Annotated in this window: 52 protein-coding genes (2 of these 52 only partly in view); 30 read left to right on the top strand and 22 right to left on the bottom strand. The window is 55.3% G+C overall.

Going from position 1 to position 57,671, the window contains the following annotated elements; all coding sequences use genetic code 11:
* A protein-coding gene (locus ACMGGS_RS07675; protein WP_176920108.1) for an oxalate/formate antiport family MFS transporter crosses the window boundary here: on the bottom strand, positions 1–1,101 show its 5' portion. The gene continues 108 nt to the left of window position 1, outside the view; the window shows 1,101 of its 1,209 coding nt (coding positions 1–1,101); the start codon lies at positions 1,099–1,101; the stop codon falls past the left edge of the window.
* 419 nt (positions 1,102–1,520) lie between these two features.
* On the bottom strand, positions 1,521–2,222 hold the full coding sequence (locus tag ACMGGS_RS07670) for an autotransporter domain-containing protein (protein ID WP_414165638.1): 702 nt from the start codon (positions 2,220–2,222) through the stop codon (positions 1,521–1,523).
* 215 nt (positions 2,223–2,437) lie between these two features.
* Here ACMGGS_RS07670 and tag point away from each other — a divergent pair, with 215 nt between their 5' ends.
* Both tag and ACMGGS_RS07660 read left to right on the top strand, forming a co-directional pair.
* Positions 2,438–3,019 carry a DNA-3-methyladenine glycosylase I gene (gene tag / locus ACMGGS_RS07665; RefSeq protein WP_414165637.1) on the top strand — a complete coding sequence of 194 codons (582 nt, stop codon included), beginning with the start codon at positions 2,438–2,440 and terminating at the stop codon, positions 3,017–3,019.
* Positions 2,997–3,443, top strand: coding sequence for an N-acetyltransferase (locus tag ACMGGS_RS07660; RefSeq protein WP_414165636.1), 447 nt, complete (start codon positions 2,997–2,999; stop codon positions 3,441–3,443). The genes tag and ACMGGS_RS07660 overlap by 23 nt, the downstream gene beginning before the upstream one ends.
* On the opposite strand, the gene ACMGGS_RS07655 is transcribed toward ACMGGS_RS07660, so the two are convergent.
* Positions 3,406–5,739, bottom strand: a complete 2,334-nt coding sequence (locus ACMGGS_RS07655; RefSeq protein ID WP_414165635.1) for a molybdopterin guanine dinucleotide-containing S/N-oxide reductase — start codon at positions 5,737–5,739, stop codon at positions 3,406–3,408. The two genes, ACMGGS_RS07660 and ACMGGS_RS07655, sit on opposite strands and share 38 nt — an antisense overlap.
* A gap of 161 nt (positions 5,740–5,900) precedes the next feature.
* Here ACMGGS_RS07655 and ACMGGS_RS07650 point away from each other — a divergent pair, with 161 nt between their 5' ends.
* From ACMGGS_RS07650 to ghrB, 6 genes are all read left to right on the top strand, one after another.
* Positions 5,901–6,563, top strand: coding sequence for an OmpA family lipoprotein (locus tag ACMGGS_RS07650; protein WP_194207507.1), 663 nt, complete (start codon positions 5,901–5,903; stop codon positions 6,561–6,563).
* A gap of 205 nt (positions 6,564–6,768) precedes the next feature.
* Positions 6,769–7,785 carry a LacI family DNA-binding transcriptional regulator gene (locus tag ACMGGS_RS07645; RefSeq protein ID WP_414165634.1) on the top strand — a complete coding sequence of 339 codons (1,017 nt, stop codon included), beginning with the start codon at positions 6,769–6,771 and terminating at the stop codon, positions 7,783–7,785.
* 100 nt (positions 7,786–7,885) lie between these two features.
* Complete coding sequence (locus ACMGGS_RS07640) at positions 7,886–8,635, top strand: sugar phosphate isomerase/epimerase family protein (protein WP_414165633.1); 750 nt, start codon at positions 7,886–7,888, stop codon at positions 8,633–8,635.
* Positions 8,636–8,637: 2 nt separating this feature from the next.
* Complete coding sequence (locus ACMGGS_RS07635; protein ID WP_414165632.1) at positions 8,638–9,576, top strand: sugar kinase; 939 nt, start codon at positions 8,638–8,640, stop codon at positions 9,574–9,576.
* A 62-nt stretch (positions 9,577–9,638) separates the two neighbouring features.
* Positions 9,639–10,919 carry an MFS transporter gene (locus tag ACMGGS_RS07630; RefSeq protein ID WP_414165631.1) on the top strand — a complete coding sequence of 427 codons (1,281 nt, stop codon included), beginning with the start codon at positions 9,639–9,641 and terminating at the stop codon, positions 10,917–10,919.
* A 21-nt stretch (positions 10,920–10,940) separates the two neighbouring features.
* A complete protein-coding gene (ghrB, locus tag ACMGGS_RS07625; RefSeq protein ID WP_414165630.1) occupies positions 10,941–11,915 on the top strand; it encodes a glyoxylate/hydroxypyruvate reductase GhrB in 975 nt (324 codons plus the stop codon).
* 56 nt (positions 11,916–11,971) lie between these two features.
* Here ghrB and ACMGGS_RS07620 read toward each other — a convergent pair whose 3' ends face one another.
* On the bottom strand, positions 11,972–12,682 hold the full coding sequence (locus tag ACMGGS_RS07620; RefSeq protein ID WP_414165629.1) for a DUF3053 domain-containing protein: 711 nt from the start codon (positions 12,680–12,682) through the stop codon (positions 11,972–11,974).
* Positions 12,683–13,005: 323 nt separating this feature from the next.
* Between ACMGGS_RS07620 and ACMGGS_RS07615 the strand changes: the two genes are divergently transcribed.
* Both ACMGGS_RS07615 and cspA read left to right on the top strand, forming a co-directional pair.
* Positions 13,006–13,296 carry an HTH-type transcriptional regulator gene (locus ACMGGS_RS07615; protein ID WP_414165628.1) on the top strand — a complete coding sequence of 97 codons (291 nt, stop codon included), beginning with the start codon at positions 13,006–13,008 and terminating at the stop codon, positions 13,294–13,296.
* Positions 13,297–13,573: 277 nt separating this feature from the next.
* The gene (cspA, locus tag ACMGGS_RS07610; protein ID WP_049839272.1) at positions 13,574–13,786 is read left to right on the top strand and encodes an RNA chaperone/antiterminator CspA; all 213 of its coding nucleotides are present in this window, start codon (positions 13,574–13,576) and stop codon (positions 13,784–13,786) included.
* A 47-nt stretch (positions 13,787–13,833) separates the two neighbouring features.
* Here cspA and yidD read toward each other — a convergent pair whose 3' ends face one another.
* The 4 genes from yidD to ACMGGS_RS07590 all read right to left on the bottom strand — a co-directional run bounded on the left by yidD (position 13,834) and on the right by ACMGGS_RS07590 (position 17,719).
* Entirely contained in the window at positions 13,834–14,256 is a 423-nt protein-coding gene (yidD, locus tag ACMGGS_RS07605) for a membrane protein insertion efficiency factor YidD (protein WP_414165627.1), read from the bottom strand.
* Positions 14,257–14,323: 67 nt separating this feature from the next.
* The gene (gene glyS / locus ACMGGS_RS07600) at positions 14,324–16,393 is read right to left on the bottom strand and encodes a glycine--tRNA ligase subunit beta (RefSeq protein WP_414165626.1); all 2,070 of its coding nucleotides are present in this window, start codon (positions 16,391–16,393) and stop codon (positions 14,324–14,326) included.
* Positions 16,394–16,402: 9 nt separating this feature from the next.
* Positions 16,403–17,314, bottom strand: coding sequence for a glycine--tRNA ligase subunit alpha (gene glyQ, locus ACMGGS_RS07595; RefSeq protein ID WP_414165625.1), 912 nt, complete (start codon positions 17,312–17,314; stop codon positions 16,403–16,405).
* A 105-nt stretch (positions 17,315–17,419) separates the two neighbouring features.
* Complete coding sequence (locus ACMGGS_RS07590) at positions 17,420–17,719, bottom strand: YsaB family lipoprotein (RefSeq protein WP_414165624.1); 300 nt, start codon at positions 17,717–17,719, stop codon at positions 17,420–17,422.
* Positions 17,720–17,905: 186 nt separating this feature from the next.
* On the opposite strand from ACMGGS_RS07590, the gene ACMGGS_RS07585 reads away from it, so the two are divergent.
* Complete coding sequence (locus tag ACMGGS_RS07585; protein ID WP_414165623.1) at positions 17,906–18,901, top strand: acyltransferase; 996 nt, start codon at positions 17,906–17,908, stop codon at positions 18,899–18,901.
* Between the two features lie 42 nt (positions 18,902–18,943).
* Here ACMGGS_RS07585 and yiaA read toward each other — a convergent pair whose 3' ends face one another.
* The 4 genes from yiaA to xylA all read right to left on the bottom strand — a co-directional run bounded on the left by yiaA (position 18,944) and on the right by xylA (position 22,806).
* Positions 18,944–19,378, bottom strand: a complete 435-nt coding sequence (gene yiaA / locus ACMGGS_RS07580; RefSeq protein ID WP_414165622.1) for an inner membrane protein YiaA — start codon at positions 19,376–19,378, stop codon at positions 18,944–18,946.
* 40 nt (positions 19,379–19,418) lie between these two features.
* Positions 19,419–19,799 (bottom strand): YiaA/YiaB family inner membrane protein, encoded by a 381-nt coding sequence (locus tag ACMGGS_RS07575; protein ID WP_414165621.1) that lies wholly within the window; start codon positions 19,797–19,799, stop codon positions 19,419–19,421.
* Between the two features lie 177 nt (positions 19,800–19,976).
* Positions 19,977–21,431, bottom strand: a complete 1,455-nt coding sequence (gene xylB, locus ACMGGS_RS07570; RefSeq protein ID WP_414165620.1) for a xylulokinase — start codon at positions 21,429–21,431, stop codon at positions 19,977–19,979.
* A 52-nt stretch (positions 21,432–21,483) separates the two neighbouring features.
* Positions 21,484–22,806, bottom strand: coding sequence for a xylose isomerase (gene xylA, locus ACMGGS_RS07565; RefSeq protein ID WP_414165619.1), 1,323 nt, complete (start codon positions 22,804–22,806; stop codon positions 21,484–21,486).
* A gap of 373 nt (positions 22,807–23,179) precedes the next feature.
* On the opposite strand from xylA, the gene xylF reads away from it, so the two are divergent.
* The 4 genes from xylF (at position 23,180) to xylR (ending at position 28,214) form a co-directional block, all read left to right on the top strand.
* Complete coding sequence (gene xylF, locus ACMGGS_RS07560; protein ID WP_176920080.1) at positions 23,180–24,172, top strand: D-xylose ABC transporter substrate-binding protein; 993 nt, start codon at positions 23,180–23,182, stop codon at positions 24,170–24,172.
* Positions 24,173–24,250: 78 nt separating this feature from the next.
* Positions 24,251–25,792 (top strand): xylose ABC transporter ATP-binding protein, encoded by a 1,542-nt coding sequence (locus ACMGGS_RS07555; RefSeq protein WP_414165618.1) that lies wholly within the window; start codon positions 24,251–24,253, stop codon positions 25,790–25,792.
* Positions 25,770–26,951, top strand: a complete 1,182-nt coding sequence (gene xylH, locus ACMGGS_RS07550) for a xylose ABC transporter permease XylH (protein ID WP_176920078.1) — start codon at positions 25,770–25,772, stop codon at positions 26,949–26,951. Before ACMGGS_RS07555 ends, xylH begins: the two co-directional genes overlap by 23 nt.
* 84 nt (positions 26,952–27,035) lie before the next feature.
* Positions 27,036–28,214: a D-xylose utilization transcriptional activator XylR gene (xylR, locus tag ACMGGS_RS07545; protein ID WP_176920077.1), complete on the top strand. Its 1,179-nt coding sequence runs from the start codon at positions 27,036–27,038 to the stop codon at positions 28,212–28,214.
* A 53-nt stretch (positions 28,215–28,267) separates the two neighbouring features.
* On the opposite strand, the gene ACMGGS_RS07540 is transcribed toward xylR, so the two are convergent.
* The gene (locus ACMGGS_RS07540; RefSeq protein ID WP_414165617.1) at positions 28,268–29,089 is read right to left on the bottom strand and encodes a protein bax; all 822 of its coding nucleotides are present in this window, start codon (positions 29,087–29,089) and stop codon (positions 28,268–28,270) included.
* A 316-nt stretch (positions 29,090–29,405) separates the two neighbouring features.
* On the opposite strand from ACMGGS_RS07540, the gene ACMGGS_RS07535 reads away from it, so the two are divergent.
* Positions 29,406–31,439: an alpha-amylase gene (locus tag ACMGGS_RS07535; RefSeq protein ID WP_414165616.1), complete on the top strand. Its 2,034-nt coding sequence runs from the start codon at positions 29,406–29,408 to the stop codon at positions 31,437–31,439.
* Positions 31,440–31,607: 168 nt separating this feature from the next.
* Positions 31,608–32,858, top strand: a complete 1,251-nt coding sequence (gene avtA / locus ACMGGS_RS07530) for a valine--pyruvate transaminase (protein WP_414165615.1) — start codon at positions 31,608–31,610, stop codon at positions 32,856–32,858.
* Here avtA and ACMGGS_RS07525 read toward each other — a convergent pair.
* Both ACMGGS_RS07525 and yiaJ read right to left on the bottom strand, forming a co-directional pair.
* On the bottom strand, positions 32,777–33,331 hold the full coding sequence (locus ACMGGS_RS07525; RefSeq protein ID WP_414165614.1) for a 4Fe-4S dicluster domain-containing protein: 555 nt from the start codon (positions 33,329–33,331) through the stop codon (positions 32,777–32,779). The two genes, avtA and ACMGGS_RS07525, sit on opposite strands and share 82 nt — an antisense overlap.
* A 229-nt stretch (positions 33,332–33,560) precedes the next feature.
* Positions 33,561–34,376, bottom strand: a complete 816-nt coding sequence (yiaJ, locus tag ACMGGS_RS07520) for an IclR family transcriptional regulator YiaJ (protein WP_414165613.1) — start codon at positions 34,374–34,376, stop codon at positions 33,561–33,563.
* Positions 34,377–34,599: 223 nt separating this feature from the next.
* Between yiaJ and yiaK the strand changes: the two genes are divergently transcribed.
* The 8 genes from yiaK to araD all read left to right on the top strand — a co-directional run bounded on the left by yiaK (position 34,600) and on the right by araD (position 42,304).
* A complete protein-coding gene (gene yiaK / locus ACMGGS_RS07515) occupies positions 34,600–35,628 on the top strand; it encodes a 3-dehydro-L-gulonate 2-dehydrogenase (protein ID WP_414165612.1) in 1,029 nt (342 codons plus the stop codon).
* Positions 35,609–36,073: a YhcH/YjgK/YiaL family protein gene (locus ACMGGS_RS07510; protein WP_414166223.1), complete on the top strand. Its 465-nt coding sequence runs from the start codon at positions 35,609–35,611 to the stop codon at positions 36,071–36,073. Before yiaK ends, ACMGGS_RS07510 begins: the two co-directional genes overlap by 20 nt.
* 44 nt (positions 36,074–36,117) lie before the next feature.
* On the top strand, positions 36,118–37,050 hold the full coding sequence (locus tag ACMGGS_RS07505; protein ID WP_414165611.1) for a DUF4862 family protein: 933 nt from the start codon (positions 36,118–36,120) through the stop codon (positions 37,048–37,050).
* Between the two features lie 55 nt (positions 37,051–37,105).
* Positions 37,106–38,425 (top strand): MFS transporter, encoded by a 1,320-nt coding sequence (locus ACMGGS_RS07500; protein ID WP_414165610.1) that lies wholly within the window; start codon positions 37,106–37,108, stop codon positions 38,423–38,425.
* Between the two features lie 171 nt (positions 38,426–38,596).
* Positions 38,597–40,102, top strand: coding sequence for an FGGY-family carbohydrate kinase (locus ACMGGS_RS07495; RefSeq protein WP_414165609.1), 1,506 nt, complete (start codon positions 38,597–38,599; stop codon positions 40,100–40,102).
* The gene (ulaD, locus tag ACMGGS_RS07490; protein WP_414165608.1) at positions 40,099–40,755 is read left to right on the top strand and encodes a 3-keto-L-gulonate-6-phosphate decarboxylase UlaD; all 657 of its coding nucleotides are present in this window, start codon (positions 40,099–40,101) and stop codon (positions 40,753–40,755) included. The genes ACMGGS_RS07495 and ulaD overlap by 4 nt, the downstream gene beginning before the upstream one ends.
* A complete protein-coding gene (locus ACMGGS_RS07485) occupies positions 40,755–41,615 on the top strand; it encodes an L-ribulose-5-phosphate 3-epimerase (protein WP_414165607.1) in 861 nt (286 codons plus the stop codon). Before ulaD ends, ACMGGS_RS07485 begins: the two co-directional genes overlap by 1 nt.
* Entirely contained in the window at positions 41,609–42,304 is a 696-nt protein-coding gene (gene araD / locus ACMGGS_RS07480) for an L-ribulose-5-phosphate 4-epimerase (RefSeq protein ID WP_414165606.1), read from the top strand. The genes ACMGGS_RS07485 and araD overlap by 7 nt, the downstream gene beginning before the upstream one ends.
* A gap of 48 nt (positions 42,305–42,352) precedes the next feature.
* On the opposite strand, the gene ACMGGS_RS07475 is transcribed toward araD, so the two are convergent.
* Both ACMGGS_RS07475 and ACMGGS_RS07470 read right to left on the bottom strand, forming a co-directional pair.
* Positions 42,353–43,696 (bottom strand): DUF4026 domain-containing protein, encoded by a 1,344-nt coding sequence (locus ACMGGS_RS07475; RefSeq protein ID WP_414165605.1) that lies wholly within the window; start codon positions 43,694–43,696, stop codon positions 42,353–42,355.
* A 76-nt stretch (positions 43,697–43,772) separates the two neighbouring features.
* Positions 43,773–44,591 carry a helix-turn-helix domain-containing protein gene (locus tag ACMGGS_RS07470; protein ID WP_414166222.1) on the bottom strand — a complete coding sequence of 273 codons (819 nt, stop codon included), beginning with the start codon at positions 44,589–44,591 and terminating at the stop codon, positions 43,773–43,775.
* Between the two features lie 259 nt (positions 44,592–44,850).
* Between ACMGGS_RS07470 and ACMGGS_RS07465 the strand changes: the two genes are divergently transcribed.
* From ACMGGS_RS07465 to ACMGGS_RS07455, 3 genes are all read left to right on the top strand, one after another.
* Positions 44,851–46,251, top strand: coding sequence for an MFS transporter (locus ACMGGS_RS07465; protein WP_414165604.1), 1,401 nt, complete (start codon positions 44,851–44,853; stop codon positions 46,249–46,251).
* Positions 46,244–48,211 (top strand): glycoside hydrolase family 127 protein, encoded by a 1,968-nt coding sequence (locus ACMGGS_RS07460; protein ID WP_414165603.1) that lies wholly within the window; start codon positions 46,244–46,246, stop codon positions 48,209–48,211. The genes ACMGGS_RS07465 and ACMGGS_RS07460 overlap by 8 nt, the downstream gene beginning before the upstream one ends.
* A 92-nt stretch (positions 48,212–48,303) precedes the next feature.
* Positions 48,304–48,615, top strand: a complete 312-nt coding sequence (locus ACMGGS_RS07455; RefSeq protein ID WP_414165602.1) for a hypothetical protein — start codon at positions 48,304–48,306, stop codon at positions 48,613–48,615.
* A 122-nt stretch (positions 48,616–48,737) separates the two neighbouring features.
* Here ACMGGS_RS07455 and aldB read toward each other — a convergent pair whose 3' ends face one another.
* Positions 48,738–50,276, bottom strand: a complete 1,539-nt coding sequence (gene aldB / locus ACMGGS_RS07450; RefSeq protein WP_414165601.1) for an aldehyde dehydrogenase AldB — start codon at positions 50,274–50,276, stop codon at positions 48,738–48,740.
* 166 nt (positions 50,277–50,442) lie between these two features.
* Between aldB and ACMGGS_RS07445 the strand changes: the two genes are divergently transcribed.
* A complete protein-coding gene (locus ACMGGS_RS07445) occupies positions 50,443–51,330 on the top strand; it encodes an ROK family protein (RefSeq protein ID WP_414165600.1) in 888 nt (295 codons plus the stop codon).
* Positions 51,331–51,348: 18 nt separating this feature from the next.
* Here ACMGGS_RS07445 and yiaY read toward each other — a convergent pair whose 3' ends face one another.
* The 3 genes from yiaY to selA form a co-directional block, all read right to left on the bottom strand.
* Positions 51,349–52,500 (bottom strand): L-threonine dehydrogenase, encoded by a 1,152-nt coding sequence (gene yiaY / locus ACMGGS_RS07440; RefSeq protein ID WP_414166221.1) that lies wholly within the window; start codon positions 52,498–52,500, stop codon positions 51,349–51,351.
* A gap of 355 nt (positions 52,501–52,855) precedes the next feature.
* Positions 52,856–54,703 (bottom strand): selenocysteine-specific translation elongation factor, encoded by a 1,848-nt coding sequence (gene selB, locus ACMGGS_RS07435; RefSeq protein WP_414165599.1) that lies wholly within the window; start codon positions 54,701–54,703, stop codon positions 52,856–52,858.
* Positions 54,700–56,079, bottom strand: a complete 1,380-nt coding sequence (gene selA, locus ACMGGS_RS07430) for an L-seryl-tRNA(Sec) selenium transferase (protein ID WP_414165598.1) — start codon at positions 56,077–56,079, stop codon at positions 54,700–54,702. Before selA ends, selB begins: the two co-directional genes overlap by 4 nt.
* A 237-nt stretch (positions 56,080–56,316) precedes the next feature.
* Here selA and ACMGGS_RS07425 point away from each other — a divergent pair, with 237 nt between their 5' ends.
* Entirely contained in the window at positions 56,317–57,222 is a 906-nt protein-coding gene (locus ACMGGS_RS07425; protein WP_414165597.1) for a hypothetical protein, read from the top strand.
* A 60-nt stretch (positions 57,223–57,282) separates the two neighbouring features.
* Here ACMGGS_RS07425 and ACMGGS_RS07420 read toward each other — a convergent pair whose 3' ends face one another.
* Positions 57,283–57,671: the 3' portion of a glutathione S-transferase gene (locus tag ACMGGS_RS07420; protein ID WP_176920054.1), read on the bottom strand. It continues 220 nt past the right edge of the window; the window shows 389 of its 609 coding nt (coding positions 221–609); the start codon falls outside the window, past its right edge; the stop codon is at positions 57,283–57,285.

Below are 57,671 nucleotides of genomic sequence, written 5' to 3'. Positions count from 1 at the left end.
ATAAAAGCCGCCGAACAGCGAGGCAATAATCGACCCGCAGATACTACCGATCCCGAAGCCTAAATAGATCACCCCATAGTTTTTCGCCAGGTTGTTGAGGCCGAAGAACTCGCTGACCAGCGACGGGAAAACGGTAATGGTGCCGCCGAAGTTAAAGGCCACGCAGGCGATGGCGGCAAAGAAAGTCATCTCGTTGAGGGGCGCGAATAGCAGCGCTGCCATCCCGACCAGGGAAATTACCTGACCTATCGTGATGACCCGGATGCGGGCGATTTTATCGGACAGAATGCCCAGCACCAGACGGCCGCTCAGGTTAGCGATAGAAATGACCGTTACCGCGTTAGCGGCGGTGGCAACATCCAGTCGGACCATGCCCTGAGCGATATCTTTCGCCACGCCAATCACGTACAGGCCGCTCATGCAGGCAGTGAGGAACATCACGGCCAACATCCAGTACTGGGGTTTACGCATCGATTCCGCGAGGGTGAAGTCATTTTCCACCGCGCCGTTAACGGCTTTCACGCTTTGTTGCGGCGCATCTTTCATCAGGGTGGAACCGGCGACGATCATCACCAGTACAATCGCTCCCCAAATCATAAAGGTTTTTTCGAGGCCGACCGTTGCAAGAAGATGGCTGTCGATAAATTTGAAACCGAGGCTACCCAGACCGTAGGAGCCAATGGCCAGCGCGGAGATCACCCCTTTACGCTCCGGGAACCATTTCACGCAGTTGGAGAGCGTTAACAGGTAGCCCGCGCCATCCGCCAGCCCCACCAGCAGGCCCGCGCTGAGCCACAGCATCAGCAGATTGCTGGAGTGAGCGGTCAGGAAAAAACCGACGCCGAGCATGATCCCGGAGGCCATTGTGACGCGTTTCACGCCAAAACGTTCCTGAAGTTTACCGGCAACGGATGACGAGAGCGCCAGGCCAAGGCTTAACAGACCAAACGAAAATGCAACCTGGCTTACCGGCTCATCAAGTTTGCTGGAGAGCGCGCCGTTAAACAGGCTCCAGGTATAGACCGATCCCAGCGCAAATTGGGTGATGATAGTGCCGAATAGCGTTAACCAGCGGGTACGATTGTAGGTTGATGTGTTCATGGCATGTGTCCAGGTCATCAAAATTGAAGGATTTCACTGCCATCAACGATAGCGAAATCCCTTTAATGCCTGGGGGAAAATGGCATGAAGTGCAGCAGGGACGGAATGAATTGCATGGAATGCAGAATGAATGGCATTGCATGCAGGTTATGCGGGGTGAAAGGTTGGTGATGTTGGGCAGGTCGGGGTCCGGCACCGCGGCCATACATGCCCGGTGGCGCTGCGCTTACCGGGCCTACGCGTTGGGCGAAGAGTTATTCCGGGGAAGGTGCCGGAGAGGGTTTTGGACGAACGTTTATTCCGGCGACAATGCCGGAGAGGGTTTTGGACGAACGGTTATTCCGGCGACAATGCCGGAGGGAGTTTTGTAGGCCGGGCAAACGCAGTGCCGCCCGGCAGGCTTGCCCAACGTCGCCCCGTCAGAATCGTGCGCTAACCCCCATCGTATACAAATAGTTCGCCCCGACGTTGGTGTTTTCCGCCTGAGAAAGCGCCGCATAGGCCGCCAGATGCTGATTCAACAGCATATCCGCACCCACGGTGACATCCAGCCAGTTGCCTTCCTGATCAAACGCGCTCATGCGATTAAGCCCGGACTGCGACTTCCAGAGGTTGTCGCCAAACTGCTGGTTATAGCTAATTTGCGCCCAGGGACGCAGATCGCCAAAGCGTGAATCCACTCGCCAGCCGAGCGAACTAACGCTGGCGTGCCATAACGGGTCCAGCCCCTGATTCACCACGCTGTCACCGAACTCGTTATAAACAGAATAAGAAGACCCATCATAATGCCATGCGGCGACCGGCCCGGTGGTGACGTTCTCGCGCAACGCGATATTCCAGCCAAGACTCATTGAGCTGGTCGCATCCAGCGGCGTGCTGTCCGGCAGATTTACCGCCAGACCGGGTACATTTTGCGCCGAGTTGATCCGCTCGGCGAGGATGTCATTGTAATTAGGTTGGTGATCGTTATCCCATGTATAACGTTCAGTCGTATTACTTTGCTGGTCATCAACGATATATTCCTGTTGCCAGGCTTTTGCTGTGTCCATCCAGAGCAGACAAACAGACATAGCTGCCAGGAGCGTCATGCCCCGGCGACCACTGCGCTTTTTTATTATCATCAAAGCGACTCCTGGAAAGAGCCGAATTCGGCGATTTTTTTTGATTATGCTTGCGGGAAAAAGGACTCCATGTCATTCGAGTTGAACGAACATATACACCGATCTGCAACTTGAAAGAGAATGAGCTTAACCCTGTATTAAATATTGTCTTTTTAACAGACACGTCAAGCCCGCTGGCTGATATATTTTTGTAAAAAATGCGAAGGGAGAAGACCATGCAACGTTGCGGTTGGGTAAGTCAGGATCCGCTGTACATCACCTATCACGACAGTGAATGGGGCATACCGCAAACCGACGGTAAAAAACTGTTTGAAATGATCTGTCTGGAAGGACAACAGGCCGGTTTGTCATGGATTACGGTCCTGAAAAAGCGAGAAAATTATCGCCAGAATTTTTATCACTTCGACCCTGAGCGCGTCGCCGCCATGCAGGAATCGGACGTTGAAAGGCTGATGCTGGATGCCGGGATCATCCGCCATCGCGGGAAAATCGAGGCCATTATCGCCAACGCTCGTGCGTACCTTGAGATGGAAAAGAAGGGCGAGCCGTTCGCAGAATTCGTCTGGTCATTTGTCGATCATCAACCGCAAATCCGCCACGCCGCTACCCTCGGCGAGATCCCGGTTTCCACCCCCGCTTCCGATGCGCTGGCAAAGGCGTTAAAAAAACGCGGCTTTAAGTTTGTCGGCACCACCATTTGCTATTCGTTTATGCAGGCCTGCGGTCTGGTGAACGACCATATCACAGGCTGTTTTTGTCATCCGGGAGGCCAGCATGATCCGCGCCTGGCACAATAAAGACACCACTAAGCTGCTGAATCTGTGGCTGGAGAGCACGCGCTACGGCCATCCGTTTATTAACGAACGCTACTGGTATGAAAGCGAAGCTATCGTTCGCGACGTCTATTTACCCGCCGCGCAAACCTGGGTGTGGGAGGAGAAAGGCATACCGGGTGGTTTTGTCAGCGTAATGGAACAGCGGTTTGTTGGCGCGCTGTTTGTCTCCCCGGCGCTTATTGGCAGAGGTATTGGAAGAGCGCTGCTGCAACACGTGCAGCAGCGCTTTCCGATACTGAGTCTTGAGGTCTATCAGAAAAATATGCGGGCGGTGAATTTCTACCATGCTCAGGGCTTTCGCATTGAGGACAGCGCCTGGCAGGAGGAAACCCAGCACCCGACGTGGATCATGAGTTGGGCGGTGGATCGAATGCCGTCAGCGTGAGTGCCGGGCCAGTATATTTTTCGACCCATGCCAGCGCCGTATTGCCCGCACAGCCATTCCCCAGTCGCGAGCTGGGGAGATCTTTGGTCAGCACGTTTACCGCGCCGTTTTTACAGATCCCTCCAGCCATGGGGTCAAGATCCGGCCAGCCGCCTTCGTGAATGCAAAGCACGCCGGGCCGGATGCCGTCGGTGATCACCGCGCCCGCCAGCACCTGTCCACGCTGATTCCATACCCGCACTACGTCTCCCTCCTGAATACCGCGCGCGGCGGCGTCCTGCGGATGCAGCGTAATCGGCTCACGACCGGCAACGGCGTACTGCTCGCGAAGCCGCGAGTAGCTCAACTGACTGTGCAAACGGTGCGCCGGATGCGCCGACAGCACCTGTAACTGCTCAGGCCCGGCATTGCCGTGCCACTCGTCCGGCTCCAGCCACATCGGATGCGGCGGACAGTCGGCGTAGTGAAAACTGGCAATGCGTGCGGAATAGATTTCAATTTTCCCGCTGGCCGTTTTTAACGGATACGCCTGCGGATCGCGCCGGAAGTCGGCAAAGCGGACGAACTGCGCATTCTGCTCGCTCTCCGGCATCTCAATCAACTGATTGGCCTGCCAGAAGGACTCGAACGGCGGAAGCGTCACCTGCTGGCTGGCTCCCCGCTGCGCCGCGATGTTATAGAAGGTTTCCAGCCACTGTAGATCGCTTTTTCCTTCGGTAAAACGCTCGCGACCGCCCCGCTCCCAGCGCTCGCTGAGATCGGCAAACACCTCATAGTCATCACGGGCTTCATCTCGCGGCGTCACCACTTGTTTCATCGGCACCAGATGCTGGTTACTGTAATCGCCGGTCATGGTCAGATCGTTACGCTCAAACGAGGTGGTGGCAGGCAGGACGATATCGGCATGTTTGGCCGCCGCCGTCCAGTAGCATTCAGAAATCACCACCAGCTCCGGCTTTTGCCAGGCGCGAATTAAACGGTTGGTATCCTGATGATGGGTAAAGTTGGCACCGCCTGCCCACCAGACAAAACGAATATCCGGAAAATGACGGTCCATCCCATTATGCTGATACGGCGCGCCGGGGTTTTCCAGCGCCTCTACAATCCGCGCTACCGGGATTTTATCTACCGCATCGGTACCGCCCTGTACACTGCCCTGCATCGATGCCAGCACCGCCGCGCGCCGCGTCGGGTTGCCGCCGTTGGCAAAATGGTATGAAAGACCGAACCCGCCGCCCGGCGTACCGATCTGTCCCAGCATGGCGGCCAGCGTCACCAGCATCCAGTGCTTTTGTTCGCCGAACTGCTGGCGCTGCATCCCCCAGCCGCCCATTAACATCGTGGTATGATGATGGAATAAATGCGCCAGTTCGCGGATTTTCGCTGCAGGAATGCCGCAAATCTCCGCCGCCCATTCCGCAGTTTTCGCCGTACCGTCGCGCTCTCCGGTCAGATAAGCGGCGAAGATAGCGTAGCCTTCAGTACAGCGGGCCAGGAAGTCGTTGTCTTGCCAGCCGTTTTCCACCAGCGTATGCGCAATGCCGAGCATTAACGCCACGTCCGTGCCCATATGAGGCGCGATCCACTCGGCACCATCGCCGAGGAAATCCACCGTTTCAGATCGCATCGGATCGATGCAGATCAGCCGCTTACCGCTTTTACGCAGCGCGTCAAAATAGGGAATGCCCTGCTCATCCGAGGCATTCCACGCGATCTTGAGCGTATTCAGCGGGTTGGCGCTCCACAGCACCACCACGTCGCTGTGTTCCAGCACCAGCGGCCAGCTGGTCTGCTGCTGGTAGACTTCATTACCGCCGACCACGTAAGGCATGATCGCCTGCGCCGCGCCGGTAGAATAATCGCCCAGATGCCCGGTATAACCGCCCGCCAGGCTCATATAACGCTGAAGCAGCGTCGCCGCTTTATGCAGCACGCCGTTTGAGCGCCAGCCATAGGAACCAGCGAAAATGGAGGCCGGGCCGTAACTGTCCCGGATGCGCCGATGCTGAGCATGGATCAGATCCAGCGCCTCGTCCCAGCTCACGCGGACAAATTCATCCTGCCCACGCACGCCCTGAGGGCTATCCGGCGAGGTCAGAAAGCCTTTGCGCACCATCGGGAAACGCACCCGCGTTTTACTGTGCACCTGATCGCGCACGGCGGTTTGTAACGAGTTTTCAAAAGGGGTGGAGAGTGCGCCACGGGAAGAAAATACCGTTTCGCCATCGGTCTCGACCAGCATGGGTCCCCAGTGGGCCGCTGTAAGTACCGTTTTTTTCGCTGATGGGATTGCCAAAACGCGCTCCTGAGTCGTCGATGCAGGTGTGACGGCGTTTGTCGCCGTTCAATGTTGTTTACAAAATTCGGAGTTGTCCCCGGAATTTTTTCCATATTCTCACGCCATAATCAACCGTCACGCCTGCTGAGGCAAAGAATAAAAAGGATTAAGGAAATAAGATGAAAAAACGCGTATTGGTTATCGCTGCCCTGGTCAGTGGCACGCTGGCCGTTTCTGGCTGTACGACTAACCCTTATACCGGCGAACGCGAAGCGGGCAAATCCGGCGTTGGTGCGGGTGTAGGTACTCTGGTTGGCGCAGGTATCGGCGCACTCTCCTCATCGAAAAAAGATCGCGGTAAAGGCGCACTGATTGGTGCCGCTGCTGGTGCAGCGCTGGGGGGCGGCGTCGGCTATTATATGGACGTCCAGGAAGCGAAACTGCGCGAGAAAATGCAGGGAACCGGCGTGAGCGTGACGCGAAATGGCGATAACATCACGTTAAATATGCCGAGCAATGTGACCTTCGATAGCAGCAGCGCAACGCTGAAACCTGCCGGGGCCAATACCCTGACCGGCGTGGCGATGGTGCTGAAAGAGTATCCGAAAACCGCCGTTAATATTGTGGGCTATACCGACAGCACGGGTGGCCAGGATCTGAATATGCGCCTGTCAAAACAGCGGGCCGATTCAGTGGGCAGCTCGCTCATCACGCAGGGCGTGGACGCCAGCCGCATTCGTACCTCCGGTATGGGTCCCGCCAATCCGGTTGCCAGCAACAGCACCGAAGAAGGCAAGGCGCAGAACCGTCGTGTAGAAATTACGCTAAGCCCGCTCCAGTAATAATGCCGGGCGGCGGCAGCGCATTGGCCCTATTCCCAATACCCGATCGTAGGCCCGGTAAGCGCAGCGCCACCGGGCATGGCGTCCACGTTGATACGCGATAATGCCAGCCTTGCCCGGCCTGCAATGGTTTCCCCCACATGAAGCGCTTGCCATCGCCTGTTTTCGCGTTAAGGTGTTCTCACTTCAGGCAAGGGAATCAGCTATGACCAAAGCAACGCGCCCCACGATTAGCGATGTCGCCAAAGCGGCCAAAACCGGGAAAACCAGCATTTCACGCTACCTCAACGGTGAAAAGCATCTTCTTTCCGACGCGCTGCTGGCGCGTATCGAAAAGGCTATCGCTGACCTTGATTACCGTCCGAGCCTGATGGCCCGTGGCCTGAAACGCGGGCGCACGCGCCTGATTGGGCTGATTATCGCTGATATTACCAATCCCTATTCCGTGGATGTGCTGAGCGGTATCGAAGCCGCCTGCCGTGAAAAGGGGTTTACGCCGCTGGTCTGCAATACCAATAACGAACTGGATCAGGAGCTGCACTACCTCGATCTACTGCGCAGCTACCAGGTAGAAGGGATTGTCGTCAACGCCGTCGGCATGCGGGAAGAGGGGCTGAACCGCCTGCAACAGTCGGCGCTGCCGATGGTACTTATCGACCGCAAGATCCCCGATTTCGCCTGTGATGTGGTCGGCCTTGATAACACGCAGGCAGCCACCACCGCCACCGAGCATCTGATCGATCAGGGGTTCGAAGCCCTGTTGTTTCTTAGCGAACCGCTTGGCACAGTGAATACCCGCCGCGAGCGGTTAAGCGCTTTTCGGGCGACGCTGGCGCGCTACCCGGGCCTTGTCGCGGAGAATAGCGAAGTTCCGCTTACCGACGCCGCGCTGATGGATAATGCGCTGCGTCAGTTTCACGCCCGCCACCGCGGGATGCGCAAAGCGGTGATCTCCGCCAACGGTGCGCTCACGTTGCAGGTCGCCCGTTCGCTGCGGCGTATTGGCCTGCACTGGGGCAGCGATATTGGGCTGCTGGGCTTTGATGAGCTTGAATGGGCTGAACTGGCGGGCGTTGGCATTACCACCCTCAAACAACCTACCTGGCAAATCGGTTTTGCCGCCGTAGAACAGGTCGTGCGTCGTATTGAAGGCGATGCCGATACCATCCGCGAGCAGGTTTTCTCCGGCGAACTTATCGTTCGCGGCTCTACCTCCCGTTAATTTCACTTCGTGATGGCGATCATAATTTCGCCATCGCGTCCTTTTCTTTGGAACCGGTTCCATCTAGCGTAATAGATATTATGTTGCACTGGAGTTAATCATGAACCGGAAAATCTTTGTCGTTACTGCCGCCTATGGCCATGGCCAGGTTCGTCAGGCGGGCGGTCAGCGCGCGATGCTTCCCGTCATTGCCGCCGCCGGGGCCGATGGCGTTGAGATCCGCCGTGAAATGTTCAATGAACAGGAGCAGGCCGACCTTGCCGCACTCGGCGTGGCCATCACGGAACATCAACTGCTGGCCTGCTATTCAGCCCCCGAGCCGCTGTATCTGGCCGACGGCACGCTTAACCCGCAATTACCGGAACTGTTGCGCGAAGCGCGCACGCTGAATGCGCTCTGGCTGAAAGTGTCGCTCGGGCATTTCACCGACGCCCGGACGCTGCAAACCCTGCGCGGCTGGCTGGCGACGAGCGGTATTCGCCTGCTCGTCGAAAACGATCAGACCGCATGCGGCCAGCTTCCACCGATGCAGCGTTTTAGCGCCGCCTGCCAGGTACAGGAGCTGCCCGTTATGCTGACCTTTGATATGGGCAACTGGCTGTGGGTGGAGAATTCACCAGAGCAGGCGGCGCATCATCTGGCCCCGTTTGTCAGCTATATCCATGTCAAAGCCGCTACGCAGCATCAGAACAGCTACCGCGCCATCGCGCCGGATGAAGGCGGTGCACGCTGGCAGGATCTGCTGCGGTCGTTGCCGGTCGATGTACCGCGCGGCATTGAGTTTCCGCTGGAAGGCAACAATCTGACGGCAGTCACGCGTCGCTATGTCGACCTGTTACGCGAGGAGTAAACATGAACACCCCCCTGGACGTTATTACGATTGGCGAAGCGATGGCGATGTTTGTTGCCACTGAAACCGGCGATCTGAGTGATGTCGAACGCTTTATCAAACGTGTCGCCGGTGCCGAGCTGAACGTGGCGACCGGGCTGGCCCGGCTGGGTCTGAAGGTGAGCTGGGTCAGCCGCGTCGGCAATGACAGCTTTGGCCATTTCGTGCTTAACAGTCTGAAAAAGGAAGGGATTAATACTGACGGCGTGACGCTTGATGACCGTTTCGCGACCGGTTTTCAGTTGAAATCTAAAGCTGAAAATGGAACCGATCCCATTGTGGAATATTTTCGTAAAAATTCCGCTGCCAGCCATCTTTCGCTGGACGATTATCATCCGGGCCATTTTTCTTCCGCCCGCCATTTGCATCTCAGCGGCGTGGCGGCGGCCCTGTCTGCCAGTTCGTATGAGCTGCTCGATCACGCCGCGCGGATGATGAAAGCGCAGGGCAAGACCCTGTCATTCGATCCTAATTTGCGTCCGGTGCTGTGGAACAGCGAGGCGGAGATGGTGGAGAAACTGAATCATCTCGCCTTTCAGGCCGACTGGGTTCTGCCGGGCCTGAAGGAAGGCATGATCCTGACCGGGCATTCCGATCCACAGGCGATCGCGGATTTTTATCTCGATAAAGGCGTGAAGGCGGTGGTGATTAAAACCGGCGCTGACGGTGCCTGGTTCAAATCCACCGATGGCCGTCAGGGCTGCGTCCCGCCCGTCAGGGTTGAGAATGTCGTGGATACCGTGGGTGCAGGTGATGGTTTTGCCGTTGGCGTTATCAGCGCCCTGCTGGAAGGTGAAACGCTGGAGCAGGCGGTAACACGAGGTAATAAAATTGGCGCACTGGCCATCCAGGTTCAGGGCGACAGCGAAGGATTGCCGACAAGAGAACAACTTAATCAGTAGCAATCACGCCTCTGTACCCTACCGTCAGAGGCAGCGACTCTCTCATTATCAGAGGCTGGCCTATGAAAAGCGCAACAAATGCAACAAAACGCTGGTGGTATATCATGCCCATCGTGTTTATTACCTACAGCCTGGCGTACCTCGATCGCGCGAACTTTAGTTTCGCCTCCGCTGCGGGCATTAACGATGATTTAGGTATCACCAAAGGGATCTCCTCCCTGCTGGGCGCGCTGTTTTTCCTCGGCTATTTTTTCTTCCAGATCCCCGGCGCGGTGTATGCCGAGCGCCGTAGCGTCCGCAAACTGATTTTTGTCTGCCTGATCCTCTGGGGTGCCTGCGCGTCCTTAACCGGGATGGTCACCAATATCCCGATGCTGGCCGCTATCCGCTTTATTCTCGGCGTTGTGGAAGCGGCGGTAATGCCTGCAATGCTGATTTATATTAGCAACTGGTTTACCAAATCCGAACGCTCGCGTGCCAATACGTTCCTGATCCTTGGCAACCCGGTGACCGTGCTGTGGATGTCGGTGGTATCCGGCTATCTGATTCAGGCGCTGGGCTGGCGCGAGATGTTTATCATCGAAGGCGTTCCGGCCATTATCTGGGCCTTCTGCTGGTGGGTGCTGGTAAAAGATAAACCGGCGCAGGTGAACTGGCTGGCTGAAGATGAGAAAGCCGCCTTGCAGGCGCAACTGGAGAAAGAGCAGCAGGGCATTAAAGCCGTGCGTAACTACGGCGAGGCGTTTCGTTCGCGCAACGTGATCTTACTCTGTATGCAGTATTTTGCCTGGAGCATCGGCGTGTATGGTTTCGTGCTGTGGCTGCCGTCCATTATTCACAGCGCCGGTGCCAATCTGGGTATGGTTGAGGTGGGCTGGCTGTCATCGGTGCCTTATCTGGCGGCCACTATCGCCATGATTGTCGCCTCATGGGCGTCGGATAAACTGCAAAACCGTAAACTGTTCGTCTGGCCGTTATTATTGATTGCCGCTTTCGCCTTTATTGGTTCGTGGGCGGTAGGCGCAAATCACTTCTGGGTATCCTATACGCTGCTGTTGATTGCCGGTGCCGCGATGTATGCCTCCTATGGTCCGTTTTTCGCCATTATCCCGGAGATGCTGCCGCGTAACGTGGCGGGCGGCGCGATGGCGCTGATCAACAGCATGGGCGCGCTCGGCTCCTTCTTCGGCTCGTGGTTTGTCGGTTATCTCAACGGTTCGACTGGCTCACCTTCAGCGTCGTATATATTTATGGGGGTAGCACTTTTTGCCTCAGTGTGGCTTACTTTGATTGTTAAGCCTGCGAATAATCAACAGCTTCCGGCAGGCGCACACCACGCCTGAACCTACCATTAGGGAGATATCATGAAGCCGTCCGTCATTCTCTACAAAGCATTGCCTGACAATCTGTATCAAAAACTGGAAGAGCATTTCACCGTGACACAGGTGACGAACCTGAAGCCGGAGACCGTTGAACAGCATGCCGACGCTTTCGCCAACGCGCAAGGACTGCTCGGCTCAAGTGAAACGGTGGACACCGCGCTGCTGGAAAAAATGCCCAGGCTGCGCGCCACCTCTACCATTTCCGTCGGGTATGACAATTTTGACGTCGACGCGCTGAACGAGCGTAAAATTGCGCTGATGCACACGCCGACCGTTCTCACTGAAACCGTGGCCGATACCATGATGGCGCTGGTGCTAAGCAGCGCCCGTCGCGTGGTGGAAGTGGCGGAACGCGTGAAGGCGGGAGAATGGACCAAAGGTATCGGCCCGGACTGGTTTGGCATTGATGTTCACCAAAAAACGCTGGGCATCGTCGGGATGGGCCGTATTGGTCTGGCGCTGGCGCAGCGGGCGCATTTTGGCTTCGGCATGCCCATTCTGTATAACGCCCGCCGTCATCATACTGAAGCAGAAGAACGCTTCAACGCGCACTACTGCGATCTGGATACCCTGTTACAGGAAGCGGATTTTGTCTGCCTGGTGCTGCCGCTGACCGATGAGACTCACCATCTGATCGGCGCGGAACAGTTTGCGAAGATGAAAAACTCCGCCGTTTTCATTAATGCGGGACGTGGACCGGTCGTTGACGAGCAGGCGCTGATTGAAGCGCTAAAAACCGGCCAGATCCATGCCGCAGGGCTGGACGTCTTTGAGCAGGAGCCGCTGCCTAAAGATTCTCCCCTGCTGTCGCTGCCGAACGTAGTCGCGCTGCCGCATATTGGTTCCGCCACGCATGAAACGCGCTACAACATGGCGGCCTGCGCGGTGGATAACCTGATCGACGCGCTGAACGGCAAGGTGGATAAAAACTGTGTGAATCCGAAAGTGGTAGGCTAAGGCTAGGCGTTAAAAAGTAAACCTCATCCCGCCAGCGCAGGATGAGGTTTTGAAGGTTACTGCGTTGCGCTCACCGCAGCGTTCCACGCCTGAGTGAAAGCCTGATGCTGAGACGCCAGCGGCCCAATCAGAGAGTTATACTGGCTGGCCTGCTGCGAGGTCGGGAACTGAATACCATTCGCGGCAAATCCAACCTGGGTGCCCTGCTGGGCAACAAAATCACCCACCTGCACCAGCTGCTGAGTAAAGATCTGCGCGGCCGGAATTAACGGCTGTAATGCATCCGCCGGACGCGTTACGATTTTTTCATAAGCCTGGTCAAACACCGGCTTAAGATCGTCGCCCTGTTTCAGCGCCGAGTGCGCGGCATCTGCCTGCATTTTGGCATTTTGCAGCTGCTGACTCAGCACGCCCAGCGAACCATTGGCCTGGCGTAGCGGCTCGCGCTGCGTCATATAGTCTTGCGGCACACGAATCGCGTTTACGCTGTCAACGACCGGGCGCAGACCTTCATCCATCGCCTGATTCACCTGCTGTGAATAGCCATAGAGGATCGCGTAGTCAGTCACCAAAGGCCCAAACTGTTTTTTCTGATCGGAGGTCAATGCTGGCAGATGTTCACCGCTCCGCATCACCGTATTTTGCAGGAAATCGATGAACGCCTTGCGCTGATCGCCCTCTTTATCAAAACACCCACTCAGGCTAACTACCATTAATAACGCCATCACAGACGCGAACCAGCGAGAGCAGGACTTTCCTGTCGCCATTTTTATACTCCTTTCACCCTAAAAAAGTGCACACCGACACCAGCGTGTCTGACGCTGACAAGGATAGTCCAGGACGGCTTTACAGGATACCTTTTCATGCAGCCTAAGCTGAAAAATCGCTATCTGCTGACAATATACGTCTATACCAGCAGATTGAGTGATCTATCAGCGGGTTGCCCTCCCTCCCGGGCCGATTGTTGAGGCGACCTGGAAAAATAACCAGCAAATAGTCATCCAGGTAACTATCTATTGCCCATTTCCCGACTATTCTTAAAAAGCTCGACATTATTCACGATCACGCTGTGTGTGTACGGGGGTACTCAATGGAATTTAAAGATCCTATGATCGAATTGATGAACAATCTGGAACTTATTGTTTTTAAAGATGTACCGCAGAAAATTACCCCACCCCAGAAGCCGAAGGCGAACGCTGAGATAGAACAATTACGCAAAGGTACAGGGCTTAAACTGGCTGATTTCGCCAGAGCTGTGGGCGTAACGGTCTCAAAGGTGCAGGAATGGGAGTCTAAACGGGTAAAACCGACGGCTACTGAACTCAAGCTAATGCGTCTGATTCAGGCTAACCCTAAGTTAAGTAAAGAGTTAATGGAATAATTCTTCAGTTTTAACGGTCCTGATACAGGACCGTTTCCGGTGCGGCATCTCAGAAATTGCATTCAGTTAAAAATAAAGTTTGCTTTTGGCCGTCGTAAATGCGTTAATGCACTCGACGGTTTGATATACAGACCATAAAGCAGTTTAGTTAAGCAGTGTCCTTCAAGAGTACTCCATTTGATACCCTTCGTTGAGAGCTTTTCCTTTAACGCTTCAAAATCTGTAATGCACGCCATATTGCCGAAAGGCACTCATATATCTTTTAAAGGTAATCGCTATGTCCGGTAAAATGACTGGTATCGTAAAATGGTTCAACGCTGATAAAGGCTTTGGTTTCATCACTCCTGACGATGGCTCAAAAGACGTGTTCGTACACTTCTCTGCTATCCAGAACCAGGGTTACAAATCTCTGGACGAAGGTCAGAAAGTGTCCTTCACCATCGAAAGCGGCGCTAAAGGCCCGGCAGCTGGTAACGTAACCAGCCTGTAAGCTTAAACAGCTCAGAATTCGAATCCTCGCCTCGGCGGGGATTTTTTTTATCTTTTTTTCCGCCTGAGCAAAACGCCAGACCATGAGCAATCGCAGGGACAGCTGACATCGGGAAACGGGATTTCCGGGCAGGACACATCCGGGCACTCTGACGGTACGCAATCAGCGGGCGTTGTCCCCATATCGCAGCACCATTCAGCCCGTTCGCGGCGTTTATTCTTACGCTCGCTTTCATCTTCGTCTTCAGATAAACGCCTCGCACGTAGCGTTTGTGCCGCCTCATGACAATCAGCAAAGCGCTGACGAATATCGTGCCAGCCCGCAATAATGCCCTTCTGCTGGATGATGTGTTTTACCGCGCCGGAACAGCCGTGGGTGTGATGCAGAACGCCATAAGCGCAGCGATAGCCTTTACGGGGAGAGATAACGCGTTGGTAGAAAGCAATGAGCTTTAATATAAATTCATCCATAAATTTACTTCTTTATCTTCGGGATAACGAACTGTAAAAAACCCGCATTTCTGCGGGTTTTTTATTCTTACTGTAGCAGCGAGATATCCGCTACCTGGAGGAACAGCTCGCGCAGCTTCGACAGCAGCGTCAGGCGATTCAGACGGACATCTTTCTCTTCCGCGTTGACCATCACCTGCTCGAAGAACTCATCCACCGGCTCGCGCAGGGACGCCAGTTCAATCAGCGCTTCCTGATAGCGACCTTCCGCGAAGTACGGTTGCAGCTTGTCGCGCAGCACGACCAGATTGCCGGCCAGTTTGATCTCGGCGGCTTCCTTCAGCACGGAAGCATGAACGGTATCGTTCAGCGGCTCGGTGGCTTTCGCCAGGATGTTGGAGACACGCTTGTTAGCTGCCGCCAGCGCCGCCGCTTCATCCAGCGTGCGGAAGTGCGATACCGCCTTCATGCGGGCATCGAAATCCGCCGGACGGGTCGGACGACGCGCCAGCACCGCCTGAATAGTGTCAACGGTGTAGCCTTCGTCCTGATACCAGGCGCGGAAACGACCGAGCATGAAATCGATGACGTCATCAACAACCTTCGCATTAGTCAGCTTGTCGCCGTACAGACGCACCGCTTCTTCAGTCAGCGTTTGCAGATCCAGATTCAGGTTCTTCTCAACGATAATACGCAGCACGCCCAGCGCGGCACGACGCAGCGCAAACGGGTCTTTGTCGCCTTTCGGATGCTGACCGATACCGAAGATCCCCGCCAGAGTGTCCATCTTATCGGCAATCGCCACAGAACACGCGACCAGGTTAGACGGCAGCGCATCACCCGCAAAACGCGGCTGATACTGTTCGTTGAGGGCAACGGCGACGTCTTCCGCTTCGCCGTCATGACGCGCGTAGTGCATCCCCATCACGCCCTGGGTGTCGGTGAACTCGAAGACCATGTTGGTCATCAGGTCGCACTTGGACAGCAGGCCCGCGCGGGTAGCATGATTAACATCGGCACCAATCTGTTCGGCGATCCAGCCCGCCAGCGCCTGAATACGATCGGTCTTGTCGCGCAGGGTGCCCAGCTGTTGCTGGAACAGCACGGTTTGCAGGCGCGGCAGGTGATCTTCCAGACGTTTTTTGCGGTCGGTATTGAAGAAGAACTCGGCATCCGCCAGACGCGGACGGACCACTTTCTCGTTACCGGAGATAATCTGAATCGGATCTTTCGACTCGATGTTAGCGACGAAGATAAAGTTCGGCAGCAGTTTGCCGTCATCGGCGTAAACCGGGAAATACTTCTGATCGCCCTTCATGGTATACACCAGCGCTTCCGCCGGTACTGCGAGGAATTTCTCTTCGAATTTCGCCGTCAGCACTACGGGCCATTCCACCAGCGAGGCCACTTCTTCCAGCAGGCTTTCGCTCAGATCCGCATTTCCACCAATCTGACGTGCCGCTTCTTCAGCATCGGCTTTGATTTTGGCTTTACGCAGTTCGTAATCAGCAATCACTTTCCCGCGTTCCAGCAGGATTTGCGGATACTGGTCGGCATTGTCGATGGTGAATTCTGGCTCGCCCATAAAGCGATGGCCGCGAATTACGCGATCGGACTGAATGCCCAGAATAGTTGCCGGGATCACTTTGTCGCCCAGCAGCAGCGTCACAGTGTGAACCGGACGCACAAAGTGGACGTCAGACGCGCCCCAGCGCATCAGTTTCGGGATCGGCAGCTTCGCCAGCGAGGTGGCGATCATGTTCGGCAGCAGCGTTTCTGCGCTTTCGCCTTTTACATGCGCGCGATACAGCAGCCACTCGCCTTTATCGGTGGTCAGACGCTCGGCCTGGTCAACGGTGATCCCGCAGCCACGCGCCCAGCCTTCCGCCGCTTTGCTCGGTTTACCTTCCGCATCAAACGCCTGGGCAATCGCCGGGCCGCGTTTTTCAACTTCACGATCGGCCTGAGACTCAGCAAGATTCGCAACTTTCAGCGCCAGACGGCGCGGGGCAGCAAACCATTCAACGTTGCCGTGCGCGAGGCCGGCGTTATCCAGCTCTGCGGTAACATTCGCAGCAAAAGATTCCGCCAGGCTGCGCAGGGCTTTTGGTGGCAGCTCTTCAGTGCCGATTTCCACCAGAAAAGTTTTTTCAGACATGGCCGCCTCTTATTTATTCTTGTTGCACATCGGGAAGCCGAGGGCTTCGCGGGAAGCATAGTAAGCTTCTGCCACTGCTTTGGTCAGGGTGCGAATACGCAGGATATAGCGCTGACGCTCAGTGACGGAGATGGCTTTACGCGCATCCAGCAGGTTGAAGCTATGGGCGGCCTTCAGAATACGTTCGTAAGCCGGCAGCGGCAGCGGGTTTTCCAGCGCCAGTAGCTGCTGGGCTTCTTTTTCGTATTGCTCGAAGCAGGTGAACAGGAAGTCCACATCGGCGTATTCGAAGTTGTAGGTGGATTGCTCAACTTCGTTCTGATGGAAGACGTCGCCGTAGGTGGTTTTACCCAGCGGGCCGTCGCTCCATACCAGGTCGTACACGCTGTCCACGCCCTGAATGTACATCGCCAGACGTTCCAGACCGTAGGTGATTTCCCCGGTTACTGGTTTACATTCCAGACCGCCGACCTGCTGGAAGTAGGTAAACTGTGTGACTTCCATACCGTTCAGCCACACTTCCCAACCGAGACCCCAGGCACCCAGCGTCGGGTTTTCCCAGTTGTCTTCGACGAAGCGGATGTCGTGAATAGTCGGGTCCATGCCCAGCTCTTTTAACGATCCGAGGTACAGCTCCTGGATATTGTCCGGAGAGGGCTTAATCACCACCTGGAACTGATAATAGTGCTGTAAACGGTTCGGGTTTTCGCCATAGCGGCCGTCGGTTGGACGACGAGAAGGCTGAACATAAGCGGTTGCCATAGGCTCTGGCCCCAGCGCGCGCAGGCTGGTCATCGGGTGAGAAGTTCCCGCGCCGACTTCCATGTCCAGTGGTTGAACGATGGTGCAGCCCTGGCGAGCCCAGTAATCCTGTAAGGTCAGGATCAGGCCCTGGAAGGTCCTGGTATCAAACTTTTGCATAGTATTTCGTGCTGGATACGTGTGGATTTAAAGGAAGCGACCAGTATACCCGCTGACTGCAAGATATACAGTACGAAAGCGGGTAGAATGGGGAAAATTGGCCTGTTAGCGCATAGAAAGGTGTAAAAACTGGCCATCTGCATCAAATGCGCAGATAAAACCCTCTTTTCGCGCAGTATAGCCGCGCATCTCGTAACTTCCCTGAAATTGCTCAAAGCCAATAACGTTTATTTTTTGCGCACCTGTATTGTAACGCCACGCCGCTTGCCCCTTACATAAGGTTTCCATATCCAGCGAGCGTGCAGGCCCCACTTTCGCCTTCTGCGCTTTTTGTACCGCCTCTGGCGCACTCTGGCAGCCCACCAGCAGCATTAACATGACAGGCATCAGCTTTTTTAAGGTCATTTCCGCGCGCCTCGTTAATTACCTGTTATTTTTAATGGTGATAATTGTATAGGGTATTTCTACCTGCGCATTTTGATAATGACAAATTTGTTGTACAAGCTGCCGTCCGGAAATTCAGAATTTTCTAATCAGGATCTCAAGCAAAATAGGAATAAAGCCCCGATAAAAGAGGAAAGCAGGAGACTGATGTCGTCAAAAATACACTGGATAGAGAATTTGCGAGGGATTGCGTGCCTGATGGTGGTGATGATCCATACTACCGCCTGGTACATTACCAACCCGACCGCCATCGGCCATATCGACTGGAATATTGCTAACGTCCTCAATTCCGCCTCGCGGGTGAGCGTGCCGCTGTTTTTTATGATTTCGGGCTATCTCTTTTTTGGTGAGCGTAGCGCTCAGCCGCGTCACTTCCTGCGCATCGCCCTCTGCCTGCTGTTTTATAGCGCCGTTGCTCTGCTCTATATCTGGGGTTTTACCTCCATAAACGGCGAACTTTCACTGCGCTATTTGCTGCAAAAACCCGTTTTTTATCATCTGTGGTTTTTCTTCGCCATCATCGTGATCTACCTGGTGTCGCCGTTAATCCAGGTAAAAAACGTCAGCGGTAAAATGCTGCTGGCGCTGATCGTCGTGATTGGCATCGTCGCGAACCCGAATACCGTCTCGCAAAAGATCGGCGGCTTTGAATGGCTGCCGGTGAATCTCTATATCAATGGCGACACGTTTTATTATGTCCTGTACGGCATGCTGGGGCGTGCTATCGGTATGATGGACACCCATAAGAAGCCGCTTACCCTGGTCTGCGCGGCGCTGTTCATCATGGCGGTCTATGTGATTTCACGCGGTACATTGCACGAGCTGAAATGGCGTGGCAGCTTTGCCGATACGTGGTACCTCTACTGTGGCCCGATGGTCTTTCTCTGCGCGGTGTCACTGCTGACGCTGGTGAAAAATACGCTCAACGCCCGCACCCTGCCCGGCCTGAGTATTATTTCGCGTCATTCTCTGGGGATTTATGGTTTTCATGCGCTCATTATCCACGCGTTACGCACCAACGGCGTGGAGCTGACACGCTGGCCGCTGCTGGATATTCTTTGGATCTTTAGCGCGACGGTGACGGGTAGCCTGTTGTTATCCATCCTGCTTCAGCATCTGGATACACGCAGGCTGGTGAGTTAGCCAGGCAAGCGAGATGCCGGGGTTTTCCCCGGCACAGAAACGCTACTCACCACTCTCTTGTAACGGTTCGACAGAAGGTTCTGCACTGCGATCCCAACTGTCACGGACGTTTTTCTGTACCGCCACAATGCCAAACAGGCTTAAGAAAAAAGCGAGGGCGTAGAAACCTTTTTCGCTCATCAGTAAGGTAGCATTCCACAGCCCGACCACCAGCAGGGCCACGGCGATAATAAACGTTGCCAGACACGCGATGTAATACAGCGGCGTTGTTGGGATATCTTCCAGCCGGTCGCGAACGGTCTTTTGATACGACATCGCGGAGAACAGCCCCAGCACCAGCACGGCAAAATAGTAGCCTTTTTCATTGAGTTGCATTTCTGCGTTCCACAGTCCCAGCAGATAAACCACAATCCCGGCTATCAGAGCGATCCATGACACCAGGTTAAACGCCGGTGAGACAACTGCTTTTCTTTCCATTGTGAAAATCCTTCCTTTTTAGTCTTCCTGAAATTTGATTTTACCGCTGCTTAGGATCGGTGATGTGCTGCGCCTTTGAACAAACGGTCATCGCAATCAAGCTGATAACCCAGGCGATGAAGTAGATAAGTCTCTGACTTAGCGTGATGGGTTCATTCCACAGACCAACGGCAAGTAGCCCCATCGAAACCAGTAACATCAGTTGACACCACGTCTTCATCTTTGCGCTGAAGCAATGATGACGCGTCAGATGCACGTAAACCACAACGGAAAACAGGCCCAACGCTAACAATGCGATGTAGTAACCCTTTTCACTTAATGTCGGGCAAATAGGCCATAATCCCGTTGCATATACCAGAATCCCTACTGGCAGAGCGATTTTTGCTGCGCGAGTATATAACACTCCACTTGTATTACCCATCTGTAGCCCCTTTTCCCACTCCGAGGAAAAAGCATTATGGAGCAGAGCAGCGCTCAGATACTTCACTGGAGAGAGAATGAATCATCAATTCAGAATAAATTCATATCACTAACTAATAATATAAGTGATTGTATTGATAAGAAGAATCCCTCGCTTGCAGGCAAGGAGGGATGGGGGTCAGGACATCAGTGGCAACAGTTGCTGGTAAATCTGTCGGAAGGTTTCACGTCGTTCGGCATAGCGGGCATGACGAGCGGCATCGGGTGCATGCGTTTGTTCCAGCGGCAATTGTGGCAGAAGTTCGGACAGCGGACGCTCCGGATTCATCGCCAGCTGAGCCAGTCGGGCAGCGCCCAGCGCGGGACCAACGTCGCCACCGGTGCGATAATCCATCTGGTGACCCGAAATATCGGCCAGCATCTGACGCCACCAGGCGCTACGCGCACCGCCGCCAATCAGAGTGATACTGTCTGGTGCCACACCACAGGCATGAACCGCATCAATGCCGTCCGCCAGCGCATATCCGACCCCTTCCAGCACCGCCTGAGCCAGTTCAGCCGGACCATGCTGATGGGTCAGACCAAAAAAGACCCCTTTTGCCTGCGGATTATTGTGCGGCGTCCGTTCGCCGGAGAGATAGGGCAGGAACCAGACAGCGCCTGCCTTTTCATCCGCCTCCTGTGCCGCGGCGATCAGCGCAGGCACTGAATTCAGGCCGGTAAGTTTCGCTGCCCAGTCGAGGCAGGATGCCGCACTAAGCATTACGGACATCAGGTGCCAGCGTCCTGGTAGCGCATGGCAAAAACTGTGCACCGCACTTTCAGGTTTACTCAGAAATCCGTTGCTGACGGCAAAATAAACACCGGAGGTGCCCAACGAGAGCATCGCCTGGCCGGCATCCGCCATGCCGACGCCAACGGCACCAGCGGCATTGTCGCCACCACCTGCCACCACGGAGACGGCAGGCATATTCCACGCATCAGCGACGGCGGGCAATAACGTACCGGTAATTTCACTTCCCTCAAAAAGAGCAGGCATCTGCGCACGGGTAAGCGTGCAGGCAGCAAGCATTTCATCGCTCCAGTCGCGCTTTTTCACATCCATCCACATCGTGCCCGCAGCATCCGACATATCGCTGGCAAACTCGCCCGTCATGCGCAGACGCAGATAATCTTTGGGGAGTAGTACCTTGTCGATCTGCCGAAAAACGTCGGGTTCATGGCGCTGCACCCACAGGAGTTTGGGTGCAGTAAACCCTGGCATCATCAGGTTGCCGGTGATCACGCGGGACTCAGGCACCTGCGCTTCCAGCATGGCGCACTCCTCACCACAGCGGCCGTCATTCCACAGGATTGCCGGGCGCAGCACCCGCTGCTGATTATCAAGCAGCGTCGCGCCGTGCATTTGCCCGGCGATACCCATTGCCTTTACCGCACGCAGGGAATGCTGCGCACCTAATGCTTTTATGGCGCGATCCGTCGCCAGCCACCAGTGCTCGGGATCCTGTTCCGACCATAAAGGATGCGGGCGCGAAACCGTCAGTTTCTCTGTCTGCGACGCCACCACGTTTCCCTGCTCATCCAGCAGGATGGCCTTTACGCCGGAGGTTCCCAGATCTATCCCGATATACATAGTGACCACTCCTTATCTGCTAATAATGGCCCGGCACGCCGGGCCAAACGGCTTATTTGTTGAAAATATAGCCGTTAACCACATTCTCAAGCAGTTCCTGATGACCGCTTTGATGCAGCGGGGCGAGGTTATGCTGCTCGGCGTATTTGGCAATGTCGGCAAGGCTTAGCTGACCTTTCAGGATTTGCTGGCCCAGTTCGCCGTTCCAGCCGCTGTAGCGTTTCGCCACGCGCTTATCCAGCTCACCATCCTCAACCATTTGCGCGGCGATTTTCAGCGCCATTGCCATGGTATCCATCGCACCGAGGTGACCGTAGAAAAGGTCATATTTATCCGTGCTCTGACGACGCACTTTAGCGTCAAAGTTCAGGCCGCCCGTCGTTAAGCCGCCTGCTTTGAGGATCTCATACATTACCAGCGCATTCTCTTCCACGCTGTTCGGGAACTGGTCGGTATCCCAGCCAAGCTGCGGATCGCCACGGTTAGCATCGACGGAACCGAAGATCCCCAGCGCAATCGCTGAGGCAATTTCATGATGGAAAGAATGACCCGCCAGCGTCGCGTGGTTCGCCTCAATGTTCACTTTGATCTCTTTTTCCAGACCGAACTGCCTGAGAAAGCCGTAGACGGTGGCCACGTCATAATCGTACTGGTGCTTCGTCGGTTCCTGGGGTTTCGGTTCGATCAGCAATGTGCCCTGGAAACCGATTTTGTGTTTATGTTCCACGACCATCTGCATAAAGCGGCCGATTTGCTCGCGTTCCTGACGGAGATCGGTATTCAGGAGAGTTTCATACCCTTCACGGCCGCCCCACAGGACGTAGTTTTCACCGCCCAGCTTGTGCGTGGCATTCATTGCCGTCACCACCTGAGTGGCCGCCCAACTGAAGACCTCCGGATCCGGGTTAGTCGCCGCGCCTGCACCGTAACGTGGGTTGGTAAAGCAGTTTGCCGTCCCCCACAGTAGCTTCATGCCGCTTTGCTGTTGTTTCTCGCCCAGGTAATCCACCATTTCGGCGAAATTGCTCAGATACTCTTTCAGCGAGCCGCCTTCCGGCGAAACATCCACATCGTGAAAGCAGTAGTACGGCACATTAAGCTTATGGAAAAATTCAAACGCCACGTCAGCTTTACGTTTGGCCAGTTCCAGCGCCTCGCCTGGCTTCTGCCATGGACGATCGAAGGACCCTACGCCGAACATATCCGCGCCGTTCCAGCAGAAAGTATGCCAGTAGCAGGCGGCGAAACGCAGATGGTCTTCCATGCGTTTGCCCAGCACCAGTTCATCCGGGTTGTAGTGACGGAAGGCCAGAGGATTTTTTGATGTTGGCCCTTCATAACGAACGCGATCCAGTTGGTCAAAATAAGCTTGCATAATGAACTCCATATTCAGAGACGCGGCAGAAAGTCGATTCAGCCGTAATACTGGAGCGTCATCTCGTCTTGCTCAATTACGTTATTTCACACTGCTATTAAGAGAATGCACAAACGTGCGCTGGCTCGCAAAAATGCACCGTTTCTTTTTTACGAGCCGCTTTCCCGTAAACCTTGCAAACGATCGCGACTCATCAATAAAAGTCCGATCCCGGTCATAAATTGGAAAATAAACGAAATATCGTAACGCAAAGATAAAAATCTGTAATTGCCACTTTCTGTATACCTGTTAAAAATTTGCAGCGTGTTAAGCAGTAAATTTTTCTTTTATCGTTGATATCACCACCTCAACCCTACAAAAAGGCATCACGATTATGAAAATAAAGAACATTTGTCTCACACTCTGCGCTTCACTGCTGCTGGCTAGCGGCGCTATTCATGCTAAAGAGATTAAAATCGGTATGGCCATTGACGATCTGCGCCTGGAGCGCTGGCAGAAAGATCGCGATATTTTTGTCAAAAAAGCAGAGTCGTTAGGCGCAAAAGTATTTGTCCAGTCAGCCAATGGCAACGAAGAAACACAGATGTCACAGATTGAAAATATGATCAATCGCGGTGTCGACGTGCTGGTCATTATTCCTTACAACGGCCAGGTGCTGAGCAACGTTGTAAAAGAAGCGAAGCAGGAAGGTATTAAAGTGCTGGCCTATGACCGCATGATTAACAATGCGGACATCGATTTTTATATCTCTTTTGATAACGAAAAAGTCGGCGAAATGCAGGCGCAGAGCCTGGTAAATAAAACGCCACAGGGGAATTACTTCCTGATGGGCGGCTCGCCGGTCGATAATAATGCAAAACTGTTCCGCGCGGGTCAGATGAAAGTATTAAAACCCTATATTGACCAGGGAAAAATAAAGGTGGTGGGCGATCAGTGGGTCGATGGCTGGCTGCCGGAAAATGCCCTCAAGATTATGGAAAACGCGCTAACGGCGAATAACAACAAAATCGATGCGGTTGTGGCATCTAACGACGCGACTGCCGGAGGGGCAATTCAGGCGCTGGATGCGCAGGGGCTGGCAGGTAAAGTCTCCATCTCTGGTCAGGACGCCGATCTTGCCGGGATTAAGCGCATTATCGCAGGGACTCAGACGATGACCGTCTACAAACCGATTACCCTGCTGGCGAACACCGCAGCAGAAATCGCCGTCGAACTGGGGAACGGCCAGCAGCCAAAAGCGGACTCCACCCTCAATAACGGTTTGAAAGATGTCCCGGCACGCCTGCTGACCCCTATTGAAGTGAATAAGAGCAATATTGATGACACCGTCATTAAAGATGGTTTCCACAAAAAGACCGATCTGTAACGCCTGATGCCCTCTTCGTGGGGGCACTGGTTCTCGTTTTGCCAGACTCTGTTATTTCATTGGCTACGCGGAGCAGTTATGCCTTATTTACTGGAGATGAAAAACATTACCAAAGCCTTTGGCGCTGTGAAGGCCGTGGATAATGTTAGCCTGAGATTAAACTCAGGCGAAGTCGTGTCGCTGTGCGGTGAAAACGGCTCCGGGAAATCCACATTAATGAAAGTGTTATGTGGCATTTACCCCTACGGCAGCTTTGACGGCGACATTATTTTTGCCGGGGAACCCTTACAGGCCAGCCATATTCGCGACACGGAGCGCCGGGGCATCGCCATCATTCATCAGGAGCTGGCGCTGGTGAAAGATCTGACCGTGCTGGAGAATATTTTCCTCGGCACAGAAATTACCCGCCACGGGGTCATGGATTATGACAGCATGACCCTGCGCTGCGAAAAGCTTCTCGCTCAGGTCAGCCTGGCGATATCACCGGATACCCGCGTGGGCGATTTAGGCCTTGGTCAGCAGCAACTGGTCGAAATTGCTAAGGCGCTGAATAAACAAGTGCGGCTGCTTATTCTGGATGAACCGACAGCCTCGCTGACGGAGCAAGAGACGGCGATATTGCTGGATATTATTCGCGACCTGCAACAGCACGATATCGCCTGCATTTATATTTCTCACAAGCTCAATGAAGTGAAGGCCATTTCAGACACCATCTGTGTGATCCGCGACGGCCAGCATATCGGCACCCGCGATGCAGCGGGCATGAGCGAAGATGACATCATCACCATGATGGTGGGCCGCGAGTTAACGGCGCTCTATCCTAACGAACCCCATACCACTGGCGATGAAATCCTGCGCGTGGAGCACCTGACTGCCTGGCATCCGGTTAACCGCCATATCAAGCGGGTTAACGATATCTCCTTCTCTCTGAAGCGCGGCGAAATCCTCGGTATCGCCGGGCTGGTCGGCGCAGGGCGCACGGAAGCCGTACAGTGCCTGTTTGGCGTCTGGCGCGGGCGCTGGGAAGGCCAGGTATTCATCGACGGTCAGCCGGTACACATCCGTAATTGCCAGCAGGCGATGGCGCACGGTATCGCCATGGTGCCTGAAGATCGCAAAAAAGACGGCATCGTGCCGGTAATGGCAGTGGGCAAAAACATTACCCTCGCCGCGCTGGATCAGTTTACCGGTCCCGCAAGCGCGCTGAATGACGCAGCGGAACAGCACTGCATTTTACAATCGATCCAGCGGCTGAAGGTCAAAACCTCCTCGCCGGAACTGGCGATTGGTCGCCTGAGCGGCGGCAACCAGCAAAAGGCGATTCTGGCCCGCTGTCTGCTGCTGAATCCCCGCATTCTTATTCTGGACGAGCCGACGCGCGGCATTGATATCGGCGCAAAATACGAGATCTACAAGCTCATTAATCAGCTTGTGCAGCAAGGCATCGCGGTCATCGTTATTTCATCGGAACTGCCGGAAGTGCTGGGCCTGAGCGATCGGGTACTGGTGATGCATGAAGGAAAGCTGAAAGCCGATTTAGTGAATCATAACCTGACGCAGGAGCAGGTGATGGAAGCCGCATTGAGGAGTGAACGTCATGTCGAAAAGCAATCCGTCTGAAATGAAACTCGCAGTCCCGACGCCCGGTCCCTTTTCGGGCCTGAAATCCCTGAATCTGCAAGTCTTCGTGATGATCGCCGCCATCGTGGCCATCATGTTATTTTTCACCTGGACTACCGATGGCGCTTACCTGAGCGCGCGCAATATCTCTAATCTGCTGCGCCAGACGGCCATCACCGGCATCCTGGCCGTCGGGATGGTCTTTGTCATCATCTCCGCTGAAATTGATCTTTCCGTGGGTTCGATGATGGGACTACTCGGCGGCGCGGCGGCCATTTTTGACGTCTGGCTCGGCTGGCCGCTACCGCTGACCATTGTCGTCACGCTGGCGCTCGGCCTGCTGCTGGGTGCCTGGAACGGCTGGTGGGTCGCTTACCGTAAGGTCCCGTCGTTTATTGTTACCCTCGCCGGGATGCTGGCGTTTCGCGGCATCCTGATTGGCATCACCAACGGTACCACCGTATCACCGACCAGCGCCTCCATGTCGCAGATCGGCCAGAGCTACCTGCCCGGCGGTGTCGGCTTTACCATTGGCCTGCTGGGGCTGATGGCATTCGTTGCCTGGCAGTGGCGCGGGCGGATGCGTCGTCAGTCGCTGGGGTTGAGTACGTCAGCCTCCAGTGGTGTTGTCGGTAAACAGGCGATCACCGCGGTAATTATCCTGGGCGCGATCTGGCTGCTGAATGATTATCGCGGCGTACCAACGCCAGTGCTGTTGCTGGCATTTTTGCTGCTGGCAGGCATGTTTATGGCAACACGCACCGCCTTTGGTCGTCGTATATACGCCATCGGCGGCAACCTGGAAGCTGCACGACTGTCGGGGATTAACGTTGAGCGCACAAAACTCGCCGTGTTTGCCATCAACGGCCTGATGGTGGCGGTTGCCGGGCTGATCCTCAGCTCTCGTTTAGGCGCTGGCTCTCCCTCCGCCGGGAACATTGCCGAGCTGGATGCAATCGCCGCCTGCGTGATCGGCGGCACCAGCCTGGCGGGCGGTATCGGTAGCGTAGCGGGCGCGGTTATGGGCGCATTTATCATGGCATCGCTGGATAACGGAATGAGTATGATGGACGTACCGACGTTCTGGCAGTATATCGTTAAGGGGGCGATTCTGCTGCTGGCAGTCTGGATGGATTCTGCCACAAAACGCCGCGCCTGATCTGCCATAAAAGTACCACAGCACTACCGGCATGGATTGCCGATAGTGCTTTTCACTATGCGATGATTCACGGGAAAAAGCATCATGTTTGAAAAACGTCACCGCATTACGCTGTTATTCAATGCTAATAAAGCCTACGACCGTCAGGTCGTTGAGGGCGTAGGGGAATATTTACAGGCGTCACAATCAGAATGGGACATCTTTATTGAAGAAGATTTCCGCGCCCGTATCGAAAATATCAAAGAGTGGCTGGGTGACGGCGTTATTGCTGACTATGACGATCCGGAAATCGAACTGCTACTGGCCGATGTTGGCGTCCCTATCGTCGGCGTCGGCGGCTCTTATCACCTGCCAGAGCGCTATCCGGCGGTACATTACATCGCTACCGATAACTATGCGCTGGTTGAGAGTGCTTTTCTGCACCTTAAGGAAAAAGGGGTAAACCGCTTTGCTTTTTATGGTTTGCCCTTTTCCAGCGGCAAACGCTGGGCCGTTGAGCGAGAACATGCTTTCTGTCAATTAGTCGCTCAGGAGAAATACCGTGGCGTGGTGTATCAGGGGCAGCAAACCGCGCCGGAAAACTGGCAGCACGCGCAAAATCGTCTTGCCGACTGGCTGCAAACGCTGCCGCCGCAGACCGGCATTATTGCCGTTACCGATGCCAGGGCGCGACATATCCTTCAGGCCTGCGAGCACCTGCATATTCCGGTCCCGGAAAAGCTGTGTGTCATCGGCATTGATAACGAAGAGCTGACCCGCTACCTCTCCCGAGTGGCGCTTTCGTCCGTGGCGCAGGGCACGCGGCAGATGGGTTATCAGGCCGCCAAGCTGCTGCACCGCTTAATGGATAACGAAGAAATGCCCTTACAGCGCGTGCTCGTTCCCCCCATGCGTGTTATTGAGCGCCGCTCGACCGACTACCGCTCGCTGAACGATCCGGCGGTGATTCAGGCGATGCACTATATCCGCAACAATGCCTGTAAAGGCATCAAGGTGGATCAGGTGCTGGATTCGGTCGGCATCTCCCGGTCAAATCTGGAGAAGCGTTTTAAGGAAGAAGTTGGCGAGACTATTCACGCGGTGATCCATGCGGAAAAACTGGAGAAGGCCCGTAGCCTGCTGATTTCCACATCGCTGTCGATCAACGAAATTTCCCAGATGTGCGGCTACCCTTCGCTGCAATATTTTTATTCGGTGTTTAAGAAAGAGTATGACGCCACACCGAAGGATTACCGGGAGCGGTATAGTGAGGTGATGATATAGAAACAAAAAAGCCTTCCTGACAGAAGGCTTTTGGTATTTCGCTTACATAACGATTACATATGCGCCGCAATCAACCGCTGGTTATCCTGATACATGGAAAACAGGAAGTTGTTATAGCTTGAGCCTTTGGTGGAGTAACCTTCCAGCTTATGAATCATTGCCGTCGCCGTCACTTCCTGATCCGCTTTACGCAGTTGCGCACGCGACTTACGGAAAGACGTGTAGGCCGGGTGAGTATTCAGATTAACGACATAGGCGTTCACCGACTCTTTCACCGACCCAAACTGCGAGTAGCCTTTTACTTTGCCCGGCGCATTGGTACAACGACCCTTCGCACATTTCATGCCAAAGAGATTGTTATTATTACGTGCCAGCTTTGAGGTACCCCAACCGCTTTCTGCGGCGGCCATGGTCGCAATCATACTATCCGGAATAATATCCACGCGCTCAAGCAGTTTGTTCCACGGAACACGACGCGTATTGCCAGACCAGCTAATCTTATAGCGCTTCGTAATATCCTTCAGGCGTGAACGCTCCGCAGGCGACCATTGGCTGCTATATTGCTTTGAGATCAGCCAGTTACGCTCTGCCGTAATCGCTGCATTTTGACTGGTAATATAAGGCATGACCGTCCGGAGAAACGCTTTTTTCCTTGGTGTTCCGGAAGGGTATTTTCGCAAGTCAGGGAGTGCACTGCTTAAATCACTATTGCGAGAATACTCTTGTTTACTGCTAACCTTTTTATTACTTGTCGCTGTTATTCGGGCTATATCACTCGCTGTTGTGTGCGTTTTTGCAAACGTCCCACCCGAAAAAGCATAGGTGAGTAACATGAGTATCATGGCCCCATATCGTCGAAGGGGAGTCGATATCATTAAGTCTCCTGGTCGGATTTAAGCATCCAAACGCCTTAGTTATGTTAGGGAAATAAGCACTGAACCCCGAACCTTACCAAAAATATCCTTCATGAGCACGTAAAGGAATAGAGAAAATCCGAAATAATGTCACGTGTAAAGTGTAAACTTTGCTCATTTACGCGCCATAAGTGCTACGAACCTCTCACTTTTTGCCGTTTTTTTGCGCGCCATCACTCACCCTGTACCATCCTCCCCGTCAGGTTGCTTTTAAGGAGGAGCACGCGATAAGGATTTGCGTGCAAAATGCGCTAAATCACCGTGACAGGATATCGCCATGAAATTCGCCGCACTTCTACCGCTGCTGCTTCCCGGCATGGCAATCGCTGCCTGGAATGCGCCCGGCTTTCCGGCGTTCACGCCGGAAGGTACTGGAAAATTTATCAGTCAGGCTGCACTCACGAAGGGTACGCGCCCTTTAACCTTAAATTTTGACCAGCAGTGCTGGCAGCCAGCGGACGCCGTTAAGCTCAACCAGATGCTGTCGCTTAAGCCCTGTAGCGGCGATGCGCCCCAGTGGCGTCTGTTCCGCGATGGTGATTATCAACTGGAAGTCGATACCCGCTCCGGCACGCCGACCCTGACGATCCGCGTGCAAAGCCCCGCGCAGGAAACCCGCGCAGCCGTTATCCGCCAGTGTCCGAGGTGGGATGGTAAACCTTTGACGCTGGATGTCAGCCAGACTTTTCCGGAAGGAAGCGTCGTGCGCGATTTTTATAGTCAGCAAACCGAGACCGTCCAGCAGGGCAAAATGACCTTCTTACCTGCCGCCGGAAGCCAGGGTCTTTTGCTGCTGGAGCGCGCGGAAACCGATGCTCCCGCCGCATTCGACTGGCACAACGCCACCGTCTATTTCGTGCTGACCGATCGTTTTGTCAATGGCGATCCCGCTAACGATAACAGCTACGGTCGACATAAAGACGGCATGGAAGAGATTGGCACCTTCCACGGTGGCGATTTAAAAGGGCTGACCAGCAAGCTGGACTACTTACAACAGCTCGGCGTCAATGCGCTCTGGATAAGCTCGCCGCTTGAGCAAATCCACGGCTGGGTAGGCGGCGGAACGAAAGGCGATTTTCCACACTACGCCTATCACGGGTATTACACCCAGGACTGGACCCGGCTGGATGCCAATATGGGCGATGAGGCGGATCTGCATAAACTGGTTGATGAAGCACACAAGCGCGGCATCCGTATTCTTTTTGACGTAGTGATGAACCATACCGGTTACGCCACGCTTGCAGATATGCAGGAGTACCAGTTCGGCGCGCTGTATCTTAAAGGTGACGAGCTGAAAAAAACGCTGGGCGATCGCTGGACCGACTGGAAACCCGCCGCCGGACAGAGCTGGCACAGCTTTAACGATTACATTAACTTCAGCGACAAAGCGAGCTGGGACAAGTGGTGGGGCAAGAACTGGATCCGCACCGACATCGGCGATTATGACAATCCCGGTTTTGACGATCTGACCATGTCGCTGGCCTTTCTGCCCGATTTAAAAACCGAATCTACCACGCCGTCCGGTTTGCCGGTGTTTTATCAGCACAAGCCCGACACGCACGCCAAAGCCATCGCGGGTTACACGCCGCGTGATTATCTCACCCACTGGTTAAGTCAATGGGTACGCGATTACGGTATTGACGGCTTCCGGGTCGATACCGCAAAACACGTTGAGATGGAGGGCTGGCAGCAGCTTAAAACCCAGGCCAGCGAGGCGCTCGCGGCGTGGAAAGCGGCGAACCCTACTAAAGCGCTGGACGACGCGCCGTTCTGGATGACCGGCGAGTCCTGGGGCCACGGCGTGATGCAGAGCGACTACTACCGCCACGGTTTTGACGCGATGATCAACTTCGATTATCAGGAGCAGGCCGCGGGCGCGGTAGATTGCCTGGCGAATATCGACCCTGTCTGGCAGCAAATGGCGGATAAGCTCCAGACCTTTAACGTATTGAGCTATCTCTCTTCCCACGATACCCGCCTGTTCCGCGAAGGCGGCAGCAAAGCAGCAGAACTGCTTTTACTGGCCCCCGGCGCAGTACAGTTTTTTTATGGCGATGAGTCGGCGCGGCCTTTTGGCCCTACCGGATCGGACCCGCTTCAGGGCACGCGTTCGCAGATGAACTGGCAGGATATCGCCGGGAAAGCCTCAGAGGATGTCGCGCACTGGCAAAAACTTGGCCAGTTCCGCGCCCGTCATCCAGCGGTCGGCGAGGGTAAACAGACCACGCTGACGCTATCGCAGGGATACGGTTTTATTCGCAAAAAGGGCGACGATACCGTAATGGTCGTCTGGGCAGGAAAAGCGGAATAATATGTCGATCGCGGGGGCGCGTGCTGCCCTCGCGCATCAGCATAAAAATCTGCGTTGGTAATAAATTGTAGTTAAATTCGTCATCCATTCCCCGTTTCCCCGATTTGCACCGCGTCACAGGGCGCGTTATCGTTACTCTCTTTCAAACAGGCCCGACAGATCTCCGCTATGACATTTTCCCTTTTCGGCGACAAATTCACCCGCCATTCAGGCATCACCCGCCTGATGGAGGACCTTAACGACGGTTTACGCACGCCAGGCGCCATCATGCTGGGCGGCGGTAATCCGGCGCAAATCCCCGCGATGACTGACTACTTTCATCAGCTACTTGCCGATATGCTGGCAAACGGTAACGCCACGGACGCGCTATGCAATTACGATGGTCCGCAGGGGAAAAGCGAATTACTGGCGCTGCTGGCGGATATGCTACGTAAAGAGCTGGGTTGGGATATTGAACCGCAGAATATTGCGCTAACAAACGGCAGTCAGAGCGCATTTTTCTACTTATTTAACCTTTTTGCCGGACGACGCGCCGACGGCACTTCGCGCAAGGTGCTTTTTCCGCTGGCACCGGAGTACATAGGCTATGCCGATGCGGGGCTGGAAGAGGATCTGTTCGTCTCCGCACGCCCTAATATTGAACTGTTGCCGGAAGGGCAGTTTAAGTATCACGTTGATTTTGAACATCTGCACGTGGGCGAAGATACCGGGATGATTTGCGTCTCGCGCCCGACGAATCCGACAGGCAACGTCATTACCGATGAAGAGATCATGAAGCTGGATGTGCTGGCCAACCAGCACGGCATCCCGCTGGTGATTGATAACGCCTACGGCGTCCCCTTCCCCGGCATTATTTTCAGCGAAGCGCGCCCGCTGTGGAACCCGAATATCGTGCTGTGTATGAGCCTGTCCAAACTGGGCCTGCCGGGAAGCCGCTGCGGAATTATCATCGCTAATGAAAAAATCATCTCCGCCATTACCAACATGAACGGCATCATTAGCCTGGCACCGGGCGGTATGGGTCCGGCGATGATGTGCGAGATGATTAAGCGTAACGATTTATTGCGCCTGTCGGAAACGGTCATCAAACCGTTTTACTACCAGCGCGTGCAGGAGACGGTCGCCATTATTCGCCGTTATCTGCCGGAAGAGCGCTGTTTGATCCACAAACCTGAAGGCGCGATTTTCCTCTGGCTGTGGTTTAAAGATTTGCCCATCTCAACCGAACTGCTGTACCAGCGTTTGAAAAAACGCGGCGTGCTGATGGTGCCCGGTGACTACTTCTTCCCCGGTCTGGACAAACCCTGGCCGCACACCCACCAGTGCATGCGGATGAATTACGTGCCGGACCCGGAGAAAATCGAGGCAGGGGTAAAAATCCTCGCCGAGGAGATCGAACGCGCCTGGCTGGAAGGATAAACGCCGCGCGGCGTATGTAGCCGCGCGCGCTGTAATTGATCCGGATCGAGACATTCAAGCGCATGGGTCGGGCAGGCTTCAACGCAGGCCGGGCCGCCGTCGCGATGCTGGCAGAGATCGCACTTCAGCGCCTGTACCTGCTGCGGCGTCGTTACTACCTGCATCGCGCCAAACGGACAGGCGACCATGCAGCTTTTGCAGCCGATACAGCGGCTTTGCTCAACCAGGATCGCACCATTGCGGCGACTAATCGCGCCGTTGGGGCACACTCTGGCGCAAGGCGCGTCTTCACAATGATGGCAGGTAACGGCGGTTGAAAAGGTATCCGCTTTAATCACCCGAATACGTGGAATAAAGGCGGCGGCGGTTAACGCGGCGCAATCCTGCTGCGCCTGATGCGACACCGCGCAGGCGACTTCGCAGGTGCGACAGCCGATGCATTTTGTGGAATCGGCGCGAATAAAGCGATTCATGCCCTTCTCCGGCAGAGGAAAAAAAGCAGAGTGCCAGAGAAGATGGCGTCAGTGCTTTGATCCGACGCGGGAAAGGAGAAAGATTTGTCAGATGCCAGAGAATGATGGGGCATCTGACGGTCAGGAAAACAGGTTAACAGGGGAAACACCGGGATTGGGTTCCCGGAGGGACGCCCAACCCGGTGGTCGCCCCGATGATGCCAGGCGCTTTATCACCAACCTTATGCCTTTATTCCCGCACGCTGAAACCCAGCTCGTTAGAGATAGCCTGTGCGGTCTCCCGCAACGGCTTAAGCAAATTTTTCTCGCCGATCTGCTTGAGGCGCGAAGTCGAAAGCGAAATCGAAATCGCATAGGGCACGCGGTGGTGAATATCAAACACCGGGACGGCAATGCATGACACGCCCAGCTCGTTTTCTTCCCTGTCCATCGCCATCCTGCTCTCGCGAATTTGCGCCAGCTCATCGTACATCGCAGGCAGGCCGGTAATCGTATTGCGGGTTAGCGGCTGAATACTGTCCTGATGGCTCTGCCAGTAGGTCTCCACATAATCCGGATGCCCGAACGCCATATAAATCTTCCCCATCGCCGAACAGTAGAGCGGCATATGCTGCCCAATATAGGCGCGGGTGCGCAGCATGCCGGTCGTCGGCTCCAGCTTGTAAATCAGGATCGCATGATCGTCTTCGCGGCTGGAAAAATTAATGGTCTCCCCGGTCGCCAGGTTCAGCGCCTCCAGATGCGGCGCGGCAACGTGGATAATATTCAGCGACGTCAGCGCCTTCTGTCCTACCGCAATAAATTTTGTCGTCAGCCGATAACTGCCTGCCGCTGGCGCGGGGGTCACATAGCCACAGGACTGTAAACCCTGCAGCAGACGGTGAACGGTACTTTTATTTAGCCCGGCCAGTTCGGACAGATGCGCCAGCGGACAGCCGTTCGGATAGTTACTGAGGATCTCAATCAGCATTAAGCCACGAAACAGGCTCTGGCTACCGGCGGGCCTCTCTTTATCCTGCATCACATCGCTCTCTTTCGTACTCATTGCTCGCTCCTTTTTGTCGCGTCCTGATGGTAGCGCAAAGTGTGGTTCAGTTCACGATCTGGACTAAAAAATTACAACATGTTGATTTTTAATATTTTAAAAAACACAGCCTCCCATTGATCTGTTAAATATTGATCGTTATATTTGAAATCAGATTTCGTATAGTGAAATTTAGAGCTAAAAAAGCACTCACAGCGTTAAGCAAAGACGGGAGAAAAGAGGGATGAAAGTCACATTTGAACAGTTGAAAGAAGCATTCAATCGGGTGCTGCTTTCACGCGGGGTCGCCAGCGACACGGCCGATGCCTGTGCGGAAATGTTTGCTCGCACCACCGAATCCGGCGTGTATTCGCACGGCGTAAACCGATTTCCACGTTTTATTCAGCAACTCGATGCGGGCGACATCATTCCCGACGCGGTACCGAAACGCATTGTCAGCCTCGGCGCGATCGAGCAGTGGGACGCGCAGCGTTCAATTGGCAATCTGACGGCGAAAAAGATGATGGATCGCGCGACCGAGCTGGCATCGGATCACGGTATCGGGCTGGTCGCCCTGCGTAACGCTAACCACTGGATGCGCGGCGGCAGTTACGGCTGGCAGGCGGCAGAAAAAGGCTATATCGGCATCTGCTGGACCAATTCGATTGCAGTCATGCCGCCATGGGGCGCGAAAGCGTGCCGCATTGGCACCAATCCGCTGATCGTCGCCATCCCGTCGACCCCCATCACGATGGTGGATATGTCGATGTCGATGTTCTCTTACGGCATGCTGGAAGTGAACCGACTGGCGGGCCGTACGCTGCCGGTGGACGGCGGCTTTGACGATGACGGTCAACTGACCAAAGAGCCGGGGGTGATTGAGAAAAACCGCCGCATCCTGCCGATGGGCTACTGGAAAGGTTCCGGGCTTTCAATTGTGCTGGACATGATCGCCACCCTGCTTTCTGACGGTGCATCCGTAGCGGAGGTCACCCAGGATAACAGCGACGAATATGGCGTCTCGCAGATTTTCATCGCCATTGAGGTCGATAAGCTGATCGACGGCGCAACGCGCGACGCCAAACTCCAGCGCATCATGGACTTTGTCACTACCGCCGACCGTTCCGATGAAGATGTTGCCATTCGCCTGCCTGGACACGAGTTTACCCGTCTGCTGGAAGAAAACCGTCGCAACGGCATCACCATTGATGACAGCGTATGGGCGAAAATTCAGGCGCTACAGGAGACGGATGATGATCTTCGGTCACATTAACCAACCCAATCCTTGCCGCCTGCCCGCGGCAATCGAAAAGGCACTCGACTTTTTGCGCACTACGGATTTCCGTCAGCTCGCTCCGGGCGTCAAAGAGATCGACGGAAAAGACATTTTTGCCCAGATTATCGATTTAACCACCCGGGAGGTGCAGGAGAATAAGCCAGAAGTGCACCGCCGCTACCTGGATATCCAGTTTCTTGCGTGGGGCGAAGAGAAAATCGGTATTGCCATCGACACCGGCAACAATGAAATTAGCGAATCACTGCTTGAACAGCGCGATATTATTTTTTATCACCAGAGCGAAAACGAATCTTTTATTGAAATGGTGCCGGGCAGTTACGCCATATTTTTTCCGCAGGATGTGCATCGTCCTGCCTGTAATAAAACAGCGGCAACACCCATCCGTAAAATTGTCGTCAAGGTTGCCCTCGCGGCGCTTTAATTACTTGCATATTTATCAAACCCGATAAATATCAGGAGCACAATATGAAAAGCAATAACGCCGGTTATATTATTGGCGCGTACCCCTGCGCGCCATCTTTTCACCAGAAAGGCGAAGAGGAAGAAAGCACATTCTGGCGGCAGCTCGCCGATACCGCGGATATACGCGGACTGGAGCAACCCTGCCTGGAAAATCTGCATCCTTACGGTGACGAGTGGTTATGGCAACACACGCCGGGAGAATGGCAGATCGTTGTCACCGCCATTATGGAAACCATGCGCCGTCGCGGGATCAACGGTGACTTTGGACTTGCTTCCAGCGATGAAACCCAGCGTCGGGCCTGCGTTGATTACTACCGCCATCTGCATCAGAAAATCGCCGCTGTTAACGCCCGGCACGGCGGCAAAGTGATCGCTCTGGAAATCCATGCGGCTCCTCTGGCAGGCAACGCCGATGCAGACCAGGCGACCGAGGCGTTCGCCCGCTCGATAAAAGAGATCGCCCGCTGGGACTGGTCATGCAAGCTGGTGCTGGAGCACTGCGATGCAATGACGCAGCCTGCGCCGCGTAAGGGATTTCTGCCGCTGGAGAACGTGCTGGATGTGCTCAGCGACTACGATATCAGCGTCTGTATTAACTGGGCGCGTTCCGCCATTGAAGGCCGTAATACCACGCTGCCGCTGACGCATACGCAAATGGCAAAACGGGCGGGGAAACTCGGCGCGCTCATGTTCTCTGGCACGACGGAAACGGGCGCTTACGGCGAGTGGCAGGATTTACATGCGCCCTTTGCCCCGTTCTGCGAAGGGAGTTTGCTGACGGTGGATCGCGCGCGTGAATTATTTAATGCGGCCGATGCAGCAACTCTGCAATTTGCCGGTATTAAACTGCTTGAAATAAATGCTAATGCTGATGTCGGGCATCGCGTTGCGATTTTACGCAATGGCATAGATGCAATGAACACAGCAACAAAATAAAAACAAACTTTGCGCCATTACACCAGAACAAAACCTTTTTTATGAGAAAACCATCATGAATACTTTATCTGGCTCTACACCCGCAGGCATTCCGCATCAACGCTGGCTAAGAATAATTCCGCCCATCCTTATTGCCTGTATTATTTCGTATATGGACCGCGTCAATATCGCCTTTGCCATGCCCGGCGGGATGGATGAAGAACTGGGTATTTCCGCCACTATGGCCGGGCTGGCAGGCGGCATCTTCTTTATTGGCTACCTCTTTTTGCAGGTGCCGGGCGGTAAAATCGCCGTCCACGGCAGCGGCAAGAAGTTTATCGGCTGGTCGCTGGTCGCCTGGGCGGTGATTTCCGTGCTGACCGGCCTTATCACTAACCAGTATCAGCTGCTGGTGCTGCGTTTTCTGCTGGGCGTGGCTGAAGGGGGAATGTTGCCGGTGGTGCTGACGATGATCAGCAACTGGTTCCCGGATGCCGAGCGCGGACGCGCTAACGCTATCGTGATTATGTTTGTGCCGATTGCCGGGATCATCACCGCGCCGCTCTCCGGCTGGATCATCACCGTGCTGGACTGGCGCTGGCTGTTCATCATCGAAGGTCTGCTGTCGGTGGTGGTGCTGGTACTGTGGGCGTTTACCGTTTATGACCGTCCGCAGGAAGCGCGCTGGATTTCTGAGGCCGAGAAAAATTATCTGGTCGAGACGCTGGCCGCTGAGCAGCAGGCCATCGTGGGGAAAGAGGTCAAAAACGCCTCGCTTAGCGCGGTGCTGTCCGACAAAACCATGTGGCAGCTTATCGCGCTGAACTTCTTTTATCAGACCGGAATTTACGGTTATACCCTGTGGCTTCCTACCATTCTTAAAGAGCTGACGCACACCAGCATCGGTCAGGTAGGGATGCTGGCCGTTCTGCCCTACGTCGGGGCGATTGCGGGCATGTTCCTCTTCTCCTCCCTGTCGGACCGCACCGGCAAACGTAAGCTGTTTGTTTCCCTGCCGCTGATTGGCTTTGCGCTGTGCATGTTTTTGTCCGTCACGTTGAAAGCGCATATCTGGCTCTCCTATGCCGCGCTGGTCGGCTGCGGTTTCTTCCTGCAATCCGCCGCAGGGGTGTTCTGGACCATTCCGGCACGCCTGTTCAGCGCCGAAATGGCAGGCGGCGCGCGCGGGGTGATTAACGCGCTCGGCAACCTCGGTGGCTTCTGCGGACCTTACGCGGTCGGCGTGCTGATCACGCTCTACAGCAAAGATGCGGGCGTGTACTGCCTTGCCATCTCGCTGGCGCTGGCGGCGCTGATGGCGTTGCTGCTGCCCGCGAAATGCGATGCCAGAGCTGAAAGTACCCGCCCGGTAAATCCGCGTAAGCGCGAAGCATAACGCAACAATGCCTGATGGCGCTGCGCTTATCAGGCCTACAAGACATGGCTGCTACCCGTAGCCCCGGTAAGCGCAGCGCCACCGGGGAGAAATGCCTGATGGCGCTGCGCTTATCAGGCCTACAAGACATGGCAGCTACCTGTAGCCACCGGGGGCAACGAGATGATAACGATGAGTGAAAAAGAGACCTTCTGGCTGGGTATCGATTGTGGCGGTACTTATCTGAAAGCTGGTTTATACGATCGCCAGGGCAAGGAGCACGGAATCGCCCGCCAGCCGCTGCGCACGTTAAGTCCGCAAGCCGGTTATGCGGAACGGGATATGTCCGCGCTGTGGCAACATTGCGCGACCACTATTGCCCGTCTGTTGCTGAAGACGGGCGTAACAGGCCAGCAAATCCGGGGCGTCGGCATTTCCGCGCAGGGCAAGGGATTATTCCTGCTGGATAAAAACGATCGGCCGTTAGGTAACGCCATCCTCTCTTCCGACCGTCGGGCGCTGGAGATCGTCCGTCGCTGGCAGCAGGACGGCATCCCGAACACGCTCTACCCGCATACGCGTCAGACCCTGTGGACCGGGCATCCGGTCTCGCTATTGCGCTGGATAAAAGAGCATGAACCGCAGCGCTATGCCCGTATCGGCAGCGTGATGATGGGACATGATTACCTGCGCTGGTGCCTGACGGGCGTTAAGGGCGCGGAAGAGAGCAACATCTCGGAGTCCAATCTTTACAACATGCATGACGGACGCTATGACCCGGCCCTGACCCGCTGGCTCGGCATCAGCGAGATTGACAGCGCCCTGCCACCGATTGTTGGCTCAACAGAAATATGCGGGGAAATCACCGCTCAGGCAGCCGCCATCACCGGTCTCGCGGCGGGAACTCCCGTCGTGGGCGGTCTGTTTGATGTGGTTTCCACCGCACTTTGTGCGGGTCTTAACGATGAACATACCCTTAACGCGGTGATGGGCACCTGGGCCGTCACCAGCGGTATCGCCGATGAACTGCGTCACAACGAAACGCATCCTTACGTCTATGGTCGTTACGCCGCGCCCGGTCAGTACATCGTTCACGAAGCCAGTCCCACCTCCTCCGGCAATCTGGAGTGGCTGACCGCGCAGTGGGGCGAGATGTCGTTTGAGGAGATTAACCGCAGCGTCGCCGACCTGCCGAAAGCGGGCAGCGATCTGTTTTTTCTGCCCTTTCTTTACGGCAGCAATGCCGGGCTGGAGATGACATGCGGGTTCTACGGCATGCAGGCAATGCATACCCGCGCTCATCTTCTTCAGGCAGTTTTTGAAGGTGTGGTGTTCAGCCATATGACCCACCTCAACCGAATGCGCGAACGCTTTCGCGAGGTTCACGCTCTGCGCGTTACCGGCGGTCCGGCACATTCTGAGGTCTGGATGCAGATGCTTGCCGACGTCAGCGGCCTGCCGCTGGAGCTGCCGCAAATTGAAGAAACCGGCTGTTTTGGGGCCGCGCTGGTGGCGCAGGTCGGGACCGGCGTTTACGCCAGCATTCACGAGGCGCAGCGCTCACTGACCTGGGACCTGCGAACCGTTACCCCGGACGCCACCGCACACGCTAACTACCAACGCAAATACCAGCGTTACCAGATTCTGATTGAAGCACTTCAGGGTTTTCATGCCCGTATTAAGGAGCACAACGTATGAGCCGACCCCTTTTGCAACTGGCGCTCGACCACACCCGTCTTGCTGACGCGCAGCGCGACGTCAGCCTGCTAAAAAACCACGTCGATATCGTCGAAGCTGGCACCATTCTGTGTCTGACCGAAGGTCTTGGTGCGATCAAAGCGCTACGCGACCAGTGTCCGGAGAAGATTATTGTCGCTGACTGGAAGGTCGCGGACGCCGGAGAAACGCTGGCGCAGCAGGCGTTCGACGCGGGCGCGAACTGGATGACCATTATCTGCGCCGCGCCGCTTGCGACCATCGAAAAAGGCCATGCGGTCGCACAGGCACGCGGCGGAGAAATCCAGATTGAATTGTTCGGCAACTGGACGCTGAATGATGCCCGCGACTGGTACCGCGTCGGGGTTCGCCAGGCCATTTACCACCGGGGCCGCGACGCGCAGGCCAGCGGCCAGCAATGGGGAGAGGTCGATCTGGCGCGCATGAAGGCGCTCTCCGATATCGGCCTTGAGCTGTCCATTACCGGCGGCATTACGCCAGCCGATCTGCCGCTATTTAAGGATATCCGCGTAAAAGCGTTTATCGCCGGACGGGCGCTGGCGGGTGCCCGCGATCCCGCCCAGGTCGCGGCGGAATTCCACGCGCAGATCCGGTCCATCTGGGGAGAGCAATAATGCGCAGCCATCCATTAGGTATTTATGAAAAGGCGCTGGCAAAAGAACTGAGCTGGCCGGAGCGGCTGGTGCTGGCGAAAAGCTGCGGCTTCGATTTTGTCGAGATGTCGGTGGATGAAACCGACGAGCGCCTGTCGCGTCTGGAGTGGAGTACCGCCCAGCGAGCCTCGCTGGTGCAGGCCATGCTGGAAACCGGCGTCGCTATTCCCTCAATGTGTCTCTCTGCACATCGCCGCTTTCCCTTTGGCAGCCGCGATGAAACCGTTCGCGACCGGGCGCGCGAGATCATGAGCAAAGCGATCCGCCTCGCCCGCGATTTAGGTATTCGCACCATTCAACTGGCGGGTTACGACGTCTATTACGAAGAACACGATGAAGGCACGCAGCAACGTTTTGCCGAAGGACTGGCGTGGGCTGTAGAGCAGGCCGCCGCGTCGCAGGTAATGCTGGCGGTAGAAATTATGGATACCGCGTTTATGAACTCCATCAGCAAATGGAAAAAATGGGATGAACTGCTCGCCTCGCCGTGGTTCAGTGTCTACCCGGACGTCGGCAATCTGAGCGCCTGGGGCAACGACGTTCAGGCGGAGCTTTCGCTGGGTATCGATCGCATTGCGGCCATTCATCTCAAAGACACCCAGCCCGTCACCGCGCAAAGTGCCGGGCAGTTTCGCGACGTGCCTTTTGGCGAAGGCTGCGTCGATTTCGTCGGCATTTTCAGTACGTTACGCAAGCTGAATTACCGCGGCGCATTTCTGATTGAGATGTGGACCGAGAAAGCTAGCGAGCCGGTTCTGGAAATTATCCAGGCGCGGCGCTGGATTGAAGCCCGCATGCAGGAAGGAGGATTGATATGTTAGAACAACTGAAAGCCGAGGTGCTGGCGGCAAACCTGGCGCTGCCCGCTCATCATCTGGTGACGTTTACGTGGGGCAACGTCAGCGCCGTCGACCATGAACGCGGTTTGATGGTGATTAAACCTTCCGGCGTGGATTATGACGTCATGACCGCCAGCGATATGGTAGTGGTGGAGATCGCCACCGGTAAAGTGGTAGAAGGAGATAAAAAGCCCTCTTCCGATACCCCTACCCATCTGGCGCTGTATCGCCGCTATCCCGGCATCGGCGGCATTGTTCATACCCATTCACGCCATGCCACCATCTGGTCGCAGGCGGGCCGCGATTTGCCCGCGTGGGGCACCACGCATGCTGACTATTTCTACGGCACTATTCCCTGCACGCGGCGGATGACCCAGGCGGAGATCGCGGGCGAATACGAGTACCAGACCGGCGAAGTGATTATTAAGACCTTTGCAGAACGCGACCTTGATCCCATGCAGGTCCCGGCGGTGCTGGTCCATTCTCACGGACCGTTTGCGTGGGGAAAAAACGCCGCCGACGCGGTGCATAACGCCGTGGTGCTGGAGGAGTGCGCCTGTATGGGATTGTTCTCCCTCCAGCTCAGCCCGGATCTCCCTGATATGCAACCGGAACTGCTGGATAAACACTATCTGCGCAAGCACGGGAAAAACGCTTATTACGGACAATAAGCGTGTCCTGCCCGGCGAAAACGTCATGCCTTTTCGCCGGGATAGCGGTCAGCTATGTGAGATCAGTTCAAAGATATTATCCGGGTTGAACTCCTGCCCCGGACGGTAAATTTTCCAGTCGCTCACCAGTGTTAGCGGCAGCTTGTATTCGCCATCCTGCTGCATATCCCGGACATAAAACGGTTGGTTGGTGAGGATACCCGTCAACCGATCCTCGTGAACGGCAGTCAGTTTGAACCACATATGCTCATGCTCATTCTCCTCACCGTGCGGCACACCCATTTTCACGATAAATAAGGCGTCTTCAGTCGCGCTTTGGGTATCGAAAATATGCTGAAAATAAGGCCAGCGCAGTTGCGCTTTCTGCGCCTCGCTCTCTGAAAGCGCGATGGTTTTCATAAACATCACCCGGTCGTCGCTTAGCCCGCCATCAAGCACGCAGCCCACGTTACCGCGTTCATCCTCCAGGCGGAACAGCAGGCAGGAAGGGCCGTTATGTCCTTCCTGCCTGTCTGCGAGATCGCCGCTGAAACGACCGTTGGGTTCTTCAGGTCGTGTTTCCGGCATCGCCTCCAGCTCCGGCAGGTCGCTGAGGTTGCCGCCGTACTGCACAAAGCCCAGCCCCTGCTCCCACGGGATCGCCACAATAGCCTGATCGCCTTCACCGGTGCGCGCCAGCCATTGCGGGGTATAAAAATCAACGCCGCCATTATCAAGGCAGAAATTAACAAACGCTTCAATTAATCCGCCCGCGCTGGCCAGCGACTCGACCTGACGACGAAAAATAAGTTCACACTCCGGCAGACCGAGACGCTCCAGCCCGTGCGTATGCAGCCAGTAATCATTGTTTTCGTCATCGTGTACCGCGTGAATAATATAAAGCGAATCTACGCGCGGGCGTGCCGGATGACGCGCTTCAAATTGCAGCCAGTTATGGGCAAACAGCTTACCTGCTGCGCTGATGTCCTGACCTATCAGCAGATCCGGGGCGAGGATTGCCATCACTTTCAATACGTACTGCCAGCTAAGAAAAACATCCTCCTGAAATCGCGTCGTTATTGAGACGCGCTGCCGCTTGCCCGCCGCCTGTTGAAGAATTTCCGGCGCGATGCTCTGCACCCGTGGGGTGTACTCCAGCCCGGAAAGCGTGTATTCATCGGTAAAAAGGGAAACACGATAAAGATAAATGACGTTATCCTGCTGAAAGACAAGATGTAATTCTTCTTCCTGTTCATCAATACGAATATCCAGCGCAGGCAGTAGCGACTGCTGCTGCGCCCGCTGACGTAGCGTTTCCAGCGTTACAGATTCGCGTAGCGTCAGCACATATTCTGACGGCGTTTTTAAAACGTTGCCCTGCTGCGCGGCCCGGTAAAAAGTATTATTCGACATGTGGTTGCCTCCCTGCGATCGTTAATAAGACCACCAGCATAAGTACGGAACGTTTTGTATTCAACTCCCTGGATTTTTACGCAGAGTTAATATGCTCTTTACAGTACCGTCGCTTCCAGGCGGCGGGCGTTAACCCGGTATGTTTACGGAAGATTTGCCGGAAATAGCCCACATCGCTGAAACCGCACAGCCCGGCGACCTCTTTCAGCGAGCGGGCGTCGCTGATAAGCAGTTTTTCCGCCGCCCGCACCCGCTGGCGGTGGATGGCGTCGGTTAGCGTCAGGCGGAAAACCCGGCGGTAAACGCGTCCCAGATAATCCGCATTGCAGTGCAACTCTTTTGCCAGCGCAGAGGTGGAAAGCGGAAGATGAAACTGGGTGCGGATAAGCTGCTGCGCCTTCCACGCCAGCGCCGTACCCGCATCATCGGTATCCGTTTTATGGTCCGCTCCCAGCGCAATTTGTTGCAGGATCAGCAATAACGCTAATTCCAGCGCCACGCTACGCTGTATACTTTCCTGCTCGTTAAGGAATTGCCTAAATAGCGACATCATATATTGCGGGTCACCCACTTTAACGTGCTGCGGTATGGCAAGGTGGGTTAACCATTCGCCATGATGCGCTTCTTTTGTCACGTCAAAATGTAGCCAATAAAATTTTAGATCGGCGGGAAAATCACCCACGCCGACATGATGACGCTGCGGCCATAATACCAGGCTCTCTCCGGCGTTCACCGAAAATACATTCTCCTCTTCCTGAATCGTTAATGTCCCTTTTTCAACAAAAATAACTTCCCACGAGGTGAGTTTTCGCGCGGGATGGCTCCCCATGCCACGCGAAATAAACAACCCGCCATTTTGTGCCTTCACCGGAAGCGCTATGGATAATTCAAGCATAGACATTCATTATTCTGCTCTTTGCCGACCGTGATTTACCTTTATTTATTGATTATTCACCAAATTACGCTGCCCGACAGGATCGCCATCACATTTTGATCATCAGGTCGGAATCGTCATCTTTATCTACTACCCTGCTCCCTTGTTGACGAATTTTTTCCATGCAAAATTTACAGGGTACTTTGCAAATTACAAAAAAGACCGCCAGCGAATAAGCGGTGAATGCTGGATAAAATTTCGATTACGCGAGGAGTTATTTATGACTTCCACCCCAATTACTGCCACAGAAATTACGCAAAAAGCACTTGATGAAAAACTGTCGATTCGTGAAAAAATCGGCTACGGACTGGGTGATGCCGGCGGGACAGTGATCACCTGTCTGATCATGAATTTTTTAACCTTTTTCTATACCGATATTTTCGGCCTGACACCCGCGCTGGTCGGTACGTTATTTATCGCTCTGCGCGTGTTTGACGCCATTTCCGATCCGTTGATGGGAATTATCGCCGACCGTACCCAAAGCCGCTGGGGACGATTTCGTCCCTGGCAACTGTGGATCGCGCTGCCGATTGGCATTATCGGCGTGCTGACCTTCACCGTACCGGACGCCAGCATGGGCGTAAAAATCGCCTGGGCATTCGGCACCTATCTGCTGCTCTCGGTAGGCTACACCGCCATCAACGTCCCCTACTGCGCCCTGATTAACACGATGACTACCCGGCATAGCGAGGTGATCTCCTGCCAGTCATGGCGCTTTGTGCTGTGCGGGGTGGCCGGTTTTCTGGTCTCTGTGGGCCTGCCGTGGCTGGTCGCCGAGCTGGGCAACGGTAATGCGGCACGCGGTTATCAATTGGGCGTCGGCGTGCTGTGCGCGGTTGCCGTCATCATGTTCCTGTGCTGCTTTTTCTGGGTACGCGAGCGCGTTTCACTCAGCGCGATGGGCAACTTCACCCTGCGCGAGCATCTCGCCGGCTTGCGTAAAAACGATCAGCTTTTGCTGATGCTGGTGATGTCGTTTCTGTTGATTAATGTGTTTAACATCCGCGGCGGCGGCTATATGTATTTCATCACCTATGCTCTGGAAGGCAGTACGGCTTATACCTCGCTCTTTTTCACGATGGTGACCTTTGCTTCCATTCTTGGTTCGGTGATCGTCAACCCGCTCTCGCGCCGCATCGATACGGTAAAACTCTACTACTACACCAATCTGGTGCTGGCAGCGCTGGCGGTCACAATGTGGTTTTTGCCGATCGGCCCGGCTTACCAGACGCTATGGCTGGCTGTCATTCTCGGGAACGGCATTATTCTTGGTTTTACGCTGCCGCTGCACTTCTCGCTGATGGCATTTGCCGATGACTACGGCGAATGGAAAACCGGCGTGCGTTCTTCGGGCATGAACTTTGCGTTTAACCTGTTTTTCATCAAGCTGGCCTGGGCTGCCAGCGCGGGCATTATCAGCCTGGTCTTTATTTTCGTGGCGTATCAGCCGGGTCTGGCTAACCAAACCGCCAGCTCGCTACAGGGCATTACCGCCATGGAAACACTGCTGCCTGCCCTTTTCCATCTGCTGCTGGCATTTTCGATCCGCTCCTGCCGCCTTAATAATCCCATGATGGCGCGTATTGCCACCGATTTACGTCAGCGCCATGCCCATGCTTAAGGAGTCTGTAATGGAAGTCGATCTGCATAAACTGAAAGTGAACGATCCGTTTCTCGGCCAGTATCAACAGCTGGTGCGCGACGTGGTGATCCCTTATCAGTGGGACGCGCTTAACGATCGCATCCCCGAAACCGATCCCAGCCACGCGATTGAAAATTTCCGCATTGCGGCGGGTCTTCAGGAGGGCGAGTTTTACGGCATGGTTTTTCAGGATAGCGACGTGGCGAAATGGCTGGAAGCGGTCGCCTGGTCGCTGTGCCAGAAGCCCGATCCGCAGCTGGAAAAAACCGCCGATGAGGTCATCGAACTGGTTGCCGCCGCCCAGTGCGAGGACGGTTATCTGAACACATACTTTACGGTCAAAGCGCCGGAAGATCGCTGGACCAATCTGGCGGAGTGCCATGAACTTTATTGCGCCGGGCATATGATTGAGGCGGCGGTGGCCTTCTTCCAGGCGACGGGGAAACGCCGCCTGCTGGACGTTGTCTGTCGGCTGGCCGATCATATCGATAGCGTATTTGGTCCCGGTGAAGACCAGCTCCATGGCTATCCAGGCCATCCGGAGATCGAACTGGCGCTGATGCGGCTCTACGAGGTCACGCAGGAGCCGCGCTACCTGACGCTGGTGAATTATTTTGTTGAGCAACGCGGCACGCAGCCGCACTTTTACGACGTCGAATATGAAAAGCGCGGGGAAACATCTTACTGGAATAACTACGGTCCGGCATGGATGGTGAAAGACAAAGCCTACAGCCAGGCACATCAACCGCTGGCCGAACAGCAGACCGCCATTGGTCACGCGGTACGATTTGTCTATCTGATGACCGGCGTGGCACACCTGGCGCGTTTAAGTCAGGATGAAGGCAAGCGGCAGGACTGCCTGCGTCTGTGGAAAAACATGGCTCAGCGTCAGCTCTATATTACCGGCGGTATCGGCTCACAGAGCAGCGGCGAAGCCTTCAGCAGCGACTACGATTTACCCAATGACACTGTCTATGCTGAAAGCTGCGCGTCCATCGGGCTGATGATGTTTGCCCGTCGAATGCTGGAAATGGAGGCCGACAGCCAGTATGCCGACGTGATGGAGCGCGCGCTTTACAACACCGTCCTTGGCGGCATGGCGCTCGACGGCAAGCACTTTTTCTACGTCAATCCGCTGGAGGTACACCCGCGTTCGCTGAAGTTTAACCATATCTACGATCACGTAAAACCCGTGCGCCAGCGCTGGTTTGGCTGCGCCTGCTGCCCGCCGAATATCGCCCGCGTGCTGACGTCGCTGGGGCATTATATTTATACGCCGCGCCCGGACGCACTGTATATCAACCTCTATGTCGGTAATAGCGTGGAGATCCCGGTCGGTAACGAGACGCTGCGCCTGCGCATTAGCGGCAACTATCCGTGGCAGGAACAGGTGCATATCACCATCGATTCCCCCCAGCCGGTCAATCATACCCTGGCACTGCGTCTGCCTGACTGGTGCGAGACCCCGCAGGTCATGTTAAATGGTGTGGAGGTTCCCCCGGAGGAGCGTAAAGGCTATCTGCACATCTCGCGCCGCTGGCAGGAAGGTGATACCTTAACGCTCACTCTGCCGATGCCAATCCGCCGGGTTTACGGTAATCCGCTGGTGCGCCACGTGGCGGGAAAAGTCGCCATTCAGCGCGGGCCGTTGGTGTACTGTCTTGAACAGGCGGATAACGGCGAAGAACTGCATAATCTATGGTTGCCTAAAGAGAGCACCTTTACCGCCTTTGAAGGTAAAGGAATTTTCGCTCACAAAGTGCTGCTTCAGGCAGAAGGCGTTAAGCAGACGACAGCCGACGCCACGCAGCAACCGCTCTGGCATTACGATGCGCCCCCTGCGACGTCCCAACCGCAGACGCTAACCTTTATTCCGTGGTTTAGCTGGGCCAACCGCGGCGAGGGGGAGATGCGGATTTGGGTGAATGAAATACAGTAAGCGATACGGCCCGGCGGCATGAGTTTGCCGGGTCTCAAGTCATATCTCATGCTATTCTCTACCGCATTTATACCAGCATAGAGAAAAACATAATGAGTAAAGACATCGCCTCTGGGATCACCGTTAAGCGCGTTAAAGCCTCCGTTATCTATCGTTTAATGCTTATCGGCCTTAGCATTCCGATGCTGATTTTTAGCCTGATTTGCGGGGTGATGGGCATTTTCGGCTATGACATGGTGAGCTGGAATAACGAGACGGTACACGGCGTTCTCGCCCTGCCGCTGGCGCTGGTGAGCGGGTTGTTTATCAGCGTTCTTTTCACCATGTTCTTCGGGACGATCGTTTGTTTTGGCCTGTGGGTGTATAGCCGTTTTCGTCCGCTACAGGTGAAGGTGTTGGATTAACGTTAGTCCCGCTACTTCATGCCCGGTGGCGCTGCGATTACCGGGCCTACGGATACTGATGCGTCCACCTTTTGTAGGCCGGGCAAGCGCAGCGCCGCCCGGCAGGTTTTTCAGGCAACGAACTAAAACAGCCCCAGCGGTTTGTCAGAGTAGCTGACCAGCAGGCATTTGGTCTGCTGGTAATGCTCCAGCATCATCTTATGGGTTTCACGGCCAATCCCGGACTGTTTATAGCCGCCGAAGGCCGCGTGCGCCGGGTAAGCGTGATAGCAGTTGGTCCACACGCGTCCGGCCTGGATGCCGCGCCCCATTTTATACGCCAGGCTACCGTTACGGCTCCAGACGCCCGCGCCCAGACCATATTGGGTATCGTTGGCGATCTCCAGCGCCTCCTCCATGGTTTTAAAGGTGGTGACCGCCAGTACCGGGCCGAAAATCTCCTCCTGGAACACGCGCATATTGTTCTTCCCGAACAAAATCGTCGGTTCAAGATAATAGCCGCCCTGAAGCTCGCCCGTGAGATCTTTGCGCCGCCCGCCGGTCAGGATATCCGCCCCTTCCTGCTTACCAATGTCGATGTAGTTAAGGATGGTCTCAAGCTGACCCTGCGACACCTGCGCCCCCATCTGCGTGCCGTTATCGAGCGGGTTACCGCTGCGAATGCTCTCTACGCGGCGGATGGCGCGCTCCATAAAGCGCTCGTAGATCGACTCCTGCACCAGCGCCCGGCTCGGACAGGTACAGACTTCGCCCTGGTTAAAGGCAAAGAGTGCGAATCCTTCCAGCGCCTTATCAAAGTAGGCGTCTTCTTCATCCATGACATCGGCGAAGAAAATATTGGGCGATTTACCGCCCAGCTCCAGCGTTACCGGGATGATGTTCTGCGTGGCGTACTGCATGATCTGCTGGCCGACTTCGGTCGAACCGGTAAAGGCAATCTTCGCAATCCGTTTCGAGGTCGCCAGATATTCACCGATTTCACCACCTGCACCGTTGACCACATTAAGTACGCCCGGTGGCAGCAAATCACCAATGATTTCCATTAGCAGGAGCACCGAAAGCGGCGTCAGGCGTGCCGGTTTAAGCACGATGCAGTTACCTGCCGCCAGCGCCGGAGCCATTTTCCAGCAGGCCATCAGCAGCGGGAAGTTCCACGGAATAATTTGCCCGACCACGCCCAGTGGCTCGTGGAAGTGATAGGCGACGGTCTCGCTATCCACTTCGCTGATGCCCCCTTCCTGCGCGCGGATGCAGGAAGCGAAGTAGCGAAAGTGGTCGATCGCCAGCGGCACGTCGGCGGCGCTGGTTTCGCGGATTGGCTTACCGTTATCCCAGGTCTCCGCCGTCGCCAGCAGTTCCAGATTCTGCTCCATGCGATCGGCGATTTTAAACAGGATCGCGGCGCGATCCTGCACTGAGGTATGCGCCCATTTATCTTTTATCTTGTGGGCGGCATCCAGCGCCAGGTCAATATCTCTCTTGCCGGAGGAGGCAACCTCACAGAGCAACTGCCCGGTCACCGGCGTCAGGTTTTTATAGTATTCGCCGTCCGCCGGTGCGACCCAGTCGCCGCCGATAAAGTTGTCGTAACGCGATTTCAGTTCAAGAGGATAACCATATTCGCCGGGCTGAATGCGGGAAGAGGAAGGATTGTTGGTCATGGGCTGCTCCTTGTCACGGATAGTCTTACAAGGGTAGACGCCGCTGGTGAATTATTCGCCAGTCATTCATCGCTTTACGACGCGCTTCACGAATTACTTACCTTTACGTTTCCCCGGCTGGCTTCAGCCATACTTAGAAAGTGACGGTTTAACTCCTGGAGAAGATATGCAGCGTTATATCGGTTTTGATGTTGGGGGAACCCATATTAAGTATGGCGTGATCGATGAGGACGGCGAGGAGTTAACCAATGAAGAATACGATACGCCGGAAGATGCGCAAACGTTCAAAGATAAATGGCGGGAGGCAGTAGCGGCCTGCCAAAAGGAACATGATATTGTGGCCATCGGCATCAGCTTTCCTGGGCATATTAATCCGCATACCGGTCATGCGGCAAAGGCGGGCGCGCTGGACTATCTGGACGATGAAAATCTGCTGGAGATGTTTGGTGAGTTGACCGATCTGCCGCTGGTGGTAGAGAACGATGCCAACTGCGCCGCGCTGGGCGAGATGTGGCGCGGCGCGGGCCAGCGATACGATAATTTAGTCTGCATTACCCTTGGCACCGGCATCGGCGGCGGTATTATTGTCGATCGCGAACTGTATCGCGGTTCACATTTCCATGCCGGAGAGTTCGGCGTGATCCCGGTCGGTAATAACGGCGAATGTATGCATGAGATAGCGTCGGCTAAAGGGCTAATGAAGCTCTGTCGTCAGGCACTGGCGCTGCCTGCCGAAGAGATGCCGCACGGAAAGGAGATTTTTGAACGCATGGAGAGCGATGTCCATCTGCGCGAAGCGGTCAATGACTGGGGCCGTTTCCTTGCACGCGGCGTCTACAGCGTGATTTCTATGTTTGACCCGCAGGTCGTGCTGATCGGCGGAGGGGTCAGCGAGCAGGAGAAACTGTATCCGTTATTAAACCGCCATCTGGAAAAGTTTGAGATGTGGGAGGCGCTACAGGTGCCGATTCATCCGTGCGAACTGGGTAATCAGGCGGGCAGGCTGGGCGCGGTATGGCTGGCGCAGCGTAAAACTGCGCCCCGGGGAAAATAACGGGGCGCAGCGGCACGATTACATGGCGGAGTGATAGATTGCCATAATCTCATCGTGGGTGGCCTGAATCGGGTTGGTCAGGCCGCAGGCGTCTTTCAGGGCGTTAGTCGCCAGCAGCGGAATGTCCTCCTCTTTGACGTGCAGATCGCGCAGACCGGTCGGGATATCCACCTGGCGCGCCAGTTTGCGGATCGCCTCAAGGCACGCTTGCGCACCCTGCTCATCGTTCAGCAAACGGGTATCGACGCCCATCGCCCCGGCGCAGTCACGTAAACGCCCCGCCGCCACTTTACTGTTAAACGCCTGCACGTGCGGCAACAGGATCGCGTTACAAACGCCGTGCGGCAGATCGTAAAATCCGCCCAGCTGGTGCGCCATCGCATGAACGTAGCCCAGCGAGGCGTTGTTAAATGCCATACCCGCGAGGAACTGCGCATAGGCCATGGCTTCGCGCGCCGTTTCGTTGCGGCCATCCGCGACGGCCACTGCCAGATGTTCGGCGATCATTGCTATCGCTTTCAGCGCGCAGGCGTCGGTGATGGGCGTCGCCGCGATGGAAACATAGGCTTCAATGGCGTGGGTCAGCGCGTCCATGCCGGTGGCGGCGGTCAGGGAGGCGGGCATTCCCATCATTAACGCCGGATCGTTGACCGACAGTAGCGGCGTGACGTGTTTATCGACGATCGCCATTTTGATATGCCGTTCCTCGTCAGTAATGATGCTGAAGCGCGTCATTTCTGAAGCGGTCCCGGCGGTAGTGTTAATGGCAATCAGCGGCAGTTGCGGTTTGGTGGAGCGGTCAATGCCTTCGTAGTCACGGATATCGCCGCCGTTGGTGGCGACCAGCGCAATGCCCTTCGCGCAGTCGTGCGGCGAGCCGCCGCCGATGGAGATCACGCAGTCGCACTGATGCTCACGCAGCACCGCCAGCCCCGCATTGACGCTCTTCACGCCGGGATTAGGGCGGGAACCGTTATAGACCACGCTGGCGATGCCTTTCTGCTGTAAATCGGCCTGAATACGATCGACGATCCCCTGCTTATTCAGGGTGGTGCCGCAGACGATCAGCGCTTTTTTGAAATTAAAGCTGACCATGGTCTCCAGCGCTTCGGCCAGAGTATTCATACCAAGAATATTTATAGCTGGGATATAAAATGCGGGCATAATAATTTCCTCGAAAAAGTAAAAACTGAAGGAAATATATGCTTATGCGGGTGGAGAGAGTGTGATGTCGCGTTAAAAAATAAAGGTCGGGTATAAATAAAAAATATTACGCCCTGCCCGCGATGCCGGATGGCGGCTTCGCCTTATCCGGCCTACGGAGCACGGAGCTACGGATCGGTTTACGGGCGAATCGTAGGCCCGGCAAGCGCAGCGCCGCCGGGCAGGTTGCGCACATCCACAATAATATGGTGACGTCGGCTTATTCAGCCTGTGTTAAAAAATAAAAAGCCGCCACGTGAACAAATACGCCGTTAACGCTCCTCCGGTATTATCACCGGAGGATATTTATTTACCGATAAACTTATTCCTCATGAATAAATAACGCTTTATCACGCAGAATATGATCGTTGCCGCGACGACGGGTAAAACCGATGCGGTCAAAGTGTTCGAGGATCTGAATCGCCAGCTTACGACCGACGTTGAGCTTATCGCGAAAATCCGCCGCGCAGGTCGATCCGCGATGCTCATCTAACTCGCGGACCATACTGGCGAAGGTCACGATGCGATCGTTACGGTAATAACGATCTTTGACGATCGCCGTAATCATCCCTTGCTGGGCCGCCTGCCGTAGCACCGCACGCATCACCTGCTCGTCGGTGCCGGTTTCCCGCGCCAGGTCGCGCACCCACCACGGTTCATCGCCGAACAGAACGGCGGCCCGTTGCCAGATCGCCTGTTGTTCGTCACTAAAGCCCGCTTTGTGATCCGGCAGATGCAGCCAGCCGTGATGGCTGTGGATCACGCCGCCGTTACGCATCTGCTCAATCAGCGTCAGCACCAGCGGTTCATCTTCCATCGGCAGCGCAATACGTCGCAGGCGTTCGCGGCCCGGTCCCGGCTCGTCAGGATGCTGCTGGTGATAAATCGTCAGCGCATCCATTAGCTTACGCTGCCAGCGTGCCGCCAACGGCGCATCCAGCAGGCAGCCGCCTGCCTGGAGATAATCAGGGCGGTTAATCAGCGTCTCAAGTCCTGCCCGGCTAAGCTGTCGCGTCCAGCCGAAGTCCGTCAGCCGGACGGCGTCGCGCTGGAGATGCACGGAGAGAGCCTGCGCATCGCTATCACACGCCGCCAGCGTCGCCAGCCATTGCAGATACTCCGGCTTGCGCTTGCCGCGCCGTGGCGGGTTTAGCGCAATCACTCTCGCGCCCGCCAGCGTTTCACGCGCGGAGATATCGCGTAGCACCAGCCGGTCGTTATCCGCCAGCCACAGCGGGGTGTCGAGCACCAGCTCGGCCAGGTTGTTTTCCAGCAGGGAGACGCGCCCGGTAATGTGGCTGGCGGCATGGTGAATGTGCAGCGGCTGCCACTGACTCAGCGCCGCATGGCGTTGCAGTTCGACGATAACCCGTTCTGACGGTGCAGGCGGTGCCTCGGATAGCAGCCAGTCGCCACGGGCGATATCTTCTTTCTGCGCGTCGCCCGCGATGTTCAGGGCAATACGCTGCCCGCCGTGCGCGTGGTCCGTTGGTTGATTCTGCGCATGCAGGCTGCGCACGCGCATTGGTTTGTTCGCCCCGGTCAGCCAGAGCGAATCGCCAGGGCGTACATCGCCGGAGAGCGCGGTGCCGGTGACCACCAGCCCGGCCCCCTTAACGGTAAACGCGCGGTCTATTGCCAGCCGAAAACGCTGATGCTCCGGATGCGGGCGTTCGCTTAATTGCAGAAGATGCTCGCGCAGCGCGTCAATACCCTGCATCTGCGTGGCGGCAGTCACGAATAGCGACGCGCCAGAAAAACCATACGCGTGCAACGTACTGATGACCTCCTGGCGCACCGCCTCAACGCGCGCCTCGTCGACGCGATCCGCTTTGGTCAGCGCCACCGTCAGCGTCGGGCTGCCGGTCAGTTGCAGGATCGCCAGATGCTCGCGGGTCTGCGCCATCACGCCATCGTCGCACGCCACCACCAGTAGCGCATGATCGATACCGCCAACGCCCGCCAGCATATTCGCCAGAAACTTCTCATGGCCGGGAACGTCGATAAAGCCCGGCACGCGACCGTCCGGCTGCGGCCAGTAGGCATACCCCAGGTCGATCGTCATGCCGCGTTTTTTCTCTTCCGGCAGGCGGTCGGCGTTAATGCCGGTGATCGCCTCCAGCAGTGTCGTTTTGCCGTGGTCAACATGCCCGGCGGTGGCAATAATCATTGCAGTACCATCTCCAGAAAACGGGGTTCATCTTCAAGACAACGCAGGTCCAGCCACAGGCGACCGTCATAAATGCGCCCGATAATCGGCACTGGCAGCGAGCGCCAGCGGGCAGCTAGCGCTTCCAGACGACCGCCGCGCCCGTCGAACGGCGTAAAGGTCAGCGCGGCGCTGGGCAGACGCTCCACCGGCAGGGAACCGCTGCCAATTTGCGAGGAACACGGCATCACCTGCACGACAAATTCATCGGCATAACGTCCGTTGAGTTGTTCCCGCAGGCGCACACCTTGCTGATGGATCGCCTCCGCTTTACGGTTGAGTAAGCGCAGCGTGGGCAGGTTGTCCGCCAGCGCTTCCGGATGCAGATACAGGCGCAGCGTGGCTTCCAGCGCCGCAAGGGTCATTTTATCCGCGCGCAGCGCGCGCTTCAGCGGATGACTCTGCAACTGCGCAATCAGCGCTTTTTTACCGACGATAATCCCTGCCTGCGGACCGCCGAGCAGCTTGTCACCAGAGAAACTCACCAGGCTGACGCCAGCGGCAATCAGCGCCTGCGGCATTGGCTCTTTTGGCAGACCGTACTGACTGAGATCGACCAGCGAACCGCTGCCCAGGTCCGCTACCACCGGAATGCCCTGCTCCTGGCCAATCGCCGCCAGCTCCGCTTCGTCCACCGCTTTGGTGAACCCTTCAATGCTGTAGTTACTGGTGTGAACCTTCATCAACAGGCCGGTATTTTCATTGATGGCCTGAACATAATCTTTTGCATGCGTGCGGTTGGTGGTGCCCACTTCGTGCAACACACAGCCCGCCTGACGCATCACGTCCGGAATACGAAACGCGCCGCCGATCTCCACCAGTTCACCGCGCGATACCACTACCTCTTTGCCATTGGCCGTCGCCGCCAGCATCAGTAGCACCGCCGCCGCGTTGTTATTCACGATACAGGCATCTTCCGCGCCGGTGATCTGACAAAGCAGATCGGCAATCGTCCGATCGCGGTGGCCGCGCCCGGCACCGTCCAGATCGTACTCCAGCGTCACCGGCGAGCGCATCGCCTGCGTCACGGCTTCCACGGCAGATTCTGCCTGAAGCGCCCGGCCCAGGTTGGTATGCAGCACCGTGCCGGTCAGGTTAAAAACCGGACGCAGCGCGCCCTGCTGACCAGCAGTAAGACGACGGCTTGTTTCCTGTGACCAGTCATGGCACCAGGAAGGTAGTTGCTGTTTATGCTGGATAGCCTGGCGGGCGTCATTTTGCAGTTCATGAAGCAACGCGACGACGCGCGTGCGGCCAAACTCGCTTAACAACGGCGCAAATGGTGCGCTACGTAACAAACGATCGATGGCGGGCAAATGGCGATACAGAGTGTTCATAGGCTGGTTTAACCGGTTAAATATTTAGCGCATTTTAACAGGTTATTCCTTTCTCGTCCCTGACGTCAGTCCGGGAAGACGAAACACGCACTGGCTCAAGTAGCACAGGCACTAATGTATTTTGAGAAAAAACAAGAAATAAAAACTAAATGAATTATTTAGAAATACTAATTAACAAAAGAGTACAGTCTGGTGCAAAAATAAGAATATTTTGTTGATTTCCTTACTAAGGTTCCTATGCTCACGGCTATAAAAAAAGGGTGCCTGACCGCAATAGCGTTCAGCACCTGTGCGCTTTTTTCTTCCACACTACAGGCAGCAGGGCAGTACGGGTTTGCCTGTAACGCTGATGCACCGCTGGTCATTGCACTTAATGCCTCTGACATTATCGATAACTTCGATGGTATTGGCTATAACCTGATTTATATCCCACAGAAAATGTCTGGCTCGGGAAATTACGACAATCTCTACACCAACAGCGATGGCGAAAATTACCTCGGTGTTACGCCGCCAGTGCACTATCCGCTCATCCTCTCCGGCGCGCCCATGATGGGCGACGCCGGAAAAACCGGCAGTTATTTTGGGCAGCCAATTTGTCTCAGCAATAAGAGCTGCGCCCCTCAGCCTCGTGATTTCGTCGCTGAAGTGAATACGGGCCTGAGTAAATATCCGACTATCAAAAACAGCATGTATCCTGATGATTTTATTATTGTTAACTCAGGTCTTATCCCGTCTTATACCGAGAGCGATCCACGCTCTTATCATATAAAAACTGTTCTGTTCACCACCACGCGTCACATTAAGTTTTTGCGTCTGGAGCTCTTTGGCATCACAAACCCGAATACAGATCCGGATGTTACCGCAAGCTGGATGAAACAAACGGGTGCAGAGCCGCTTTACTTCGAATATGTCAATGACAGTGGTGGTTCAACCATGACGCTTAGCGAGGGCACGATAACACGTCCGCACCCCAATAGCGCACTGAAAGCATTTCCACAAACTATCGATCTTAATGAATTACAGGCGATCGATATTGATATGTCCTTCTGGAAAGGCGGGCCGATCGGTGAACTTTATTCCGGCTTAACGTTTTATTATTTCAACGCCGCGCAGAAAAACATTCTTAATAATTGTGGACACTAGTTAGCTTTACCCGTTTACACCTGACCGCGCACGCAAGCTGGCGCGGTCAGGTGTAAAACGTTATGCCTTTGGTGGCTCAGTGCGGGCAAAGCTCTCCCGCTGGAAAAGCGTTTCCACCAGCTTAACCAGTTGTGGCCGGTCCACGCACCAGCCTGGCGACACCCGGCGGAAATTGAGGTAATCAATGGCGCAGGCAATGGCGATGGTCGCCAGATTTACCTCGTCGCTTTTCAGGGTGCCGTCAACGAGATAAGCCTCCAGCGCGTCCAGCGCGCGGCTGATTTTTTCCCGCTGGCGAAGCAACTCCTCGGGAGATTGCTGCGCCACCGGACGCGTCTGCTCGCGCACCGAGACCAGCGCCGCATCCATGATGCCGTCGGCCAGCGCTTCAAGCTGGCAAATGCGCAACGCTGCCTTTGGCTCCTTCGGGATCAGCGCTGGCGCGATAT

The organism is Superficieibacter sp. BNK-5 (assembly GCF_047456055.1).
Taxonomy (GTDB): Bacteria; Pseudomonadota; Gammaproteobacteria; order Enterobacterales; family Enterobacteriaceae; genus Superficieibacter.
The sequence above is the reverse complement of the archived record's forward strand: the minus strand, read 5'-3'. Positions and strand labels throughout refer to the sequence as shown.

Coding starts and splice junctions, on each gene's coding strand:
- ACMGGS_RS07670 (WP_414165638.1), bottom strand. CDS start 2,222: ATGATAATAAAAAAGCGCAGTGGTCGCCGGGGCATGACGCTCCTGGCA.
- tag (WP_414165637.1), top strand. CDS start 2,438: ATGCAACGTTGCGGTTGGGTAAGTCAGGATCCGCTGTACATCACCTAT.
- ACMGGS_RS07660 (WP_414165636.1), top strand. CDS start 2,997: ATGATCCGCGCCTGGCACAATAAAGACACCACTAAGCTGCTGAATCTG.
- ACMGGS_RS07650 (WP_194207507.1), top strand. CDS start 5,901: ATGAAAAAACGCGTATTGGTTATCGCTGCCCTGGTCAGTGGCACGCTG.
- ACMGGS_RS07645 (WP_414165634.1), top strand. CDS start 6,769: ATGACCAAAGCAACGCGCCCCACGATTAGCGATGTCGCCAAAGCGGCC.
- ACMGGS_RS07640 (WP_414165633.1), top strand. CDS start 7,886: ATGAACCGGAAAATCTTTGTCGTTACTGCCGCCTATGGCCATGGCCAG.
- ACMGGS_RS07635 (WP_414165632.1), top strand. CDS start 8,638: ATGAACACCCCCCTGGACGTTATTACGATTGGCGAAGCGATGGCGATG.
- ACMGGS_RS07630 (WP_414165631.1), top strand. CDS start 9,639: ATGAAAAGCGCAACAAATGCAACAAAACGCTGGTGGTATATCATGCCC.
- ghrB (WP_414165630.1), top strand. CDS start 10,941: ATGAAGCCGTCCGTCATTCTCTACAAAGCATTGCCTGACAATCTGTAT.
- ACMGGS_RS07620 (WP_414165629.1), bottom strand. CDS start 12,682: ATGGCGACAGGAAAGTCCTGCTCTCGCTGGTTCGCGTCTGTGATGGCG.
- ACMGGS_RS07615 (WP_414165628.1), top strand. CDS start 13,006: ATGGAATTTAAAGATCCTATGATCGAATTGATGAACAATCTGGAACTT.
- cspA (WP_049839272.1), top strand. CDS start 13,574: ATGTCCGGTAAAATGACTGGTATCGTAAAATGGTTCAACGCTGATAAA.
- yidD (WP_414165627.1), bottom strand. CDS start 14,256: ATGGATGAATTTATATTAAAGCTCATTGCTTTCTACCAACGCGTTATC.
- glyS (WP_414165626.1), bottom strand. CDS start 16,393: ATGTCTGAAAAAACTTTTCTGGTGGAAATCGGCACTGAAGAGCTGCCA.
- glyQ (WP_414165625.1), bottom strand. CDS start 17,314: ATGCAAAAGTTTGATACCAGGACCTTCCAGGGCCTGATCCTGACCTTA.
- ACMGGS_RS07590 (WP_414165624.1), bottom strand. CDS start 17,719: ATGACCTTAAAAAAGCTGATGCCTGTCATGTTAATGCTGCTGGTGGGC.
- ACMGGS_RS07585 (WP_414165623.1), top strand. CDS start 17,906: ATGTCGTCAAAAATACACTGGATAGAGAATTTGCGAGGGATTGCGTGC.
- yiaA (WP_414165622.1), bottom strand. CDS start 19,378: ATGGAAAGAAAAGCAGTTGTCTCACCGGCGTTTAACCTGGTGTCATGG.
- ACMGGS_RS07575 (WP_414165621.1), bottom strand. CDS start 19,799: ATGGGTAATACAAGTGGAGTGTTATATACTCGCGCAGCAAAAATCGCT.
- xylB (WP_414165620.1), bottom strand. CDS start 21,431: ATGTATATCGGGATAGATCTGGGAACCTCCGGCGTAAAGGCCATCCTG.
- xylA (WP_414165619.1), bottom strand. CDS start 22,806: ATGCAAGCTTATTTTGACCAACTGGATCGCGTTCGTTATGAAGGGCCA.
- xylF (WP_176920080.1), top strand. CDS start 23,180: ATGAAAATAAAGAACATTTGTCTCACACTCTGCGCTTCACTGCTGCTG.
- ACMGGS_RS07555 (WP_414165618.1), top strand. CDS start 24,251: ATGCCTTATTTACTGGAGATGAAAAACATTACCAAAGCCTTTGGCGCT.
- xylH (WP_176920078.1), top strand. CDS start 25,770: ATGTCGAAAAGCAATCCGTCTGAAATGAAACTCGCAGTCCCGACGCCC.
- xylR (WP_176920077.1), top strand. CDS start 27,036: ATGTTTGAAAAACGTCACCGCATTACGCTGTTATTCAATGCTAATAAA.
- ACMGGS_RS07540 (WP_414165617.1), bottom strand. CDS start 29,089: ATGATATCGACTCCCCTTCGACGATATGGGGCCATGATACTCATGTTA.
- ACMGGS_RS07535 (WP_414165616.1), top strand. CDS start 29,406: ATGAAATTCGCCGCACTTCTACCGCTGCTGCTTCCCGGCATGGCAATC.
- avtA (WP_414165615.1), top strand. CDS start 31,608: ATGACATTTTCCCTTTTCGGCGACAAATTCACCCGCCATTCAGGCATC.
- ACMGGS_RS07525 (WP_414165614.1), bottom strand. CDS start 33,331: ATGAATCGCTTTATTCGCGCCGATTCCACAAAATGCATCGGCTGTCGC.
- yiaJ (WP_414165613.1), bottom strand. CDS start 34,376: ATGAGTACGAAAGAGAGCGATGTGATGCAGGATAAAGAGAGGCCCGCC.
- yiaK (WP_414165612.1), top strand. CDS start 34,600: ATGAAAGTCACATTTGAACAGTTGAAAGAAGCATTCAATCGGGTGCTG.
- ACMGGS_RS07510 (WP_414166223.1), top strand. CDS start 35,609: ATGATCTTCGGTCACATTAACCAACCCAATCCTTGCCGCCTGCCCGCG.
- ACMGGS_RS07505 (WP_414165611.1), top strand. CDS start 36,118: ATGAAAAGCAATAACGCCGGTTATATTATTGGCGCGTACCCCTGCGCG.
- ACMGGS_RS07500 (WP_414165610.1), top strand. CDS start 37,106: ATGAATACTTTATCTGGCTCTACACCCGCAGGCATTCCGCATCAACGC.
- ACMGGS_RS07495 (WP_414165609.1), top strand. CDS start 38,597: ATGAGTGAAAAAGAGACCTTCTGGCTGGGTATCGATTGTGGCGGTACT.
- ulaD (WP_414165608.1), top strand. CDS start 40,099: ATGAGCCGACCCCTTTTGCAACTGGCGCTCGACCACACCCGTCTTGCT.
- ACMGGS_RS07485 (WP_414165607.1), top strand. CDS start 40,755: ATGCGCAGCCATCCATTAGGTATTTATGAAAAGGCGCTGGCAAAAGAA.
- araD (WP_414165606.1), top strand. CDS start 41,609: ATGTTAGAACAACTGAAAGCCGAGGTGCTGGCGGCAAACCTGGCGCTG.
- ACMGGS_RS07475 (WP_414165605.1), bottom strand. CDS start 43,696: ATGTCGAATAATACTTTTTACCGGGCCGCGCAGCAGGGCAACGTTTTA.
- ACMGGS_RS07470 (WP_414166222.1), bottom strand. CDS start 44,591: ATGCTTGAATTATCCATAGCGCTTCCGGTGAAGGCACAAAATGGCGGG.
- ACMGGS_RS07465 (WP_414165604.1), top strand. CDS start 44,851: ATGACTTCCACCCCAATTACTGCCACAGAAATTACGCAAAAAGCACTT.
- ACMGGS_RS07460 (WP_414165603.1), top strand. CDS start 46,244: ATGCTTAAGGAGTCTGTAATGGAAGTCGATCTGCATAAACTGAAAGTG.
- ACMGGS_RS07455 (WP_414165602.1), top strand. CDS start 48,304: ATGAGTAAAGACATCGCCTCTGGGATCACCGTTAAGCGCGTTAAAGCC.
- aldB (WP_414165601.1), bottom strand. CDS start 50,276: ATGACCAACAATCCTTCCTCTTCCCGCATTCAGCCCGGCGAATATGGT.
- ACMGGS_RS07445 (WP_414165600.1), top strand. CDS start 50,443: ATGCAGCGTTATATCGGTTTTGATGTTGGGGGAACCCATATTAAGTAT.
- selB (WP_414165599.1), bottom strand. CDS start 54,703: ATGATTATTGCCACCGCCGGGCATGTTGACCACGGCAAAACGACACTG.
- selA (WP_414165598.1), bottom strand. CDS start 56,079: ATGAACACTCTGTATCGCCATTTGCCCGCCATCGATCGTTTGTTACGT.
- ACMGGS_RS07425 (WP_414165597.1), top strand. CDS start 56,317: ATGCTCACGGCTATAAAAAAAGGGTGCCTGACCGCAATAGCGTTCAGC.